The 57,671-nt window shown below is 63.0% G+C and carries 51 protein-coding genes and 1 pseudogene (1 of these 52 only partly in view); 25 read left to right on the top strand and 27 right to left on the bottom strand.

Annotation, left to right across the window (positions count from 1 at the left end; genetic code table 11):
* Positions 1–546 carry the 3' portion of a tetratricopeptide repeat protein gene (locus AWB75_RS17225; RefSeq protein WP_407642148.1) on the top strand. 285 nt of this gene lie to the left of the window's left edge, so the window shows 546 of its 831 coding nt (coding positions 286–831); the start codon falls outside the window, past its left edge; its stop codon occupies positions 544–546.
* A 3-nt stretch (positions 547–549) separates the two neighbouring features.
* On the opposite strand, the gene AWB75_RS17220 is transcribed toward AWB75_RS17225, so the two are convergent.
* Positions 550–1,425, bottom strand: a complete 876-nt coding sequence (locus tag AWB75_RS17220) for an IclR family transcriptional regulator (RefSeq protein ID WP_061125359.1) — start codon at positions 1,423–1,425, stop codon at positions 550–552.
* 271 nt (positions 1,426–1,696) lie between these two features.
* Between AWB75_RS17220 and AWB75_RS17215 the strand changes: the two genes are divergently transcribed.
* From AWB75_RS17215 to AWB75_RS17185, 7 genes are read left to right on the top strand one after another with little or no spacing between them, the layout of a single operon-like run.
* A complete protein-coding gene (locus AWB75_RS17215) occupies positions 1,697–2,788 on the top strand; it encodes an ABC transporter ATP-binding protein (protein WP_061125300.1) in 1,092 nt (363 codons plus the stop codon).
* A complete protein-coding gene (locus AWB75_RS17210) occupies positions 2,781–3,698 on the top strand; it encodes an ABC transporter permease (protein WP_061125299.1) in 918 nt (305 codons plus the stop codon). Before AWB75_RS17215 ends, AWB75_RS17210 begins: the two co-directional genes overlap by 8 nt.
* A gap of 4 nt (positions 3,699–3,702) precedes the next feature.
* Positions 3,703–4,497, top strand: coding sequence for an ABC transporter permease (locus tag AWB75_RS17205; RefSeq protein ID WP_061125298.1), 795 nt, complete (start codon positions 3,703–3,705; stop codon positions 4,495–4,497).
* 9 nt (positions 4,498–4,506) lie between these two features.
* Positions 4,507–4,815, top strand: coding sequence for a (2Fe-2S)-binding protein (locus tag AWB75_RS17200; RefSeq protein WP_061125297.1), 309 nt, complete (start codon positions 4,507–4,509; stop codon positions 4,813–4,815).
* The gene (locus AWB75_RS17195; protein WP_061125296.1) at positions 4,812–6,227 is read left to right on the top strand and encodes an FAD/NAD(P)-dependent oxidoreductase; all 1,416 of its coding nucleotides are present in this window, start codon (positions 4,812–4,814) and stop codon (positions 6,225–6,227) included. Before AWB75_RS17200 ends, AWB75_RS17195 begins: the two co-directional genes overlap by 4 nt.
* The gene (locus AWB75_RS17190) at positions 6,220–7,365 is read left to right on the top strand and encodes an NAD(P)/FAD-dependent oxidoreductase (RefSeq protein WP_061125295.1); all 1,146 of its coding nucleotides are present in this window, start codon (positions 6,220–6,222) and stop codon (positions 7,363–7,365) included. The genes AWB75_RS17195 and AWB75_RS17190 overlap by 8 nt, the downstream gene beginning before the upstream one ends.
* A gap of 14 nt (positions 7,366–7,379) precedes the next feature.
* Entirely contained in the window at positions 7,380–8,426 is a 1,047-nt protein-coding gene (locus tag AWB75_RS17185) for an ABC transporter substrate-binding protein (RefSeq protein WP_061125294.1), read from the top strand.
* 164 nt (positions 8,427–8,590) lie between these two features.
* Here AWB75_RS17185 and AWB75_RS17180 read toward each other — a convergent pair whose 3' ends face one another.
* Positions 8,591–10,627 carry an NADH:flavin oxidoreductase gene (locus tag AWB75_RS17180; RefSeq protein WP_061125293.1) on the bottom strand — a complete coding sequence of 679 codons (2,037 nt, stop codon included), beginning with the start codon at positions 10,625–10,627 and terminating at the stop codon, positions 8,591–8,593.
* Between the two features lie 100 nt (positions 10,628–10,727).
* Here AWB75_RS17180 and AWB75_RS17175 point away from each other — a divergent pair, with 100 nt between their 5' ends.
* Positions 10,728–11,390 carry a TetR/AcrR family transcriptional regulator gene (locus tag AWB75_RS17175; RefSeq protein WP_235012138.1) on the top strand — a complete coding sequence of 221 codons (663 nt, stop codon included), beginning with the start codon at positions 10,728–10,730 and terminating at the stop codon, positions 11,388–11,390.
* A 22-nt stretch (positions 11,391–11,412) separates the two neighbouring features.
* On the opposite strand, the gene AWB75_RS17170 is transcribed toward AWB75_RS17175, so the two are convergent.
* Complete coding sequence (locus tag AWB75_RS17170) at positions 11,413–12,285, bottom strand: LysR substrate-binding domain-containing protein (protein WP_061125292.1); 873 nt, start codon at positions 12,283–12,285, stop codon at positions 11,413–11,415.
* 95 nt (positions 12,286–12,380) lie between these two features.
* Between AWB75_RS17170 and AWB75_RS17165 the strand changes: the two genes are divergently transcribed.
* The 12 genes from AWB75_RS17165 to AWB75_RS17110 all read left to right on the top strand — a co-directional run bounded on the left by AWB75_RS17165 (position 12,381) and on the right by AWB75_RS17110 (position 25,101).
* Complete coding sequence (locus AWB75_RS17165) at positions 12,381–13,589, top strand: YbfB/YjiJ family MFS transporter (protein WP_061125357.1); 1,209 nt, start codon at positions 12,381–12,383, stop codon at positions 13,587–13,589.
* Positions 13,586–14,113, top strand: a complete 528-nt coding sequence (locus tag AWB75_RS17160; protein WP_061125291.1) for a DUF488 domain-containing protein — start codon at positions 13,586–13,588, stop codon at positions 14,111–14,113. The genes AWB75_RS17165 and AWB75_RS17160 overlap by 4 nt, the downstream gene beginning before the upstream one ends.
* A 69-nt stretch (positions 14,114–14,182) precedes the next feature.
* Positions 14,183–15,055 (top strand): GNAT family N-acetyltransferase, encoded by an 873-nt coding sequence (locus tag AWB75_RS17155; protein ID WP_087086669.1) that lies wholly within the window; start codon positions 14,183–14,185, stop codon positions 15,053–15,055.
* 4 nt (positions 15,056–15,059) lie between these two features.
* Positions 15,060–15,986, top strand: coding sequence for a 2-hydroxyacid dehydrogenase (locus AWB75_RS17150; RefSeq protein WP_061125289.1), 927 nt, complete (start codon positions 15,060–15,062; stop codon positions 15,984–15,986).
* A 155-nt stretch (positions 15,987–16,141) separates the two neighbouring features.
* A complete protein-coding gene (locus tag AWB75_RS17145; protein WP_061125288.1) occupies positions 16,142–17,551 on the top strand; it encodes an aspartate aminotransferase family protein in 1,410 nt (469 codons plus the stop codon).
* 43 nt (positions 17,552–17,594) lie between these two features.
* The gene (locus tag AWB75_RS17140; RefSeq protein WP_061125287.1) at positions 17,595–18,092 is read left to right on the top strand and encodes an Lrp/AsnC family transcriptional regulator; all 498 of its coding nucleotides are present in this window, start codon (positions 17,595–17,597) and stop codon (positions 18,090–18,092) included.
* 106 nt (positions 18,093–18,198) lie between these two features.
* Complete coding sequence (locus AWB75_RS17135) at positions 18,199–19,263, top strand: tartrate dehydrogenase (RefSeq protein ID WP_061125286.1); 1,065 nt, start codon at positions 18,199–18,201, stop codon at positions 19,261–19,263.
* A gap of 17 nt (positions 19,264–19,280) precedes the next feature.
* Complete coding sequence (locus AWB75_RS17130) at positions 19,281–20,753, top strand: NAD-dependent succinate-semialdehyde dehydrogenase (RefSeq protein WP_061125285.1); 1,473 nt, start codon at positions 19,281–19,283, stop codon at positions 20,751–20,753.
* A complete protein-coding gene (locus tag AWB75_RS17125; RefSeq protein ID WP_061125284.1) occupies positions 20,750–21,730 on the top strand; it encodes a M14 family metallopeptidase in 981 nt (326 codons plus the stop codon). Before AWB75_RS17130 ends, AWB75_RS17125 begins: the two co-directional genes overlap by 4 nt.
* Positions 21,731–21,740: 10 nt before the next feature.
* Positions 21,741–22,088: a cupin domain-containing protein gene (locus AWB75_RS17120; protein ID WP_061125283.1), complete on the top strand. Its 348-nt coding sequence runs from the start codon at positions 21,741–21,743 to the stop codon at positions 22,086–22,088.
* A 211-nt stretch (positions 22,089–22,299) separates the two neighbouring features.
* Positions 22,300–23,361 (top strand): ABC transporter substrate-binding protein, encoded by a 1,062-nt coding sequence (locus AWB75_RS17115; protein ID WP_061125282.1) that lies wholly within the window; start codon positions 22,300–22,302, stop codon positions 23,359–23,361.
* A gap of 15 nt (positions 23,362–23,376) precedes the next feature.
* Positions 23,377–25,101, top strand: coding sequence for a GMC family oxidoreductase (locus AWB75_RS17110; RefSeq protein WP_061125281.1), 1,725 nt, complete (start codon positions 23,377–23,379; stop codon positions 25,099–25,101).
* On the opposite strand, the pseudogene AWB75_RS37095 reads toward AWB75_RS17110, so the two are convergent.
* The 6 genes and pseudogenes from AWB75_RS37095 to AWB75_RS17080 form a co-directional block, all read right to left on the bottom strand.
* Positions 25,089–25,229, bottom strand: a pseudogene (locus AWB75_RS37095) (aldehyde dehydrogenase family protein); the annotation flags it as partial. The gene AWB75_RS17110 and the pseudogene AWB75_RS37095 overlap by 13 nt on opposite strands.
* Positions 25,230–25,276: 47 nt before the next feature.
* Positions 25,277–26,074, bottom strand: a complete 798-nt coding sequence (locus AWB75_RS17100; RefSeq protein WP_061125280.1) for an ABC transporter permease — start codon at positions 26,072–26,074, stop codon at positions 25,277–25,279.
* Complete coding sequence (locus tag AWB75_RS17095) at positions 26,071–26,982, bottom strand: ABC transporter permease (RefSeq protein WP_061125279.1); 912 nt, start codon at positions 26,980–26,982, stop codon at positions 26,071–26,073. The genes AWB75_RS17100 and AWB75_RS17095 overlap by 4 nt, the downstream gene beginning before the upstream one ends.
* Complete coding sequence (locus tag AWB75_RS17090; protein WP_061125278.1) at positions 26,979–28,313, bottom strand: NAD(P)/FAD-dependent oxidoreductase; 1,335 nt, start codon at positions 28,311–28,313, stop codon at positions 26,979–26,981. The genes AWB75_RS17095 and AWB75_RS17090 overlap by 4 nt, the downstream gene beginning before the upstream one ends.
* Before the next feature lie 5 nt (positions 28,314–28,318).
* The gene (locus tag AWB75_RS17085) at positions 28,319–29,032 is read right to left on the bottom strand and encodes an HAD-IA family hydrolase (protein WP_061125277.1); all 714 of its coding nucleotides are present in this window, start codon (positions 29,030–29,032) and stop codon (positions 28,319–28,321) included.
* A gap of 70 nt (positions 29,033–29,102) precedes the next feature.
* Positions 29,103–30,179, bottom strand: coding sequence for an ABC transporter ATP-binding protein (locus tag AWB75_RS17080; protein ID WP_061125276.1), 1,077 nt, complete (start codon positions 30,177–30,179; stop codon positions 29,103–29,105).
* 101 nt (positions 30,180–30,280) lie between these two features.
* Between AWB75_RS17080 and AWB75_RS17075 the strand changes: the two genes are divergently transcribed.
* Positions 30,281–31,252: a LysR family transcriptional regulator gene (locus AWB75_RS17075; protein ID WP_061125275.1), complete on the top strand. Its 972-nt coding sequence runs from the start codon at positions 30,281–30,283 to the stop codon at positions 31,250–31,252.
* Here the strand turns inward: AWB75_RS17075 and AWB75_RS17070 are convergent.
* The 11 genes from AWB75_RS17070 to AWB75_RS17020 all read right to left on the bottom strand — a co-directional run bounded on the left by AWB75_RS17070 (position 31,166) and on the right by AWB75_RS17020 (position 43,678).
* The gene (locus AWB75_RS17070) at positions 31,166–31,582 is read right to left on the bottom strand and encodes a helix-turn-helix domain-containing protein (RefSeq protein WP_061125274.1); all 417 of its coding nucleotides are present in this window, start codon (positions 31,580–31,582) and stop codon (positions 31,166–31,168) included. The two genes, AWB75_RS17075 and AWB75_RS17070, sit on opposite strands and share 87 nt — an antisense overlap.
* Positions 31,579–32,748 (bottom strand): NAD(P)/FAD-dependent oxidoreductase, encoded by a 1,170-nt coding sequence (locus AWB75_RS17065; RefSeq protein WP_061125273.1) that lies wholly within the window; start codon positions 32,746–32,748, stop codon positions 31,579–31,581. The genes AWB75_RS17070 and AWB75_RS17065 overlap by 4 nt, the downstream gene beginning before the upstream one ends.
* Positions 32,745–34,133 (bottom strand): FAD/NAD(P)-dependent oxidoreductase, encoded by a 1,389-nt coding sequence (locus AWB75_RS17060; RefSeq protein ID WP_061125272.1) that lies wholly within the window; start codon positions 34,131–34,133, stop codon positions 32,745–32,747. The genes AWB75_RS17065 and AWB75_RS17060 overlap by 4 nt, the downstream gene beginning before the upstream one ends.
* Entirely contained in the window at positions 34,118–34,429 is a 312-nt protein-coding gene (locus tag AWB75_RS17055) for a (2Fe-2S)-binding protein (protein WP_061125271.1), read from the bottom strand. Before AWB75_RS17055 ends, AWB75_RS17060 begins: the two co-directional genes overlap by 16 nt.
* Positions 34,426–36,249: an ABC transporter ATP-binding protein gene (locus AWB75_RS17050; protein ID WP_061125270.1), complete on the bottom strand. Its 1,824-nt coding sequence runs from the start codon at positions 36,247–36,249 to the stop codon at positions 34,426–34,428. Before AWB75_RS17050 ends, AWB75_RS17055 begins: the two co-directional genes overlap by 4 nt.
* Before the next feature lie 8 nt (positions 36,250–36,257).
* Positions 36,258–37,190, bottom strand: a complete 933-nt coding sequence (locus tag AWB75_RS17045) for an ABC transporter permease (protein WP_061125269.1) — start codon at positions 37,188–37,190, stop codon at positions 36,258–36,260.
* The gene (locus tag AWB75_RS17040; protein ID WP_061125268.1) at positions 37,187–38,143 is read right to left on the bottom strand and encodes an ABC transporter permease; all 957 of its coding nucleotides are present in this window, start codon (positions 38,141–38,143) and stop codon (positions 37,187–37,189) included. The genes AWB75_RS17045 and AWB75_RS17040 overlap by 4 nt, the downstream gene beginning before the upstream one ends.
* Positions 38,144–38,227: 84 nt before the next feature.
* Complete coding sequence (locus tag AWB75_RS17035) at positions 38,228–39,850, bottom strand: ABC transporter substrate-binding protein (protein ID WP_061125267.1); 1,623 nt, start codon at positions 39,848–39,850, stop codon at positions 38,228–38,230.
* 169 nt (positions 39,851–40,019) lie between these two features.
* Positions 40,020–41,294 (bottom strand): NAD(P)/FAD-dependent oxidoreductase, encoded by a 1,275-nt coding sequence (locus AWB75_RS17030; protein ID WP_061125356.1) that lies wholly within the window; start codon positions 41,292–41,294, stop codon positions 40,020–40,022.
* Between the two features lie 28 nt (positions 41,295–41,322).
* Positions 41,323–41,991 carry a haloacid dehalogenase type II gene (locus tag AWB75_RS17025; RefSeq protein ID WP_061125266.1) on the bottom strand — a complete coding sequence of 223 codons (669 nt, stop codon included), beginning with the start codon at positions 41,989–41,991 and terminating at the stop codon, positions 41,323–41,325.
* Between the two features lie 208 nt (positions 41,992–42,199).
* A complete protein-coding gene (locus AWB75_RS17020; RefSeq protein ID WP_061125355.1) occupies positions 42,200–43,678 on the bottom strand; it encodes an aldehyde dehydrogenase family protein in 1,479 nt (492 codons plus the stop codon).
* Positions 43,679–43,896: 218 nt separating this feature from the next.
* Here AWB75_RS17020 and AWB75_RS17015 point away from each other — a divergent pair, with 218 nt between their 5' ends.
* A complete protein-coding gene (locus AWB75_RS17015) occupies positions 43,897–44,793 on the top strand; it encodes a GNAT family N-acetyltransferase (RefSeq protein ID WP_061125265.1) in 897 nt (298 codons plus the stop codon).
* A 1-nt stretch (position 44,794) separates the two neighbouring features.
* Here AWB75_RS17015 and AWB75_RS17010 read toward each other — a convergent pair whose 3' ends face one another.
* Together AWB75_RS17010 and AWB75_RS17005 are read right to left on the bottom strand one after the other, a co-directional pair.
* Positions 44,795–46,363, bottom strand: a complete 1,569-nt coding sequence (locus AWB75_RS17010; RefSeq protein ID WP_061125264.1) for an ABC transporter substrate-binding protein — start codon at positions 46,361–46,363, stop codon at positions 44,795–44,797.
* 50 nt (positions 46,364–46,413) lie between these two features.
* Entirely contained in the window at positions 46,414–48,438 is a 2,025-nt protein-coding gene (locus tag AWB75_RS17005) for an oxidoreductase (RefSeq protein WP_061125263.1), read from the bottom strand.
* Between the two features lie 95 nt (positions 48,439–48,533).
* Between AWB75_RS17005 and AWB75_RS17000 the strand changes: the two genes are divergently transcribed.
* Positions 48,534–49,496, top strand: coding sequence for a LysR family transcriptional regulator (locus AWB75_RS17000; protein ID WP_061125262.1), 963 nt, complete (start codon positions 48,534–48,536; stop codon positions 49,494–49,496).
* Here the strand turns inward: AWB75_RS17000 and AWB75_RS16995 are convergent.
* The 4 genes from AWB75_RS16995 to AWB75_RS16980 all read right to left on the bottom strand — a co-directional run bounded on the left by AWB75_RS16995 (position 49,491) and on the right by AWB75_RS16980 (position 55,644).
* Positions 49,491–50,690 carry a mechanosensitive ion channel family protein gene (locus AWB75_RS16995; RefSeq protein ID WP_061125261.1) on the bottom strand — a complete coding sequence of 400 codons (1,200 nt, stop codon included), beginning with the start codon at positions 50,688–50,690 and terminating at the stop codon, positions 49,491–49,493. The genes AWB75_RS17000 and AWB75_RS16995 overlap by 6 nt on opposite strands.
* Positions 50,691–51,222: 532 nt before the next feature.
* On the bottom strand, positions 51,223–51,702 hold the full coding sequence (locus AWB75_RS37085; RefSeq protein WP_143746448.1) for a hypothetical protein: 480 nt from the start codon (positions 51,700–51,702) through the stop codon (positions 51,223–51,225).
* Positions 51,699–54,032: a M23 family metallopeptidase gene (locus tag AWB75_RS16990; protein ID WP_061125260.1), complete on the bottom strand. Its 2,334-nt coding sequence runs from the start codon at positions 54,030–54,032 to the stop codon at positions 51,699–51,701. The genes AWB75_RS37085 and AWB75_RS16990 overlap by 4 nt, the downstream gene beginning before the upstream one ends.
* 697 nt (positions 54,033–54,729) lie before the next feature.
* The gene (locus AWB75_RS16980; RefSeq protein ID WP_061125258.1) at positions 54,730–55,644 is read right to left on the bottom strand and encodes a LysR family transcriptional regulator; all 915 of its coding nucleotides are present in this window, start codon (positions 55,642–55,644) and stop codon (positions 54,730–54,732) included.
* A 129-nt stretch (positions 55,645–55,773) separates the two neighbouring features.
* Between AWB75_RS16980 and AWB75_RS16975 the strand changes: the two genes are divergently transcribed.
* Entirely contained in the window at positions 55,774–57,108 is a 1,335-nt protein-coding gene (locus tag AWB75_RS16975; protein WP_061125257.1) for an NAD(P)/FAD-dependent oxidoreductase, read from the top strand.
* A 7-nt stretch (positions 57,109–57,115) separates the two neighbouring features.
* On the opposite strand, the gene AWB75_RS16970 is transcribed toward AWB75_RS16975, so the two are convergent.
* The gene (locus tag AWB75_RS16970; protein ID WP_061125256.1) at positions 57,116–57,343 is read right to left on the bottom strand and encodes a hypothetical protein; all 228 of its coding nucleotides are present in this window, start codon (positions 57,341–57,343) and stop codon (positions 57,116–57,118) included.
* Between the last annotated feature and the right edge of the window lie 328 nt (positions 57,344–57,671).

Genomic DNA, 57,671 nt, shown 5'->3' with positions numbered 1-57,671 from the left:
GTCGTGGTGAAGACCGGACCGTCGCAATGGGACGCCGTGACGGGTCAACTGCTGCTCGATTTCGAAGTCGCCGAGGTGAAGGGCAACGTCGTGCTGCTCGATGCGACGCCGGAACGCAAGGAAGCGGCGGCGACGCAGGCCGGCGAATGGTATGAACTTGGCGGACAACTCATGAAGACCGACGCGCGAGGCGCGGAGCGTGCGTATCGACGCGCAATCGAGCTGTCGCCCGAGCCGCACTACGGCGCTTATGTCGATCTCGGCGCATTGCTATGCGAAGAGGAGCACCGTTGCGGCGACGCGCTGGCGGTTTTCGACAAAGCGCTCATGCACTTTCCGACCGATGCCGTGCTGCACTTCAATCGGGCTGTCGCGCTCGAAGGCATCGGTCAGATCGACGAAGCGGTGCAAAGTTATCGGCGATGTCTCGAAGCCGATCCGGATTATGCGGACGCGCATCATAACCTTGCGATCCTCCTCGACAGGCGCGGAGACCGGCAAGGCCTCATCCGTCATCTGAATGCTTATCGCAAGCTGAGCAGTTGAGCGTCACTGCGACGCGCCTGATAACGGCTTCGTCGCCATTGCACGCGTCAGGCCATGCACGGGACGGCGCACGGCCACATCGAACGGATTGATTTGCGGACCGAGCGCCGCCGCCTGACGTTTCAGCAATTCGACGACCATCGGCAAGCGGTCTTCGCCGAGACGCGTCGATAACGTGCCGACGCTCAACGCGCCGACCGCATGCCCCGCGCGATCGAGAATCGGCACCGCGACGCCCGCCATGCCATCGATCAATCCGCTGTTGCGCCCCGCATAACCTTGCGCGCGCACACGCTCGATCTCGGTGCGCAGATAAACTTCGTCGAACACGCCATAGTTATGCAGCCGCGGCACGTTGAAGCGAATGATCTCTTCACGCTCCGATTCCGGCTGAAACGCGAGAATGGCGAGACTGCCCTGTCCCACGCCCAGCGCGACGCGCCCGCCCACATCGCCGGTGAACGAGCGAATGGGGAACGGGCCTTCGCACATGTCGAGGCAGACCGCATCGAAGCTGCTTTTCACCAGCAGAAAGATGGTCTCGCCGAGGCTCGCGCACAGGCGCAGCAGCGCGGGCCGGCACAGCGCGCGCATCCGGCTCGGGTTGCCCGCCTGCGCCGCCAGCGAAAAGAAATCGACACTCAGCCGATAACGCTTGCTGCCTTCATCCTGCTCGACGACGCCTTCCGCGATCAGCGCATGCAGAATCCGATGCACCGTCGCCTGCGTGAGACCGACCGACTTCGCCAGCGCGGTCACGCGGCTGCCTTCCGCCTGGTCGTCGCCGAGCGCGCGTATCACGGCGAATGCGCGTTGCAGCATGCCGGCGCCGGGCGCATCCGGCGCGGACGTTCCGTTTGCTTCGTCAGATGCCTTCATTCTCGCCTCGCTCATTTCATTCAACGGAATGGCTGCGGTGGCCTTCGCGCATGCCGCTATTCGACCCGATTCGGCGGCGCCGCGCAATGTAAGGGATAACCCATATCCCATTCAATGAAATTAAAATCTGACTTTCAGATTTTCGATTCCGTCGAACGGAATGCAACGACAGCTTTTAATCGTTCAATGGAATTGAAATTGACGCCATGAAATATGGCTGGCTAAAGTCCCTACATCGAAAGCGGCGCGCGACGCGTCCAAAGGGGCAGCCATGTCGTTTCTCACATTGACGGATCTGTCGAAATCGTTCGGCGATCTGCACGCCGTCGCCGACGTGAATCTGTCGGTCGAGAAAGGCGAATTCGTGTCGCTGCTCGGACCGTCGGGCTGCGGCAAGACGACGACCTTGCAGATGATCGCGGGCTTCATCGAGGCGACGCACGGCCGCATCACGCTCGATGGCCGCGACATCACGCATATGCGGCCGAACCGGCGCGGCCTCGGCATCGTGTTTCAAAGCTATGCGCTCTTTCCGCACATGAGCGTGGAGCAGAACGTGAGCTTCGGTCTGGAGATGCGCGGCATCGACAAGCGCGAACGCAAGGACCGCGTGAACGAAGCGCTGTCCCTCGTGCGGCTCGACAAGTTCGCGCAGCGCTTTCCGCGCGAGCTGTCGGGCGGCCAGCGTCAGCGCGTGGCGCTCGCGCGGGCCATCGTCATCGCGCCGCCCGTGCTTCTGCTCGACGAGCCGATGTCGAACCTCGACGCCAAGCTGCGCGAAGACATGCAGTTCGAATTGCGCGGCATTCAGCGCAAGATCGGCACGACGACGATCATGGTCACGCACGATCAATCCGAAGCGCTGTCGATCAGCGATCGCGTCGTCGTGATGGAAGCGGGCCGCATCACGCAGGTCGATACGCCCTATCGCGCCTATGAACGGCCCGAGACGAGCTTCGTGTCGCAGTTCATCGGCAAGGCGAACATGCTGCACGGCACGATCGTCGCGCGCGACGGCGACGCCATTCGCATCGACCTGGGCCACGATCTCGCGGAAACCGGCTCGACCGCGCAACTGCCGGAGCGCGAGCGCGCGATCGGCGTCGGCGATGCGGTCACCGTCTGCATCCGTCCCGAGAAGCTGAGGCTCGGCGCGGCAGGCAGCGGACGTCTGCCGGGCCGCGTGACGAGCCGCTTCTTCCTCGGCAGCCAGTGGCTTTATCGCCTCGACAGCCGCGCGGGAGAAATGCTCGTGTGCTGCCAGAATCACGGCGACGAGCCGCTCGAAGAAGGCGCGCAAGTGGGCATCGACTGGAACACGGAATCGCTCCGCTTTATCCAGCAGGAGGCCGCCCGTGGATAGCACGCTGCGCTCGTCCGAACCCGCCGCGGCGGCGCAATCGAACGGCACGCGCCGCGCGCCGTGGTACGCTTATCTGCCCCTGTGGATGATGAGCGCGCCCGCGCTGCTGCTCTTCTCCGTGCTCGTGATCGTGCCGCTCGCGATGACGCTTGCGCTGACGTTCTATCGTTTCGATCCGTCGATGGGACCGGTCGCCGCCTTCGATCTGCATAACTATGCCGAAGTGCTCGGCTCGGAATACTTCCACACGATCTTTCTGCGCACATTCGGCATCGCCGCGCTGGTGACGTTGCTATGCGTCGTGATCGGCACGCCCGAGGCGTACATCCTTTCGCGCATGGGCGATCCGTGGCGCTCCGTCTTTCTGCTCGTGATCCTCGCGCCGCTGCTCGTCTCGGTGGTCGTGCGCGCGTTCGGCTGGAGCATGCTGCTCAACGTGAACGGCCTCGTGAATCAAATGTTCGGCGCGTTCGGCATGGGTCCGTACAAGCTGCTGTATACGAACTTCGCCATCGTCATCGCGCTCGTGCATGTCATGCTGCCGTTCATGGTGATTCCCGTCTGGACCGCGTTGCAGCGTATCGACCCGCAGACGGAAAACGCCGCGCTCTCGCTGATGGCGTCGCCCGCCGTCACGCTGTGGCGCATCGTGCTGCCGCAACTCGTGCCGGGCATTCTGTCGGGCAGCCTGATGGTGTTCGGTCTTTCGGCGAGCGCCTTCGCGATTCCCGGGCTGCTCGGTGGCCGGCGTCTCAAGGTCGCGGCCACGACTGTCTACGATCAGTTCCTCGGTTCGATGAACTGGCCACTCGGCGCGACCATCGCGCTCTTGCTGCTCATCGCGAATCTCGTGGTGATGCTCACTTACTACCGCGTGCTAGAGCGTCGCTATGCGCGCAGCATGGGTTAGCAAAATGCGCAAGAACGGTCCCCTCGCGCTGGCGTTCCACACGATCGTGATTCTGTTCGTGCTGGCGCCGCTCGTCATTGTCGTGCTCGTCGCATTCACGCCGGAGGAAACGCTCACGCTGCCCACGCGCGGCCTCTCGCTGCGCTGGTTCCGCGCGATTCTCAATTATCCCGACTTCATCTCGGCGTTCTTCAACAGCGTGAAGCTCGCGTTCGCATCGGCGACTTTATCGCTCGTCATTGCGTTGCCGGCGGGACTCGCGATCGGCCGCGCGCGCTTTCCCGGACGCGGCTTCCTCAACGCGCTCTTGCTTTCGCCGCTCGTGATTCCCGGCCTCGTGCTCGGCATCGCGATGCTGCGCTTCTTCGCGATGATCGGCGCGACCGGCTCGTTCGCGTGGCTCGTCCTCGCGCACATGGTCATCATCACGCCGTTCGTGATGCGGCTCGTGCTCGCGTCGGTGAGCGGCATGGACCGCAGCATCGAGCACGCGGCGGCGTCGCTGGGCGCGAGCGCGTGGACCACGTTTCGCCGCGTCACCTTGCCGATGATCCTGCCCGGCATCACCGGCGGCTGGCTGCTCGCGTTCATCAACAGTTTCGATGAACTAACGATGTCGGTCTTCGTCACATCGCCGCAAACGGTCACGCTGCCCGTTCGCATGTACATGTACGCGACCGAATCCATCGATCCGATGATGGCCTCCGTCTCCGCGCTCGTGATCTTCATCACCGCGGGCGCGATGCTGATCCTCGATCGCGTGTATGGGCTCAACCGCATTCTGATCGGCCAGCACTGACATCACATCATGAGCACCGTTACGGTCAAATCCGCGCCGCAGTTCGTCCGTCTCGCCGACAAGAAACGCGCGCGCATTCCCTTCGTTCTCGACGGCGTTCCGGCGGAAGCGCTCGCGGGCGATACGCTGCTCACCGCGATTCTCATGCAGCAGCGTCACGTGCGTCATAGCGAATTCAGCGGCCAGCCGCGCGCGGGATTCTGTCTGATCGGCGCGTGTCAGGATTGCTGGGTGCGCGATGAAAGCGGCAAGCGCATGCGCGCATGCTCGACGCGCATCGAAGCGAACATGCGCGTCGTCACGGAGGACGCGCGATGAACGGCGCGCATCGTGTGGTGATCGTCGGCGCGGGGCCAGCGGGCGTTCGCGCGGCCGAGACGCTCGCCGCGGCGGGCGTGCGTCCTGTCGTGATCGATGAAAACGCGCGCTGGGGCGGGCAGATCTATCGGCAGCCGCCCGCCGATGCCGGATTCGATCGCAGCAAATCGACGCTCTACGGCTTCGAAGCGAAGAAAGCCGAAGCCGTGCACGACACGATGGCGAAGCTGCTGCCGCAGATCGACTATCGCCCCGACACGCTCGCCTGGTCCTGCGAGCCAAACCGTCTCGACACGCTGCACGCGGGCCGCGAAGCCAGCGTGCCGTTCACGCATCTGATCATCGCGAGCGGCGCGACCGATCGCATCGTGCCGCTGCCCGGCTGGACGCGCGCGGGCGTCTACACGCTCGGCGGCGCGCAGGTCGCGCTGAAGGCGCAAGGCTGCGCGATCGGCTCGCGCGTCGTGCTCGCGGGCACCGGCCCATTGCTGTATCTCGTCGCGTATCAATACGTGAAGGCGGGCGCGCAGGTCGCGGCCGTGCTCGATACAAGCCCGCTCGCGCGTCAGGCCGCAGCCGCGCCGCGCATGCTGAATCAGCCTTCGACCTTCGCGAAAGGCCTGTATTACGTCGCATGGCTGCACGCGCGCGGCGTGCGGATCGAACGCGGGGTGACGCTCGATCGCATCGATGGCGACGATGCCGTGAGCGGCATTCGCTGGCGCACGCAGCGCGGCGATGCACGCGCGCTCGATTGCGATGCCGTCGGCATGGGCTTCGGCCTCAGGCCCGAAACGCAGCTCGCCGATCTCGCCGGTTGCAATTTTCATTTCGACGCGCTGAACCGCTGCTGGATACCCGAGCGCGATGCGGCCGGCCGCAGCTCCGTGCGCAACGTCTACCTCGCGGGCGATGGCGCGGGCATCGCCGGCGCGGACGCGGCCGAGCTCGCGGGACGGCGCGCCGCGCTCGCGCTGCTCGAAGACTTGGGCATCGCATCGAATCGACATCACGCAGCCAGACTCGAACACGAACTCGCGCGCATCGCGGCCTTTCGCGCGGGCATCGAGCACGCGTTCGCGCCGCCCGACAACACCGCGCAAAGCTGGCCGGACGATCTCGTCGTCTGCCGCTGCGAGGAAGTCACCGCGGGCACGATGCGCGCGTGCATCCGCAGCGGACTGGCCACGGAGGTCAATCGGCTCAAAGCGCTCACGCGCATCGGCATGGGCCGCTGTCAGGGCCGCATGTGCGGCGAATCCGCGATCGCGCTGCTGTGCGCCGAAACCGGCAAGCCGCCTGCCGCTGTCGGCCGCTTGCGCAGTCAGGCGCCCATCAAACCGATTCCGATCACGCCGATGCTCTACGACGACGGCGTGCAAGTGCAGCCCGAGGAAGCCCACGATGAGTGACGCGCGTCCGGGGGTGACTCATTACGATGTCGTCATCGCGGGCGGCGGGCTCGTCGGCTCGTCGGCGGCGCTCGCGCTCGCGACGAAAGGCCTGCGCGTCGCGCTCGTCGAACGGCGTTTCTGCGGCGCGCAGGCGAGCGGCGTCAACTATGGCGGCGTGCGCACGCAGGGACGCAGCGCGGAGCAACTGCCGCTCGCGGCGCGCGCGCGGCGCGTGTATGCGCGATTGCCGGAGCTGATCGGCATCGATGGCGAATTCGTCGTATCGGGTCATCTGCGGCTCGCGCGGCGCGAAGCCGATCTCGATGTGCTCGATCAATGGTCCGCGATGGCGCGCGAACACGGCGTGCAATCGCAGGTCATGCGCGGCGCGGAATTCCGCAGGCGCTATCCGTGGATCGGCCCCGCGGCGATCGGCGGCTCGCTCTGCCCGTCCGATGGTCACGCGAATCCGCGTCTCGTGTCGCCGGGCTTCGCGCATGCAGCGCGCCGCGCGGGCGCCGACGTGCGCGAGCAAACCGAGCTGACCGATATCGTCTTCGACGGCACGCGTTTTCAGATGCGCGCGGGCGACGAGCGCATCAGTTCGGACTGGCTCATCAACAGCGCGGGCGCGTGGGCGAACCGCATCGCGGGCAGCTTCGGCGAAAGCGTGCCGATGAAGGCCATCTATCCGAACATGTGGGTGACCGAGCCGCTGCCGCTTTTCATCGGCCATAGTCTCGGCGTGGTGGGCGGCGGCATCTATGCGCGGCAAGTCGAGCGCGGCAATTGCGTGATCGGCGGCGGGCGCGGACACGGCGACGGCGAGTACGCGCAGCCATCGACAGCCACGACGCGCGCCGTCATGCGCGATGCGTGCGCGCTCCTGCCCGCCTTGCGCGATGCACTGCTCATCCGCACTTGGAGCGGCGTCGAAGGCGAGACGCCCGACAGCAATCCCGTGATCGGCTTGAGCCACACGACGCCGCGTCTTCTGCACGCATTCGGTTTTTCGGGCGGCGGCTTTCTGCTCGCGCCCGGCGTCGGCGAAGTGCTCGCCGATCTCGTCACGCAAGGCGAAACCGCCACGCCGATCGAAGCGTTTTCGATCGCGCGGTTCAGCCGCATGCCTCTTTCCGCCACTCAACTGCCATAACAAGGACAATCACAATGAAGCTGTCCCGCACACTCGCTTCGCTTGCTGCGCTCGTCGCACTCGGCGTCACGTCGTCCGCGTGGTCGCAAAGCAAAACCATCTACATCGGCATGAACGGCGGGCCGATGGAAAAGGCCTATACGAGCGGCGTCCTGCCCGACTTCGAGAAGGCCAACAACGTGAAGGTGGTCGTGGTGCCGGGCACGTCGTCCGATGTGCTCGCCAAACTGCTCGCGAACCGCAACAGCCCGCAGATTCACGTCGCGTTTCTCGATGACGGCGTGATGGCTCGCGCCGTCAGCATGGGCGTGTGCCAGAAGCTCGACGATGCGCCCGTGCTCAAGGAACTTTATCCGTTCGCACGCCTGAAGGACGACATGGGCGCGGGCGTGCAGCTCGGCATGACGGGCATCGGCTATAACACGAAGCTCTTCAAGGAAAAAGGCTGGGCGCCGCCGACCTCGTGGATGGACTTCGCCGATCCGAAGTACAAGGGCAAGGTCGTGTTCCAGTCGGCATCGAGCAGCACGTTCGGCCTGCACGGATTCCTCGCGATCAATCGTCTGCTCGGCGGAAGCGAGAAGAACGTCGAGCCGGGCTTCAGCAAATGGGCGACGACGGTCGGCCCGAATGTCGTCGAATACATTCCGAACTCGGCCAAGCTCTCGGAGATGATCACGACAGGCGAAGCCGGCCTCTTCCCGCTCACGCCGACCGCCGTCGGCGATCTGAAGGACAAAGGCTTGCCGGTCGCGTATGTCGCGCCGAAGGAAGGCGCGGTGCTCTTGCTCGTGGATCTGTGCGTGGTGAAGAACAATCCCGATCCGGCGCTCGCGCAGAAGCTCGCGCAATTCCTGCTGTCCGCGCCCGCGCAGACGAAGGCGGCCGAAGCGGGCAAGCAGATTCCCACCAACTCGCAGGCGAAGATGACGCCCGAGATGGAGAAGAATCTCGGCGACCTCAATGCGCTCGTGAAGAAAGTGACCGTCGTGGACTGGGACACGATCAACGCGGATCGCGCGCAATGGGACAAGCGCTGGAATCAGCAGATCGAGAAGTGATCGGGTAATAAGCGGCGCGCCGTTTTCGAGCGGCGGGGCGAAGGCGTGCAGTTAGTCGATCAGATGAGCGAATCCGCGACGTCCTCACGCGCGCCTGCCCGAATAGCGGCACGGCGCGCGAGCTCATGCGCCTGGTCGGGGCTGAATCGCATGCCGCGCCCGGCTCACAGATCCTTCACAAGACGCAGCGCGTCATAGATCGCGGCGTGCGTGTTGCGCGCGGACACCGCATCGCCGATACGGAAAAGCTGGAAGCGTCCGTCAGGATTCGTTTGCGGCGTCTGCGGCTTGCCGTCGATGAGCTCGTCGTAATTCACCGCGCCCAGGTTCTTCGAGAGCGGCTTGAGCTCGAAGTACAGCTCGTCCATCGGAATCGTGCCGTGATTGACGACGATCTGATCGTAGCGCTGCTCCTTCGTCACGCCGCCGTAGTCGCTGCCGATCGTCGCGACGAGATCCTTGCCTTCGCGCCGCACAGATTCGAGCCGGAACGTCACCGTGAACGTCGTCGCGAGCTTTTGCAGCGAGCGCATGTAAGGCACGAGATTCATGCTCATCACTTCGGGCGAGAAGGTGCGGTCGGGCGTCATCACCTCGACCTGGCCGCCCGCCTGCGCGATGGTTTCGGCGGCCTGCAGCGCGGCGTGATCGCCGGCATCGTCGAAGATCAGCGCATTGGCGCCGGGTTTCACGTCGCCGGAAATGATGTCCCATGAAGAGACGACGAGCTCGTTGCCTTCCGTGCACACCTCCGTATGCGGCATGCCGCCGGTCGCGACGATCACCACCTCGGGATTCTCCGCGAGCACCGTATCGGCGTCCGCCCACGTATTGAACTTGAAGCGCACGCCGAGCTTCTCGCACTGCGCCATGCGCCATTCGACGATGCCGATCATCTCCTTGCGGCGCGGGTTCAACGCGGTGAGACGAATCTGGCCGCCGGGATCGTTCATCGCTTCGAGCACGACGACCTCATGGCCGCGCTCGCCCGCCACGCGCGCGGCTTCGAGACCCGCGGGCCCCGCGCCCACGATGACGATCCTGCGCTTGATCGCCGCGGGCTGGATCGTCTGCGGCATTTCGAGCTCGCGGCCCGTCGCGGCGTTATGGATGCACAGCGCCATGCCGCCCTGATAAATGCGATCGAGGCAATAGTTCGCGCCGACGCACGGACGGATATCGTCCTCCCGGCGCTCGATGATTTTGCGCACGATATGCGGATCGGTCATGTGCGCGCGCGTCATGCCGACCATGTCGATCTTGCCCGATTCGATCGCATGGCGCGCCGTGGCGACGTCCTGAATGCGCGCGGCGTGGAACGTGGGAAAGTCCGTCGCGCGCCGGATCTCGCCCGCGAAGTCGAGATGGGGGGCGCTCTTCATGCCCATGATCGGGATGACGTCGGTGAGTCCGGCGTCGGTGTCCAGATGCCCGCGCACGACGTTCAGGAAATCGACGAGCCCGCTCGTCTTCAGGCGCTTCGAGATCTCGATGCCCTCTTCCTTCGTGATGCCGCCCACGAGGGTTTCATCGGCGGTATAGCGGATGCCGAGCAGAAAGCGCTCGCCGACGCGCTCGCGCATCGCACGCAGGACATCGAACGTGAAGCGCATGCGATTCTCGAGCGAGCCGCCGTAAGGGCCTTCGAGCGTGTTCGTGAGCGGCGACCAGAACTGGTCGTTCAGATGGCCGTACGCTTCGATTTCGAGGCCGTCGAGCCCGGCGGCTTTCATGCGCTCGGCCGCGTCCGCGAAGTCGCGGACGATGCGCTCGATATCCCAGTCCTCCATCTTCTTCGGAAACGCGCGATGCGACGCCTCGCGCTTGTGCGACGGCGACACCGCGGGCAGCCAGTCGCCCTTGTCCCAGCGCGTGCGGCGGCCGAGATGGGTCACCTGGATCATCACCTTCGCGCCGTGCTCGTGACATTCGTCGACGAGATCCTTCATCCACGGCACCACTTCATCCTTGTACGCGAGGATGTTGTTGAAGACCGGCGGACTGTCCTTGGAAGTCGCGGCGGAGCCTGCCGTCATCGTCAACGCGATACCGGCCTTGGCCCGCTCGACGTGGTAAGCGCGGTAACGCTCCTTCGGCATGCCGTCCTCGGCGTAAGCCGGTTCATGCGATGTCGTCATGACCCGGTTGCGGAACGTCAGATGTTTCAGCGTGTACGGCTGCAGCAGCGGGTCCGTGGACATGGTGCCTCTTCGGAACGAGTGGGGAAGGTTGCGGCGTTGTGGACCAAGATTAGAAGCACTGTACACATGTGTCAAGTAGGAAAACAATGGTGTACAGTGGATGAACACGAACGACTGCCTGACGAGGGGAAAACCCGAAATGGACGAGACGCTGGACGTAGTGCGCGGTTCAGCCGACATGTGGCTGGAGGCGGCGTATGAAAGCCTGCTCGAAGGCGGCCTGGAGGCGGTTCGCATCCTTCCGCTGGCGAAGAAGCTGAACCTGTCGCGAACGAGTTTCTACTGGTTCTTCAAGGATCGCGAAGAACTGCTTTCCGCCCTGCTCGACCGATGGAAACAGAAGAACACGGGCAACTGGATCGAACGCACGGAAGCCTATGCGGACAGCGTGTGCGAAGCGATGTTGAACGTCTTCGATTGCTGGTTCGACGAGACGATCTTCGATTCGCGCCTCGAAGCCGCGATGCGGAGCTGGGCGCAGCAATCGCCGGACATCGCGGAGCATATGGCGCGAGACGATGCGCAACGCATCGAGGCGCTCACGGCCATGTTCGCGCGCTTCGGTTATGAGGCGCGCGCCGCGGACGTCCGCGCGCGCGTGGCGTATTTCACGCAGGCCGGCTATGTGTCGACGAAGAGCGAAGAGGACATGGGCGTCCGAATGTTGCGGATTCCGGAATATGTCGAAGTCTTCACCGGCGTGCGGCCGAAGAAGCATGAATTGCAGAGGTTTTATGCGCGGCGGAGTTTCCAGTTTCAGTAGATGATCGACGCCGATCCTTGCGTCAAATCCCCTCCGTCAGCAAATCCCGCATCGCATTGAGCGCCGCAGAAAAGTGCCCCTTGCGCCAGACCAGCAGCGTGTCGATCTGGCCGAGCGCGCCCATCGGATGGAGATCGACTTCATCGCCGAGACGCGCCAGTTCGAGCACCGAGCGCGGCGCGACCGCGACGCCCGCGCCCGCCGCCACGCACGCGACGATCGCATGATACGAACCCAGCTCCAGCACGCGCGCCGGCCTGATCTTTTGCCGCTCGTACCAGCGCATCGCGTATGAGCGGTACGCGCAGCCGCGCTCGAACGCGACCAGCGTCAGCCCGGCCGCATCGTCCGCCATCGCGGCCGGATGCCGCCCGCGCGGCGTGATCAACGCCAGCTCTTCCCTGAACACCGGCACGGATTCGAACTGCTCGGCGGGCAGCGCGTCCGGCTCGATCGGGCGCGCGATCACCGCCGCGTCGACTTCGAACGCGCGCACGCTTTCGATGAGCGCGCGCGTCACGCCCGTCGCCAGTTCCAGCGTCACCTGCGGCCAGCGCTGGTGATACGTCGCCAGCACGCGCGGCAGACGGCTCGCCGCCGTGCTTTCCATCGTGCCGAGACGCAGCCGCCCCTGCGGACGGTTCTCGCTGACCGCGTGACGCGCTTCTTCAGCGAGCGCGAGCAGACGTTCCGCGTACGGCAGCAGGGTTTCGCCCGCGGGCGTCAGCACGAGACGGCGGCCATCGCGAATGAAAAGGTCCGTGCCGAGCGTTTCCTCTAGCTGACGGATGCGCGTCGTCACGTTCGACTGCACACGATTGAGCTTGGCCGCCGCGCGCGTCACGCCGTTCTCGCGCACGACCGCCCGGAAAATCGTCAGCGCTGCAAGATCCATGATCTTTTCCGAAGATGCATCGAATCTCGATTATTCATTTTTCAAGATGATGCGGTCAAGCTACGATCGTTCCATTGCGCTTCTATCATTCCTTCATGGCTTCTCCAGCCCACGCTTCCTCGCTGCCCGCTCATCACGCGCGAAACGCCGCGCTTGCATGCGCCGTCGTGCTCGCGGTGGCGCTGGGCGTCGGGCGCTTCGCGTTCACGCCGCTCCTGCCGCTGATGCTCAAAAGCGGCGCGCTCGATATCCGGCACGGCGGCTGGCTCGCATCGGCGAATTACGCTGGCTATCTGATCGGCGCGCTGTCGTGCGCGGCGATCCGCGTCGATCACGCGCGCATGGTGCGCCTCGCGCTGGCATCGACGATCGTTCTGACGCTCGCGATGGGCGTCGTCCATCTTTTCTGGCTGTGGGCCGCGATCCGCTTCGCGGCGGGCGTCGTGAGCGCGTGGGCCTTCGTGTTCGCATCGCAATGGGGTTTGCGACGGCTCGCGGAACTCGACGCGCATGGCTTAGGCGGCGTGATCTACGCGGGGCCGGGCGTGGGCATCGTCGCGACCGGCCTGCTGGGCGCCGTCGCCGCCGCGCTCGACGTGCCCGCGCCATCGGTGTGGATCGGCTTCGCGCTGTGCTCGGGCGTGGCGGGCATCATCGTATGGAAGGCGTTCGCACGCCAGGCACCGGCGGCGCATGGCCGTGCGCGCGTGGCCGACAGCGCGGCACCCGTCTCGACGCGCGTCGATTCCATCGGTCTCGTCGGCCTCTACAGTCTCGCGGGATTCGGCTACATCATCACTGCGACGTTTCTGCCCGTGATCGCGCGGCAGGCGCTGCCGGGCTCGCCGTGGCCCGATCTGTTCTGGCCGGCGTTCGGCCTCGCGCTGATCGCGGGCGCGCTGGTCGCGGCGCGGCTGCCGCTGTCGTGGGACAACCGGCTGCTGTCGGCGGCGTGCTACGTCATTCAGGCGCTCGGCATCTGTCTTGGCATCGTGTTTCCGACCGCGCCCGGCTTCGGGCTCGGCAGCCTGCTGCTCGGCTTGCCGTTCACCGCCATCACCCTGTTCGCGATGCGCGAAGCACGCCGTTTGCGCGGCGAGGCCGCCGCCGGTCTGATGGGTTACGCGACGGCGGCCTATGGCCTCGGGCAGATCGTCGGACCATTGGTCGCGGCGCCGATCGCGGAGCACACCGGATCGTTCTCCATCGCGTTATGGATCGCCGTGGCGGCGCTCGCGCTGGGCGCGGCGGGACTGGCCTGGCTCGGCATGCGCGGCACACTGCATGCTGCAAAGCGCGCATGAACCTTCCCTTCCATACGGTCGGCCACTCGACCCGCACGATCGAAGAACTGGCGACGTTGCTGAAGGCGGCGGCGGTCGGCGTGGTCGTCGATATCCGCACCGTGCCGAAATCCCGAACGAATCCGCAATTCAACGCGGATACGTTGCCCGCGAGCCTCGAAGCTCATCGGATCGGATACGAGCGCATCAAGGAACTCGGCGGGCTTCGCGCCAAGTCGAAAGACATCGCTCCCGATGTGAACGGCTTCTGGGAGAACCAGAGCTTTCACAATTACGCGGACTACGCGCTATCGGCTTCCTTTCGCGAAGGCCTTGCACGGCTGATCGAGCTGGGACGCACAACACGCTGCGCCGTGATGTGCTCGGAGGCGGTCTGGTGGCGCTGTCACAGGCGCATCGTCGCGGACTATCTGCTTGCCCGCGGCGAGACCGTGTTTCATCTCATGGGCGATGACCGCATCGAAGAAGCGCATCTGACGCAAGGCGCGTCCGTCCTGTCTCCCGACGCCGTTCACTATCCATAACAGGATCGTCCTATCCGCGTGATGGCGTGCGTGTCAAAGTAAGCGGCATTCTCTGACGTGGAGCATGCCGTGTCCCCCGCCGAAACATCCACTCTTCTGTATCGCCCCTTCACCGCCGACGATATCCCCGCGGCGCACGCGTTATCGGTCGAAGTCAAATGGCCGCATCGCGCCGACGACTGGCGCTTCGTCCACGATGCCGGCGAGGGCTTCGTCGCGCAGGACGGCGACCGTGTCGTCGGCACCGCGCTCTTCTGGACGTTCGGCGAGAACGGCGGATCGCTCGGCATGGTGATCGTCGCGCCGGACTGCCAGGGCAAGGGCATCGGCCGCACGCTGATGGAACTGCTGCTCGAAGCGCTCGGCGAACGCATTACCGTGCTGCACGCGACGCCCGCCGGCGAGCCGCTGTACGCCAAGCTCGGCTTCACGCGCATCGGTGCGATACATCAGCATCAATCCGCCGATTTCACCGTGCCGCGCATCGACTTGCAGCGCGGCGAGCACATTCGAACAATCGAGCCGCGCGACACCGACACGCTCGTCGCCCTCGCCTCGCGCGCGAGCGGATTCGACAGAAGCGTATTGCTCCCTTCGCTGCTGAACGTCGCGCAAGGCGTCGTGCTCGAACGCGATGGCGAAGCGCTGGGCTTCGCGCTCATCCGTGAATTCGGGCGCGGCCATGCGATCGGCCCGGTGGTATCGCTCACGGACGATGGACAGCACGTGCGCCGCGCGCAAGCGCTCATCGCGCACTGGCTCGGGCGCAACGAAGGCAGGTTCACGCGCATCGACACGCCGGACGAAAGCGGTCTCGCGGACTGGCTCGAACGTATCGGGCTGAAGCGCGTCGATACGGTCATCAAGATGGCTCGCAACGGCACGCCATCGCGCGATGCATCCGTCGCGCAATTCGCGATCATCAATCAGGCGCTCGGCTAAGCCCATGACGATCCTCTATAAAGCCAATCTCGAACGCGGCAGGCAGTGGGCGCAGCTCTTCGCGCAAAAAGCGCCGGACGTGCCGTTCCGCTTATGGCCCGAGATCGGCGATCCCGCCGCCGTGCGCTATCTCGCCGCGTGGGAGCCGCCCGCCGATGTCACGCAAGCCTTTCCCAATCTCGAAGTGATCTTCTCGACGGGCGCGGGCATCGATCAGTTCGATCTCTCGGGCGTGCCGCCGCATATCGCCGTGGTGCGGATGACGGAGCCGGGCATCGTCGAAGGCATGGTCGAATACGTGACGCAGTCAGTGCTCACGATTCATCGCGATCTCTTCGATTACGCCGCGCTGCAACGCGAAGGCGTGTGGCGCGAAATGCCCGTGCGCGCCGCATCGACACGGCGCGTCGGCGTGCTCGGCCTAGGCATGCTCGGCACCGCCGTGCTGAAGACGCTGAACCTCTTCGGCTTTCGTTGCGCGGGCTGGAGCCGCTTTGCGCACGAGATAGAAGGCGTCGAATGTTTTGCGGGCGCCGATTCGTTCGATGCCTTTCTCGCCCGCACCGATATCCTCGTGTGCCTGTTGCCGCTCACGGACGCAACGCGCGGTCTCATCGACAAGCGCGTATTCGACAAGCTGCCGAAAGGCGCATCGTTCATCAACGTCGGCCGCGGCCCGCACGTCGTTCAGCAGGATTTGCTCGACGCGTTGAATAGCGGCCACCTCCATGCCGCGATTCTCGATGTCACCGATCCCGAACCCTTGCCGCGCGAGCATGCTTTCTGGACACATCCGCGCGTCCGCCTGACGCCGCATATCGCGAGCGCGACGCGTCCGGAAACCGCCGTCGACGTCGTGCTGGATAACCTGCGCCGCCATCGCGCGGGCCTGCCGCTGATCGGCGCGATCGACCGTGCGCGCGGGTATTGAAAGGGCGCAGCACAAAATGCTGCGCACGCCCCGAAAAAAGCGCATTTGCTTTCTTTGACGATTCTTTTGGCGATGCGCGCATTAGGGCTTCGCGGCTAGTATGAAACGGTCAAGAGCCATTCCGCCCCCTTCGCGAAGAGAGAGAGAGCCGCATCATGCCGAACCAATCGCTTGTCGAGTCCGACCGCAAACATCTGATCCACCCCGTCGTCAGCTATCGCGCGCACGAGGCGCGTGGCGTCACCGTGCTCGATTCCGCCGATGGCGTGTTCCTGCGCGATATCGAAGGCAAGGAACTGCTCGACGCGTTCTCGGGCCTGTGGTGCGTGAACACGGGTTATGGCCACGCGAGCATCGTCGAGGCCGCCGCGAAGCAGATGGCGAAGCTGCCCTACGCGACGGGCTATTTCCACTTCGGCTCCGAGCCCGCGATCGAACTGGCCGCGAAGCTCGCCGAACTCGCGCCCGCATCGCTGCAACACGTGTACTTCACGCTCGGCGGCTCGGATGCCGTCGATTCGGCGCTGCGCTTCATCACGCACTACTACAACGCGACCGGCCGTCCGTCGAAGAAGCATTTCATCGCGCTGCAACGCGGCTATCACGGCTCGTCGTCGATCGGCGCGGGGCTGACCGCGTTGCCCGCGTTCCATCGCAACTTCGATCTGCCGCTGCCGACGCAGCATCACATTCCGTCGCCGTATGCGTATCGCAACGATTACGCCGATGACGCCGCGCTGATCGCGGCATCGGTGCAAGCGCTCGAAGCAAAGGTCGCGGAACTCGGCGCGGACAAGGTCGCGGCCTTCTTCTGCGAGCCGATTCAAGGCTCGGGCGGCGTGATCGTGCCGCCCGCAGGCTGGTTGAAGGCGATGCGCGAAGCATGCCGCAAGCTCGACATTCTCTTCGTCGCCGATGAAGTCATCACGGGCTTCGGCCGCACCGGTCCCTTGTTCGCGTGCGAAGGCGAAGGCGTCGAGCCGGATCTGATGACGGTCGCCAAGGGCCTGACCGCGGGCTATGCGCCGATGGGCGCGGTCCTCATGTCCGATGCGGTCTATCAGGGCATCAAGGACGGCGGCGACGCGTCCGCTCCCGTCGGGCACGGCCACACGTACTCGGCGCATCCGGTGAGCGCGGCCATCGGCCTCGAAGTCATGCGGCTCTATCACGAAGGCGGCCTGCTCGCGAACGGCCAGGCGCAGGCGCCGCGTTTCGCGCAAGGGCTCGATGCGCTGCTCGCGCATCCGCTGGTCGGCGATTCGCGTCATCGCGGCTTGCTCGGCGCGCTCGAACTCGTCGCCGATAAAGACAGCAAGCGCGGCTTCGATGCAGCGCTGAAACTGCCGGATCGCATCGCCGCCGCCGCGTATGGCAACGGCCTCGTGTTTCGCGCTTTCGGCGATAACATTCTCGGCTTCGCGCCAGCGCTCTGCTATACCGAAGCCAACTTCGACATGCTGTTCGAGCGCCTCACGAAAACGCTCGACGATGTCCTCGCGCAAAGCGAGGTGCGCGACGCATTGAAGGGCGGATCGGGCTTCAGTTCGCGCGCGGCTGCGTGATAACATCGACCGACCGCCGACATGCGAGACCAATCCCGCCGCGATGAGCAACGACAGCAAGCTGGACCGAATCGATCTGCGTATCCTCTCGCAATTGCAGAAGCGCGGGCGCATCACCAACGTGGAGCTCGCCGATGCGGTCGGTCTGTCGCCCAGCCCTTGCCTGATTCGCGTGAAGCGGCTGGAAAAGGCGGGTTATATAGTAGGTTATGGCGCGCAGATTCAGCTCGAAAAGCTCGGCGACGTGCAGGTGGTCTTTACGGAAGTCACGCTAGCGGATCATCGCCGCGAGGACTTCATCAACTTCGTGAATGCCGTGAAGGATGTCGACGAGATCGTCGAATGTCATCTGGCGAGCGGCGGTTACGACTATCTGCTCAAGTTCGTCACGCGCAGCGTGAGTCACTATCAAAGCATCATCGAAGGGTTGCTGGAGCGCGGTATCGGCATCGAGAAGTACTTCAGCTACGTCATCATCAAGACGTCGTTCGTGAAGACGCATTACCCGCTCGAAACGCTCTTCTCGCAGAACCATCACTGAGGCGCCCGCCTCTAACCTGTTTTGTTCGAATGCACGCTCGCGCTTTTTTGCACGCGCGTGCTTTTTCACGTCGATAACTCGTCTATAACTTCACGCGGAGTAGCACATGTCCAGCACCTATCGTATTGCCGTGATCCCCGGCGACGGCATCGGCAAGGAAGTGATGCCCGAAGCATTGCGCGCGCTCGATGCCGTCAGCAAGCGCTTCGATATCGCGCTCGAGTACAAGCATATCGAGTGGGCGAGCTGCGACTACTACGCGCAGCACGGCCAGATGATGCCGGACGACTGGAAAGCGCAACTGCAGGACGCCGATGCGATTCTGTTCGGCGCAGTGGGCTGGCCCGATACCGTTCCGGACCATATCTCGCTGTGGGGCTCACTGCTCAAGTTCCGCCGCGAGTTCGATCAATACATCAATCTGCGTCCGGCGCGCCTGTTCGATGGCGTGCCCTCGCCGCTCGCGAATCGCAAGGCGGGCGACATCGACTTCATGATCGTGCGCGAGAACACCGAAGGCGAGTATTCGTCGGTGGGCGGCGTATCGTTCGAAGGCACCGAGCGCGAGTTCGTCTCGCAGACCTCGATCTTCACGCGCCACGGCGCGGAACGCGTGCTGAAGTTCGCGTTCGATCTCGCGCAAAAGCGCGAGAAGAAGATCACCGTCGCGACGAAGAGCAATGGCATTTCGATCAGCATGCCGTGGTGGGATGCGCGCGCCGCCGAAATCGCCAAACAGTATCCCGAGATCAAGTGGGACAAGCAGCACATCGACATTCTGTGCGCGCGCTTCGTGCTGAATCCGGATCGCTTCGATGTGGTCGTCGCGACCAATCTCTTCGGCGACATTCTTTCGGACCTCGGCCCCGCATGCACGGGCACGATCGGCATTGCGCCCTCGGCCAACATGAATCCCGAGCGCAACTTCCCGTCGCTGTTCGAGCCGGTGCATGGCTCCGCGCCGGATATCGCGGGCAAGGGCATCGCCAATCCGGTCGCGATGATCTGGTCGGCGGCGATGATGCTCGATTTCCTCGGCGAGCGCGAAGCGCATGACGCGATGTTGTCCGCTATTTCCGCAGTGTTGAAGGAAGGCCCGCATACCGGCGATCTCGGCGGCAAGGCGAACACCGCGGAAGTCGGCGCGGCCATCGCGCACCTGCTCGCCTGATTCATCTGGAGACGATCATGACGAAGCGTTATGAATTGAAGGAATTGATTCACGCCGATAACTTCATCGACGGCAAATGGGTGCCCGCAGCGAGCGGCAAGCGCTTCGCGGTCACGGACCCGGCGACGGGCGAAGTCATCACGCAAGTGGCCGACAGCGGCCCCGCCGATGCGCGCGCCGCCACCGATGCCGCCGCGCGGGCCTTCCCCGCCTGGCGCGATACCTTGCCGAAGGATCGCGCGGCCGTGCTGCATCGCTGGCATGCGCTGATCGTCGAGAACGCGGACGCGCTCGGCCGTCTGATCTCGCTCGAACAAGGCAAGCCCTTCGCGGAAGGACGCGGCGAAGTGATGTACGGCGCGTCGTATGTCGCCTGGTTCGCCGAAGAAGCCACGCGCATCTATGGCGACATCATTCCGCAGCAGCAGCGCGGCAAGCGCATGAGCGCGGTGAAGGAGCCGGTGGGCATCGTCGCTGCGATCACGCCGTGGAATTTCCCGCTCGCGATGATCGCGCGCAAGATCGCGCCCGCGCTCGCTGCGGGCTGCACGGTCATCGGCAAGCCGGCTGAAGACACGCCGCTCACCGCGCTTGCGCTCGTGATGCTCGCGCATGAAGCGGGCGTGCCGGCGGGCGCGTTGAACCTCATCAGCGCATCGCGCGAAAACGCGCAGGAAGCCGTCGCCGACTGGCTCGAAGACGGCCGCGTGCGCAAGATCACCTTCACCGGCTCGACGCCGGTGGGCAAGTATCTCGCGCGCGAATCGGCGGGTACGTTGAAGAAGCTGTCGCTGGAACTCGGCGGCAATGCGCCCTTCATCGTGTTCGACGACGCCGATCTCGACGCCGCCGTCACGGGACTGATGGTATCGAAATTCCGCAATGGCGGGCAGACCTGCGTGTGCCCGAATCGCGTGTACGTGCAATCGTCCGTCTACGACAAATTCGCCGACTTGTTGACGAAGCGCGTCGCTGCATTGAAGGTCGCGCCCGCCACCGACGCCGATGCGCAGATCGGCCCGATGATCAACGCGCGGGCCGTCGAGAAGATCGAGCGCCATGTGAACGACGCCGTTGAACGCGGCGCCCGCGTTTTGACCGGCGGCAAGCGCCTTTCCGAACGCGGCCCGAACTACTACGCGCCGACCGTGCTCGCCGACGCCACGCCCGAGATGCAACTGAGCTGCGAGGAAACATTCGGCCCGGTCGTGCCGCTCTTTCGTTTCGACGATGAAGAAGAAGCCCTTCGCGTCGCCAACGACACGCCGTTCGGCCTCGCATCGTACTTCTATAGCCAGAACGCGAAACGCATCGATCGCGTGTCGCGTCTGCTCGAAACGGGATTGGTCGGCATCAACGAAGGCGCGATTTCGAGCGAAGCCGCGCCGTTCGGCGGCGTGAAGGAATCGGGCTATGGACGCGAAGGCTCGAAGTACGGCCTCGACGATTATCTGTCGATCAAATATCTCTGTCAGGGCGGCCTCGAATGAATGCGCATTTGAACGCATACCCCATCGAGATTGTGTTTCCCGATATCGACGCGCACGCATCGGGCAATGCGGGCGTGCCGTATGTGCATACGTTCGATTCGGGCGTCGACGGTCCGCATGTGATGATCAACGCGCTCACGCACGGCAATGAAGTGTGCGGCGCAATCGTGGTCGATGCCTTGCTGCGCGCGCAGTTGCGGCCGCGTCAAGGCAAGCTCACGCTGGCGTTCGCGAATGTCGACGCGTATAAGCGCTTCAATGCGGACAAGCCGGATGCGTCGCGCTTCGTCGATCAGGACTTCAATCGCGTATGGACCGCGCAGGCGCTCGACGATACATCGCGCGATTCGAGCGAATTGCGCCGCGCCCGCGCGATGCGGCCTGTCATCGACACTGTGGATCTGCTGCTCGATCTCCATTCGATGCATGAAAAGAGCAAGCCCTTGATCGTCGCCGGGCCGCTCGATAAAGGCATCGAATTGTCGGCGAAGCTCGGCACGCCCGCGACCGTCATCTGCGATGAAGGTCATCCCGAAGGGCGGCGCATGCGCGATTACGAAGGCTTCGGCGATCCGGCAAGCAGCAAGAATGCGTTGCTCATCGAATGCGGACAGCATTGGGAAGCGAACGCCGTAACGGTCGCACGCGATGTGACCGCGCGTTTTCTCGTGCTATCCGGCGTTATCGACAAAGAAGATTTGCCCGCGGACTGGATACAGCCATCGCCGGAAGAAATGCTCGTCGTGCGCGTGACGGAACCTGTCGTCGCGAAGAGCATGGACTTCCGTTTCGCCCATGACTACACCGGTCTCGAAGTGTTTCCCGATGCGGGCAGCGTGATCGGCTGGTCGGACGGCGAGCGCGTCGAAACATCCTACGACGATTGCATGCTCGTGATGCCGTCGCTGCGCCAGTTGCGGCCCGGCGTGACGGTCGTGCGGCTCGGCAAGATCGAACGTCGAATCAGATCCCATTGAAGACCACATCATGAAAGTTCAGCAGATCAAGCAAAGCATTGCGATAAACGGATTGGAAGATTGGGGCACGGCGGGACTTCCAGGCACGCAGGAGATCAGGATATCCGGCGTGCAGAAAGTCATTCCGGGCAGCGAGGCGATTGATACGGGCGTGTTCGAATGCACGCCCGGCACGTATCGACGCGCGGTCAAGCAGGCGGAAGTCATGCACTTTCTGGCGGGCAGCGGCCGCTTTACGCCCGATGGCGAAGATACCGTTCACTTCAGCGGTGGCGACACGCTTTTCTTCGCGGCGAACACGGAAGGCACATGGGAAGTCGATGAAACCATGCGCAAGGTGTACGTGATCTTTCAATAGCGCATCGCATTGTGACCAATCGCATTGTGACCAATGCCCTGATATAACATCAGGTCATGGTCACTCCAACAATTCCGGCGTTGCCGCCTTCTATTTGACTCAATATATTTTTATTCATCCTCGCGTCGTCCCCGCTTGAGGATGAAGGCGGGCGGGACGGCGCGACCTGCAAGACGTCCACTGCTTCAACCTTGTCGAGGAAAACGCCGTGATGAAGATTGCAAGGTTCCGCTGCCCGCTCATTCCTGTTCGTCCTCTCGCGATGACATTGCTGTTGACCATCGCGGGAACGGCGCCGGCGTTCGCCGCGGGCAAGATCACGTTCGTATCGCAAGGCGGCGCGTATCAGGAAGCGCAGACGAAGGCGATTCTCGATCCCGCCGCCAAAGAGCTCGGCATCACCATCAATCAGGACAGCATTCCGGATGCGTGGCCGCAGATCAAGGCGCAAGGCGCGACGGGCAAGCCGATCTGGGATGTCGTCGATACGCCGACATCGAATTGCCTGCGCGGCGGGCGTGAAGGTCTGCTGGAAAAGCTCGACTTCTCGAAGATTCCCAACGCCGCGGCCATTCCCGAGAAATACCGCACGCCCTATTCGGTGGCGTACGAGTTCTATTCGACGGTCATCGCCTATAACAAAAAGACGCTGAAGAAAGTGCCGCAAAGCTGGAAGGACTTCTGGGACGTGAAGAACTTCCCCGGCACGCGTGCATTGCGCAACGATCCGACGACCGTGCTCGAAGCCGCGTTGCTGGCCGATGGCGTGCCGCGTGACAAGCTGTATCCGCTCGATGTGGATCGCGCGTTCAAGAAGCTCGAACAGATCAAGCCGAACGTCACGGTGTGGTGGACCTCGGGCGGGCAGTCGGCGCAATTGCTGCACGACGGCGAAGTCGACATGACGATGATCTGGAACGGCCGCGCGAGCGCCGTGATGAAAGACGTTCCCGACGTCGCCTTCACGTTCAACGATGGCATTCTGCAAAACACCCAGCTCTGCATTCTGAAGAACGCGCCGAACATGAATGACGCGGTGCGCTTCCTGAACGCCGCCGTATCGCCGGAATTGCAGGCGAATCTGCCGCTTTATATCGATTACGGCCCCGGCAATCCGGCCGCATTCAAGACCGGCAAGATCAGCGAAAAGCGCGCGGCCGAATTGCCGAGTGCGCCCGCGAACGCGGCGAAGCAGGCGCTGTTGTCGGAGGAATGGTGGGCATCGGAACCCGGCATTCAGGCGAAGGCGCGCTGGCTCAAGTTCATGCAGTAACACTAAAGCCTTGTCGTGTTCGACACGCTGATTCTGGGCGGCGGCTCGGCGGGCTGCGTGCTGGCCGCGCGACTTTCCGAAGATGCGCCCGTGAACGTGTGCCTCGTCGAAGCGGGTCGCGATATTTCCGCGCGCACGATGCCCGATGCCATTCGCAGCCGCTATCCAGGCCGCGCCTATCTCGACACGCGCAATATCTGGCAAGCGTTGAAGGCGCGCATGAGCATGAGCGCCGCGCTGCGTCGCTATGAACAGGCGCGGCTTCTGGGCGGCGGTTCGGCCATCAACGCGCTGATGGCCAATCGCGGCTCGCCCGCCGACTACGACGAATGGGAGGCGCTCGGCGCGCAGGGCTGGAACTGGCAGACGTGTCTGCCCTACTTTCGCAAGCTCGAAACGGATTGCGATTTCAGCGGCCCGCTGCATGGCAATGATGGACCGTTGCGTATTCAACGCGCGCGTTGGGTCCGTGTTTCGCCCTTCGTGCGCGCGGTCCTCGGCGCGCTCGCCGAAAGCGGTCATTCGATGCACGACGATCAGAACGGGCTTTGGGAAGACGGCACGTTCATCGGATCGATCGCTGTCAGCGCGAAGGGCGAACGCATTCCCACGTCCGTCTGTTATCTCGACGATGCGGTTCGAGCGCGCAGCAATCTGACGATACGCACGGGCGATGTCGTCGAGCGCATTCTGTTCGATGGCAAGCGAGCGATAGGCGCGCGCATCGTTCGCGATGACGGCACGCATCACGATGTGCACGCGCTGCGCGTGATCGTATCGGCCGGTGCGATCCACAGTCCCGCGTTGCTGATGAGAAGCGGCATCGGTCCCGCCGATGAACTCGCCGCGCTCGGCGTCGATGTGCGCGCGGACCGCCCCGGCGTCGGGCGCAATCTGATGGAGCATCCGTCGATTGCCGTGTCGACGTTTCTGCCGCGCGCCGCACGCACGCCGTTTCGCGACGAACATCACGAGCAGGCGATCGTGCGCTTCTCTTCGGGCTTGCCCGACACCGTGCGGGGCGACATGCACGGCGCGATTCTCTCGCGCTCGGGCTGGCATTCCGTGGGCTATCGGCTCGGCACGATCTTCTTCTGGGTCAACAAGTCGTACTCGCGCGGACGCGTGACGCTTGCATCGAAGAACGCATTCGATGAACCCGACGTCGATTTCGCGATGCTCTCCGACGCGCGCGATCTCGAACGGCTCAAGCTCGCATTGCGCTTCGGCGCTGGCGTGCTCGCGTCGGCTTCCATGAAAGCGCATTGCGATGTGATCTTTCCGTCGAGTTATTCGCCGCGTGTGGCTGCGGTCGCGGTGCCGGGCACATGGAACGCCGTGCAGCGCGGCATGTTGAGCGCCCTGCTCGATATCGCCGGACCGTTGCGCGGTGGGCTCGTAAGAAGCGTCGTGACGCAAGGTGCGAGCATCGACGAATTACTCGGCGATGATGAAGCGATGAGCTCATTCGTCATGCGCAATGTAGGCGGAACGTGGCATCCGTCGGGGACTTGCCGCATGGGTTCATCGAACGATCCGCACGCGGTGACGGATTCACATGGCGCGGTCTATGGCGTCGACGGGCTATACGTGTGCGATGCGTCGCTGATGCCGTCGATTCCTTGCGCCAACACGAATGTGCCGACGATCATGATCGCGGAGAGAGTGGCGGATGGGTTGCGCGGCAGATCGCCCGACCAACGCGCAATCTCCGCCCAACCCCTCGACTACTCCCCATAACCCACGATCCCCTTCACTTCCAGAAACGCCTCCAGTCCCCACTCGCCATACTCGCGCCCGTTTCCCGACTGCTTGTAACCCCCGAACGGCGAGCCCGGGTCCCAGGCCGGATAATTCACGTACACACTCGATATAAAACTGCTGTAGACGTCGCATATCTTTGTCAGTAAAAGAATCAGGCCCGCGCCGCAGCCGACGATCGCCGGCTCACGACGACGATCATCACGAGACACAAGGTCAGCGCGGTCAGCATGGTGCTGATGGCGGCAATCGTCGGATCGATTTCATCGCGCAATGTGACGAACATTCGGCGCGTGAGCGTCTGATTATTGCCGCCGGAAATGAACAGCGCGACGACGGTTTCATCGAGCGCCTGAATGAACACGAACACCGCGCCCGAAATCACGCTCGCCTTGATTTGCGGCAGCGTCACCGCCATGAACGCGCGAAAGCGGTTCATGCCGAGACTGCGCGCGACCATTTCCTGCGTGCGGTCGAAGGTGCGCAAATCCGCGCCGACGGAGATCAGCACATAAGGCAGGCCGAGCATCGTATCGGCGATGATAAGACCGCCGAGCGTGTTCACATAGCCCATCTGCGTGAAGACGAAGAACACGCCCACCGCGACGATGATGATCGGCACCATCAGCGGCAGCATCAGGAGCGGGCGCAAGTAGCGCAAGGACCAGTGCGACCCGTACTGAATGCCATACGCCGCCGCGATGCCGAGCGGCGTCGCGATCAGCGCCGCGCATGACGATGCCGCGAAAGTCGTCTTGGCGGCGTCGATCCACGCGGGGTTATCGAAGAATGCGTGATACCAGCGCAGCGAATACGCGGGCGGCGGAAACGTCAGGAAGCGCGCATCCGAGAACGACAGCGGCACGACGATCACCACGGGAATCATCAGAAACGCCAGTATCAGCATCACCGATGCGCCGAGCGTCACGCGGCCAAACGATAAGCTATTCATTTCGCCCCCAGTGTCTTTTCGAGCGGAATCACGCGGCTCACCGCATAGAAGATCGCGAACACGCAGATGAGCAACACCACGCTCACCGAACTCGCCGCACCCCACGAGTTATAGATCTCGACGTTGCGGCTCACGATCATCGACACCATCATCGACTTGCCGCCGCCCATCAGTTCGGGCGTGATGTAGAAGCCGAGGCACAGCACGAAGACGAGCGTCACGCCCGCGAGCACGCCGCTCATCGACAGCGGCAGGAACACGCGCAGGAACACATGCAACGGCGAACCGCCGAGGCTCGCACCCGCTTGCGACAGATTCGGCGGAATCTTCTGCATCGCGGAATAGAGCGGCAGGACCATGAACGGCAAGAGGATATGCACCATCGCAATGACGGTGCCGAACTGGTTATACGAAAGCTGCAAGGGACGATCGATGAGACCCATGCCGAGCAGCGTCTTGTTGATGAGACCCGTGCGTTGCAACAGCACGAGCCACGCATACGTGCGCACGAGCACGCTGGTCCAGAACGGCAGGATCACCATGCCGAGCACGAGCGCGCTCCATCGCGGCGATATCGATGCCGCGAAGTACGCGACCGGATAGCCGAGCAGGAGCGTAATGGCCGTCACGATGAAACTTAGCTTGAACGTGAGAAGAAACGTGTCGAGATACGCGCCGGTAAAGACGCGTTTGTAATTCACGAGCGAGAACACGCCATCGTGATAGAACGATTGCCACGACAGCCACGCGAGCGGCACGACGAGCAGCACGACGATGACCAGCAGCGCGGGCGCCATCAGCAGCAGCATCGCGCGGTCTTCACGACGCTGATGGCGCACCGAAGGGTCGATCGTCGCGGAAGGGATCACGGCGGTGTCCTGGAGAATCCGTTTGGCTGTCGTCATCATGCACCCACGGCGTCGAGAAACTGATACCACGCGGCGACGAGCCTCACGCCCGGCGCGCGCAGCGCGTGAAACGGCACGGGCCGCAAGCCGTCCTGCGCGAGCAGCGCGAGCTCGGGTTGGTCGCCGAGCGCGAGCGCCGCCGCATGCTGGCCGATCAGACTCGCCATCGCGACACCCGCGCCGTTATAGCCGAGACAGAATGTGGTGGCGCTGTCGCTGCGGCCCACATGCGGCAGCGCGTTGAACGTCATGCCCACGTAACCCGACCAGCGATAGTCCACCGCCACGTCCTTCAATTGCGGAAAGAGCGCGATCATCGCGCGTTGCAGCGCATCGAAGCCGGTCGGCTCGCCTTCCTTGCCGAACGCATCGCGGCCGCCGAAGAGCATGCGTCCATCGACCTTGCGGAACCACTTCATCATGCGGCGCGTTTCGGTGTAGCTGCGCCGATTGACCATGAGTTGCCGATCCAGTTCCGGCGGCAATGGCGCGGTCGCGATCATCGCGCTTCTGAACGGCACGAGCTCGCGATGATACGAAGCGGTGGCGTCGGTCAGATTCGAATACGCGTTCGTCGCGACGATGACCTGCTTCGCGCGCACCGTGCCGCCAGGCGCCTTCAAAAGCACGCGGCCATCCTGCGCGCGCGACATGTCGATAACAGGCGTCGACTCGTAGATCTTCACGCCGCGCGCGGTCAATCCCGCCGCGATGCCGCGCACGTATTCCAGCGGCAGGATCGTGCCCGCGTCCGCGCTCAGCACACCGCCGACGAAACCCTTCGAGCCGGTCTCGTGCTCCACTTCCGCGCGCGATTGCACGCTCATCGACGTATCGTTCAGCGCCGTGCGAACCCAGTCCGCTTCGGCGCGTATCGACTCCAGCGCGCGTTCCGTATGCGCGCATCGCAGGCTGCCCGTGTGCTCGAAGCGCGCGCGTTCGAGCCTGAACTCGTCGATGAACGCCTCGACGGTGCGCACGCCATCATGCGCGAGCCGATGCATGCGCTTCGCGACGTCGATGCCATGCGCGCTCGCGATCGCGGGAAACGACACGCGAAACTTCGACGACACCACGCCGCCATTGCGCCCGCTCGCGCCCCAGCCGACCGGATTCGCATCGAGCACCGCGCATTCGACGCCGCGTTTTTGCAACGCATACGCGGCGCTCAAGCCCGAATAACCCGCGCCGATGATCGCCACTTCCACATTGATATCGCGTGCGAGCGGTGCGCCCGTGCTCACGGGCGCGTTCATCGTGGGCACGCGCGCTGCCATCGCCCGCCATAGCGATTCGGGCTGCGGGCGCGGTTGTGTCGTCGGGGCGCGCATCGTCGTTATGCAGCGGCGCGCACTTCGGCGTCGACGGCATCCGCGAGCGCGGCGAGCGTCGCGAACTTCCACGTCGGCGTCGTGACGCTTTCGGGCACCGGCGTCGCGCCGAAACCCTTCATGCCCTGACGCCGCTCGATCCAGCACGTCGCATAACCGAGCTGCGTCGCAATGCCGATGTCGTGATACTGGCTCTGCGCCGTATGCAGAATCTCCTCGAACTTGTAGCCGAAAGCCGCCTGACGCCCGCGGTTATATGCGAAGAATTGCGGATCGGGCTTCGCGACGCCGGTTTCATCGCAGCACACGGTGTCGTCGAACGGATTGCCGAGCGTGTGTGCATACGCCGACAATGCAACGCGGTCCGCATTGGTCATCGCAACCAGACGGAAGTGCTTGCGCAGGCGCTTCAATGCGGCAACGGAATCATCGAACGCGGGCCATTCGAGCACGTCGCGCTGAAATGCGGCGGCGGATTGCGCATCGTCGGGCAAGCCGAGTTTCTTCGCGAGATGCAGATACACGTTCGCCATTTCATGACTCGAGCGGCCCGGATGGATCGCGCGCCCTTCCATGTACGGCTCGAAAATCTGATCGTCGGTCAGGTCGCGCGCCTTCGGGCCGCCGAGCCGGCGCACCGAATCCAGCACGCCCTTTTCGAAATTGATCAGCGTGCCCACGACATCGAACGTCAGAACCTTGAAATCGGTGAGATTCATTGCTTCATCCTTTACGGGTTGCGCAGCTACGTTGGCAGTCGAAATCGCCCGTGCACAGGCGGTGAAAGAATCAGGCCGGCACGACGATCGTGTCCTGCGGATCGAGCGCGACGGTCATCCATGCACCCGGCGTCGGAATGCGCCTGCGCGCCTCATGGCTGCCGGGTTGACGAAGACTGATCGTGGTGCCGTCGGCGAGCGCGGCGAACACACGCAGGCTCTCGCCTTGATAAAGCACTTCGGTCACGCGGCACGAAAGACGATTGGTGTTCGCATGACGATGCTCACCGTCGATGACGAGCTTTTCGGTCTGCACCGCGAGCAATAGCTTTTCGCCGCGCGGCAAGGGATGCGCGGTGCGCAGGACGGTATCGCCGAGACGCACGGCATCGTCGCCGGCGCGCGTGACATCGAGCATCGTCGCCTCGCCGATGAAGCTCGCGACGAACGCATCGCAGGGACGGTCGTAAAGGCGCTCGGGCGTATCGATCTGCACGAGCCTGCCGTCTTTCAATACCGCGACGCGATCGCTCATCGTGAGTGCTTCGCGCTGATCGTGCGTCACGTTGACGATGGTCGCGCCGAGCTGCCGATGCAGTCTGCGCAATTCGATCTGCATGGTCTCGCGCAATTGCTTGTCGAGCGCGGACAAGGGCTCGTCCATCAGAATGAGTTGCGGCTGAAACACGATCGCGCGTGCAAGTGCAACGCGCTGCTTCTGACCGCCGGAAAGCTGATGAATGCTGCGGCTTTCATAACCTTTGAGCTCGACCATCGCGAGCGCTTCGGCGACACGCTTCGCCCATGTCGATTTCGGCTCGCGGCGCGCGCGCAACGAGAATGCAACGTTTTCGCCCACGGTCATGTGCGGAAACAGCGCGTAGTTCTGGAACACGATGCCGATCTCGCGCTTGTGCGGCGGCGCAAATGTAATGTCACGCTCGCCGACCCACACGCTGCCCGATGTCGGCTGCACGAAGCCGCCGAGAATGCCGAGCAGCGTCGTCTTGCCCGAGCCCGACGGCCCGAGCAGCGAGACGAACTCGCCCGGCGCGATATCGAGCGATACGTCTTCCAGCGCCGTCACCGCGCCATAGCGCTTGGTCGCGGACCTGATCGACACCCCTGTTTTTGCTCGTGCGTCCATGACGTTCGTCTCATCGAAAAAGAGAGAGGTTGGGAAAATACTATGTCGCGATGTTTTTGACGGCAATTCCAAAATTGTTGGATCGGGCATAACATGAAGTCATGCCAAACCTTCGCAGAAAACTGCCCAGCGCGAATGCGCTTTTCGTGTTCGAAGCCGCCGCGCGCTGCGGAAATTTCACGCGCGCCGCGCAGGAGCTTTATGTCAGTCAGCCAGCGGTCAGCCGCATGCTCGCACGCATGGAAGACCATATCGGCGTGCGGCTTTTCGAGCGCGTGCGCGGCGGTATCGAACTGACGGAAAGCGGCAGGATTCTTTATCGAAAGATATCGGAAGGCTTCAGCGGCATAGAAAGCGCGATACGTGAAATCGAGGCGCGCGCAACGGGCATCGAAACCGTCACGCTGTCCGTATCCACCGGCTTTACGACACACTGGCTCATGCCGCGCATGAGCCGGCTGAATCAGGCGTTTCCTTCCGTGGATCTGCGGTTTCAATTGATATCGGGGCGCATTGGCGGCCCGCTTGTCGATGTCGATCTCGGCATGCGTTTTCTTCACGACGAAGAGATCGATGAAAACGCCGTTCTCGTGATGCCCGAAATGCTGCTGCCGCTTTCGAATCCGCGCTATCACGAGCATGCGCAATCGGAAGCGGGGCGCGCGCATGGCGATACGGTCATCGTCATGGATGACGAAGAGCGCGGCTGGCACGAACGTTTTCATGCCTTCGCGAAGAAAGAGCGTCATGCGGCCGGCATGCTGAGCTTCAACGATTACGCGATCGTCGTGCAGGCGGCGCTGCTCGGGCAAGGCATCGCGCTGGGCTGGCTCAACGTGACATCGCACTGGCTCGCGCAAGGCACGCTCGTGCCGGCCGAAGAAGAGCTGATCGTCACGAGCCGCCGCTGTTGTCTGCTCACGCCGCCGAATCAGCCCGTGCGGCCCATCGTCGCCGATGTGCGCGCGTGGATCATCCAGGAAGCGCTAAGCGACATGCGCGTCGTCGAAAGCCAGTACCCGCGTCTCGGCTTGCGCGACGCGCTTCATCAGACCGGCATCGAGCTCGGCTGAACGCGCTTTCTTGCGCGTGCGCGCGACGAAGGCGCTCGGCGTCACGCCGCATAGCCGCTTGAAATGCCGCGCGAGATGACTTTGATCGAAGAAGCCGACTTCCGTCGCGACGACCGAACCCGGCACGCCCGCGAGCAATAACATCTGCGCGCGGCGCACGCGCAATTCGCATAAGTACTTGTACGGCGAAAGCCCGAATTGCTGACGAAACACCGTCGCGAAGCGCGATACGCTCAGCGCCGAAAGATCCGCGAGTTGCGCGAGGCTCACGGTCTTGTCGAAATTGGCTTCGATATAGGCGAGCGCGTCGACGAGATTGGCTTGACTCATGGCGAAGTCTCGGATGTGACCGATTCCGCGTGCGTCGACGATGCGCGCTGAAATCGTCTGATGGAAAACGATGCGAGATCAATCGGCGTGCTGCCGCTGTCGAGCAATTCGGCGAGCGTTTCCCCCACGCCCGGACCGATCTGAAAGCCCGAGCCGGAAAAGCCGAATGCGTAGAACAGGCCATCGACTTTCGAACTCGGGCCGATGACCGGCTCCGAATCCGGCAGATAACTTTCCACGCCGCTCCACACGCGAATCACATGCAGCGGACGCATCGCGGGCACCATGCGGCGAAACTGCGCCATCTGCGCGACGGTGTTGTCGGGCAGCACGGATGCGCGTTTCGTATCGGCATTCGCGGGACCGGGCGGGCCGCCGCCCAGCACGATATTGCCGCGCGGAATCTGCCGGAAATACACGCTCTCCTGCTTGATCGACGAATAGACGCCCATCGAATACTTGAAGACATACGGCACGGGCTCGGTCACGGCCATTTGCGGGCCGCGCGCGGCGAGCGGCACGGGTTCGCCGAATTGCGTCGATAGCGCGTTGGCCCATGCACCCGCGCAAATCAGCACTTGCTCCGCGCGATACACCTCGCCCGTTGCGGTGTCAACGCGAAAGCCACCCGCCTCTTTCTCCACGCGCACCACTTCCGTGTTCTCGACGATGCGCGCGCCGAGCCGTGCCGCCGCGCGTCCGAACGCGGGCGCGGCGAGACGCGGATTCGCGTGACCATCGACCGGCGAGATCGATGCCGCGAGCACGTCGCGCCCGAGAAAGGGATAGCGCCTGAACATCGCCGCGCCTTCGACCACTTCAAGATCGAGACCATAGGCGCGCGCATCGGCGGCATAGCGATGAAAGTATTCGGCGTCGTGCGCGTGATAGCACACGCGCGTATGGCCCGACGGCAGGAATTCGACATCTTCGCCGAGCAACTCGCGCGCATGCCGCCATGTTTCCAGCGCGCGATTCGACATCCCGAGTTGTTCGAGCGCGCGTCCCTGCCGACGCACGCCGCCGAAGTTCACGCCGCTCGCCTGCTGTCCCGTCAGCCCGCGTTCGAGAAGAATCACCGAACGCTTGCGGCGACGCAGAAAGAAAGCGGTCGTCGTGCCGACGATGCCGCCGCCGATCACGATCACATCGGCGCGTTCGCTCATTCGCTCGTCTCCATGTCCGCGTGCGGCGCGAGCGCCATCGGCAGAGGTTTGACGGGCGCTTGCCCGCGCAGGCGGCCGACCGCTTCGAGCGGCACGCGCGCCTCGGCTGCGATGACTTCGGCGCCCGCATGCGCGCAAAAGCGGCCCTGGCATCGGCCCATGCCAACGCGCGAGAAGGCCTTGGCGCGATTCGCTTCCTTCGCGCCCATCTCGTTGACGACGTGTCTCAACTCGCCCGCCGTGATCGCCTCGCAGCGGCACACGATGGTGTCATCCGGCAATGTGGCGGCGAAACGCGCGGGCCACGGGAAGGCCGTGCGCAAGCCTGCCGCGAAGCGCGTGTAGCGGCTGAGTTGCGTGCGCAAGCGGTTGGCTTCGGCGGCATCGTGCGCAAGGCTCAGGTCCTTCAACGCGGCCAAAGCCGCGAGCTTACCGGCGCGTTCGGCCGCATCGGCGCCACGCACGCGTGCGCCATCGCCTGCGAGGTAGATGTCCTTCACGTTGCTGCGGCCGTCTTCATCGGCGATGGGAAGCCACTGCCGCAACGCCTGATCGAAGCGGAATTCGCAGCCCGCCAGATCGGCAAGCTGCGTTTCGGAGCGCAAGTGATAGCCGAGCGCGACGGCATCACATGTCACTTGCAGCGTCGCGCCATCGGCACGCTTGACGCGCACGCCTTGCACGCCATGTTCCGGCGTGCCATCGATCGCAAGCGGCGTGATACCGCGATGAACCGGCACACGCGCGTCTTTCAGCACCTTCATCAACGCGATGCCTTTCTTCAGCGCCGATGGAATCGCGAGCAATTGCGGCAATGCGCGCAGCCGTTGCGCGAACGTCGAAGTGTCGAGCACCGCGCCGACCGTCGCGCCCGCCTTCACGTATTGCGCGGCGACGAGATAGAGCAACGGTCCCGTGCCCATCATCACGACGCGCGAACCGATCGCGCAGCCCTGCGATTTCAACGCCACCTGCGCGCCGCCCAAGCTATACGCGCCCGCGTGATGCCAGCCGGGCACGGGCATCAACCGGTCCGTCGCGCCGCTGCAAATGATGAGCGCATCGAATGCGATCTTGCGATGACGCGTGCCGCTCACCACATGCACTGCCTTCGGCTCGATGTTCCAAACGAGCGTATCGGGCATGTAGTCGATCTTCGCGCGCAACGTGTCGAACGCATCATGCAACGCGCGCGCGCGTTCGGCTTCCGTGCCGTACAGCGTTTCGTAAGTGCGCGTGAAACCTTCCGGCTGACGACGATAAATCTGCCCGCCATCCCTTCTGCCTTCATGGACGACGATGGGACGCAAGCCCGCCTGCACGAGCGCCTGCGCCGCGCGCACGCCCGCCGGTCCCGCGCCGATCACGACTACAGTAGCGGCCATACGCCCTCCGCCTCCGTGAGACGCGTGACGATCGACATGCCTTCGAGCGCCTGCGTCGTGCATGCGCGCACGCGCTCGCCCTGTGCGGTCCATACCCAGCAGTCCTGGCACGCGCCCATCACGCAGAATCCCGCGCGGCGGCCATCGCCGAATTCGGAGTCGCGCAGATCATGTTGCGATGTGAGCAGCGCGACCATCAACGTATCGCCTTCCGATGCCAACGCGCGCTTGCCATCAATGAGGATCTCGAACGTCCTGCGCCCTGTCTCCGCGACTCTCACGAAGCGTCCGCTCATGCCGTCACCGTATCCGCCGACTGCATGCGCGCGAGATCGGCGGCGCTGTGATGACACAGAATCTCTGCCCCCGAAGGCAAGGTCCTCTTCACGGGCGGCGTGACGTTGCACTTGCCGTCGATGCGCGCGGCGCAGCGCGAACGGAAGCTGCACAACTCGCGCGCATCGCTTTCCGGGCCGAGCGCGGGCAGCGCGGCGAGCGCCATCGCGCGGCGCGCATCCAGCCAGCCGGGACGCAATGCGGGCACCGAATCGACGAGCAAGCCCGTGTACGGGTGATACGGTGGATGCGAAAGCGCATCGCGCTGGCCCGCTTCGACGCATTGCCCCGCATAGAGCACGATGACTTCGTCGCAGATGGCGCGCACCGTCGAAATGTCGTGGCTGATGAACATGTACGACACCTTCAGCTCACGGCGCAGTTCCGCGAGCAGATCGAGGATCGCCGCGCCGACGACCGTATCGAGCGCGGACGTCACTTCATCGCAGAGAATGAGCTCAGGCTTGGCGGCGAGCGCACGCGCGAGATTCACGCGCTGCTTCTGTCCGCCCGATAAACCGCCGGGCTGACGCTTCGCGATCGACGCCGGCAGCTTCACCAGATCGAGCAGTTCGAGCATGCGCTTTTCCGCCGCCGGGCCGCGCAAACCGTGATAGAAGTTCATCGGCCGCGCGAGAATATCGGCGATGGTGCGGCTCGGGTTCAGCGCGGTGTCGGCGTTCTGAAACACGATCTGCACGCGCCGATATTGATCGAGCGTGCGCTCCGATAACTTCGCGGGCAAGGGCTTGCCGTCGAGCAGCACGTCCCCGCGCGCGCGATCGACGAGGCCCGCGATCACGCGCGCGAGCGTCGTCTTGCCCGAACCCGATTCGCCGATCACGCCGAGCGTCGCGCCGCGCGCGATCTTCAGGCTCACGTCATCGAGCACGCGCACGGCGGGCACGCCGTTCCCATCGATGCGTCCATAGCCCGCGCTCAGATTGCGGATCTCCAGCAGAGGCGTCGCACTTACTTCGTTATCCGTAGTGAGTTCCACTTCCGGGCGGCGCGTCGCCGCGAGCAGTTCACGCGTGTAGTCGTCGGCGGGCGCATCGAGTACTTGCGCGGTCGCGCCGTTTTCGCGCACACGTCCGCCGTTCAATACGACGATGCGGTCCGCCATCTGCGCAACCACGGCCAGGTCGTGCGATACATACACCGCCGTCGTGCCGAGTTCGCGCACCACGCCCTTGAACGCGGCGAGCACTTCGATCTGCGTGGTCACATCGAGCGCTGTCGTCGGTTCATCGAACACGACCACAGCGGGATCGGTGATCAGCGCCATCGCGGCCATCAGGCGCTGCAACTGGCCGCCCGACACCTGATGCGGATACCGGTCGCCGATGGTTTCAGGATTCGGCAACGCGAGCTTGCGAAAGAGGCCGATGGCTTTCTCGCGTGCTGCCGTGGCCGTCATCAGCCTGTGCAGCAGCGCCGGCTCGGTCACCTGATCCATGATCGTGCGCGCGGGATTGAAACCCGCCGACGCGCTCTGCGCGACATACGCGACCGTGCGCGAACGCAATGCGCGGCGGCCCTTTTCGTCGAGCGCGAGCACGTCGATATCGCCGATCTTAACGGACCCGCCCGCAATCGCGCAACCGCTGCGCGCGTGCCCGAGCAAGGCCAGCGCGATGGTCGTCTTGCCCGATCCCGACTCGCCGATCAGCGCGAGCACTTCGCCCTTCTTCACCGTGAAGTCGACGCTCTTCACGATCTCGACGACCGGGTCCGGCGCATGACCTGCTACCACACGCAGGCTTTTCACTTCGATCATGTTCGTAGTCACTGGCCGCCTCCCTGCGAGCGCGCGCCATGACGACGCAGACTGTCGATAAGCAGATTCACGCCGACCGTGAGCGTCGCGATCGCAACCGCTGGCATCAGCACGGCGGGCGCGCCTTCAGCAAGACCGCCGATGTTCTCGCGCACGAGCGAGCCCCAGTCCGCATTCGGCGGCTGCACGCCGAGGCCGAGGAAGCTCAGGCCCGAGAGCAGCAGCACGATGAACACGAAGCGCAGGCCGAAGTCCGCGAGCATCGGATGAATCATGTTGGGCAGCACTTCCACGCGCGCGATATAGAACAGCTTTTCGCCGCGCGCCTTCGCGACCTGCACGTATTCGAGCGTCATGATGTTCACCGCGAGCGAACGCGAGATGCGGAACGCGCCGGGGATATACGCGAGCGCGGCGACCATCATCAGCATCGGAATGGACGAGCCGAACGCCGCGATCACCACGAGCGCGAGAATCTTGCTCGGGATCGAGATGAGCGCATCGAAGAGACGGCTCAGCACTTCATCGACCCAGCGGCCCGACACCGCCGCGACCAGACCGAAGAACGTGCCGATGACGCTCGCCGCCACGGTCGATGCGAGCGCGAGGCCGACCGTGTATTGCGTGCCGTAGAGAATGCGGCTCAGCATGTCGCGGCCGAGATAGTCGGTGCCGAGCAGATGCGCCGCGCTATACGAGCCGAAGATTTCCGTCGATGTGAACGCGCCGCCTTTGTAGGGCGCGACGACCGGCCCGATGAACGCAATGGCGAGCCAGAAGATCACGATGAAAAGACCGATCAGCCCGAGCACCGAGAAGCGATGCACGAGCCGGCTCAACGCGCTGCGTCTGACGGCGGCGGGCGCTTGTTCTTGTGGCGCGTCGGCTGGCGGTTGATCGTATATCACGGTCGTGGCGTGTGAAGAGACGTTCCGATTCATCGTTGACGCAGCCTCGGGTTGGAGACGATCTGAGCCAGATCGGCGATGAGCACGAGCGACAGATACGCCGCGCAGAACACCATCACGCAGCCCTGTACGAGCGGCATGTCGCGGTTCGTGACGGCATCGACCATGAGACTCGCGAGACCGGGATAATTGAAGATCGATTCGACGATCACCACGCCGCCGAACAGATACGAGAGGCTCAGCGCGACCGCGTTCGCAATCGGCCCGATGGTGTTCGGCAACACATGCCGCAACACGACGCGCATGGGCGAAGCGCCCTTGAGCACCGCCATTTCCACATACGACGCGTTCAGTTGATCGAGCACCGCCGCGCGCGTCATGCGCGCCATCTGCGCGACGATCACGCAGCAGAGCGTCATCACCGGCATCGCGTAAGTGCGCAGGAGCGCGCCGAACGACGACACATCCGACAGGTACGACAACGCCGGCAGCCAGCGCAGCTTCACCGCGAAGATGAGCACGGCGATGGTCGCGACGAGAAACTCCGGCACGGCGACCGTCGACAGCGTGACGACGTTGAGCGTGCGATCGAGGAGCGAGCCGCGATACATCGCCGATGCAATGCCGATGAAAAGCGCGACCGGCACGGAGACGAGCGCCGTGAGTCCGGCGAGCACGAGCGAGTTCGGCAGACGTGTCGCGATCAGCTCACTCACGGGCAGATTGTTCGACAGCGACGTGCCGAAGTTGCCCGTCACGACATGCACGAGCCACTGCACGTAACGCGTGATCGCGGGCTGATCGAGGCCGAACTGATGTCGCAGCGCTTCCACCTGCTCGGGCGTCGCGGCCTGGCCGAGCGCCTGCTGCGCGGCATCGCCCGGCAAGAGACCGGTAATGCCGAACACGACCATCGACACGATCAGGAGCGTGAGCAGCGCGAGGCCGAAGCGCGCGGCGACGAGTCGTTGCGCATGAACTTTCATCGGATATCGCCTCTCGTTTTGAAGGGTTCATATCGCGCGCCGTCGCTGTTGCACATGACGGCGCGCGCCCCGCTTACACCGCGTTCACGCTTCGAGCCACACGTTCTCCGCGAACATCCAGCCCATCAGGCCCGCGAGCGGAATGCCGCCGAGACCTTTCAACTTCGTCGTGTGGGCGTCGAGCGAGCTCTGGAACATCGGAATGCCGATGCCGCCGTCCGTGTGCACGAGCTCCTGCATGTCACCGTAGATCTTCTTGCGCTTCGCGTCGTCCGGCTCGCCGCGCGCGCTGACCAGCAACTGATCGAACTGCTCGCTCTTCCAGTTGGCTTCGTTCCACGGCGCATCGGACTTGAAGAACTGCGTGAAGATGACGTCCGCGCTCGGACGTGCATTGATGTTGCCGAAGCCGAGCGGATGCTTCATCCAGTGATTCGACCAATAGCCATCGGACGGCACGCGGATCACTTGCAGATTGATGCCCGCCTGCGGCGCGACCTGCTGCATCAACACGGCCATTTCGACGGAGCCTTCCGCCGCCGGCGATGCGTACAGTTGAATCGGCGTGTTGCCGACCTTCGCCTTCTGGAAGTGGAATTTCGCCTTCTCGGGATCGAATGCGCGCTGCGGCAGGCCCGACATGAAGTACTTGTTGCTCGGATCGATCGGCTGATCGTTGCCGATCGCGCCATAGCCGCGGAAGATCGTCTTGCGCATCTGCTCGCGGTCCATCAGATACATCATGCCGCGGCGGAAGTCCGCGTTGCCCGTGATGCCGCCATCGTCGCGCATGATGAGATCGGTGTACTGACCCGTCTTCGTTTCGAGCACCGTGAAACCCTGCGTGCCCTTGATGCGCTCGGTCGAACGCGCGCTCACCGCGTTGATGAGCTGCACGTCGCCCGAGATGAGCGCATTCACGCGCGCCGGTTCGTCCGCGATGCCGATGAGCTCCACTTCGTCCAGATGCGGCATGCCCGGCTTCCAGTACTTCTCGTTGCGCACGCCAATGGTGCGCACGCCCGGCGCGAATTCCTTGACCTTGAACGGTCCCGTGCCGACAGCCGTCTTGAAGTCCGTCGTGCCGTCCTTGATGATGAGGAAATGCGAGTCGGCCAGGATCACGGGCAGATCGGCGTTCGCGCCCGTCAGCGTGATGGTCACCTCGTTCGGGCCGGTCGCCTTGACTTCCTTGAACTGATCGGCGAGCGTCTTCGCCTTCGAGCCGATCGCCGGGTCCTTGTGGCGCATCAGCGAATAGATGATGTCCTGCGGCGTGAGCGACTTGCCGTCGTGGAACTGCACGCCGCTGCGAAGCTTCGCGACCCACACGGTCGCATCTTTCGTTTCGAGCGATTCGGCGAGCGCCATCTTCGCGCCGAGATGATTGTCGAGTTCGGTGAGGCCGCTGTAGAACATGAACGCGCGGGCGTAATCGGTGCCGAGCGAGCCCTTGGCGGGATCGAGCGTATCGGCGGCGGAAGACGACTGCGTCGCCACGAGGATGCGTCCGCCCTGCTTCGGCTTGTCCTGCGCGAACGCCGCGCCGCTCGCGGTGAGAAGGCCCGCGCCGGTCACGGAGAGCAGTCCGCCCGCGGCCATCGCGCGCAGGACGTTGCGCCGCGACGCGCCACGGCGCGTCAGTTCTTCGAGCCGTGTGCCTGCATCGGCATGGGCGAGTGCTTCGGGCGATTTGTCGATGCTCATGAACTTCTCCGCGATAGGGACTGTGGATATTGTCGACGGCTTCGTTTTGGAATCTAGGCCGCCTGTCTTTGCTTCGATGCTTCGATGCTTCGATGCTTCGATGTTTCGATGTTTCGATGTTTCGATGTTTCGATGCTTCGATGCTTCGATGCTTCGATGCTTCGATGCCTCAATAGAACACGTCTTTGATCGAGTAATACGCGCCGACGAGCGGCAGAAACCAGGGCTTTCCCGTATGGCCCGGAATCGCGGGCCAGTCGAAATCGCGCCACGGATTCGCGTCCGCGTTGCCGTTCATCACGTCGGCCATGACCTGGCCCATGTGCGTCGACATCTGCGTGCCGTGGCCGCTGTAGCCCATCGAGAAATAGATGCCGTCGTGCTGGCCCGCGCGCGGCAGGCGGTCCGCCGTTATATCGACGAGACCGCCCCAGCAATAGTCGATGCGCACGTTGGCCAGCGCCGGAAAAATCGCTGCGAGATTGGCTTGCAGAATGCGTCCGCTTTTCGCATCCGATGGACGCTCCGACGCGGTGAAACGCGCGCGCCCGCCGAGCAGCAAACGCGCATCGGGCGTGACGCGAAAATAGTTGTGCATCAGACGGCTCGTCGTGTACGAGCGCCGGTTCGGCAGCAGCCGGTTCAGCCGGTCCTCGGGCAGCGGCTCCGTCACGATGATGAACGAGCCGACCGGCGCGAGCCTGCGCCGATACCACGCGAACGGACCGTGCTTCGAAGGCCCCGTCGCGATCAATACCTGTTTTGCGCGCAGCGTGCCGCGCTTCGAGTCGATGCGATACGCGCTGCCTTCCTTCGCGATCGCCGTCACTTCGGCATGTTCGTAAAGACGCGCGCCTTGCCGCACTGCCGCTTGCGCGAGGCCGGCCGCGAACTTGCCCATGTGCATCTGACCGCCGTGACGTTGCAGCAAGCCGCCGTAGAACGCGTCCGATTGCACTTCGCTGCGGACCTGCTCGCGATCGAGCAGATCGATGTCGGGATCGACTTCCCGTCGAATCAGTTCGGCGGTCTTCGCGATGTGATCGAGATGATGCGGCTTCGCGGCGAGCTTCAGCTTGCCCGACGCGAGATAGTCGCAATGGATGCCTTCTTCCTTGATCAGACGCTCGACGGTATCGACCGCCGCCGCATATGCGCGATAACAGCCTTGCGCGCGCTCGACACCGAGTTGCGCGCGCAGCGCCGCGTAGTCCTGCGCGACGCCCGTATTGCACTGGCCGCCATTGCGCCCCGACGCGCCGCCGCCGATGCGCCCCGCATCGAGCACGACGACCGACGCGCCGCGCTTGCCCAACGCGAGCGCCGCCGAGAGACCCGTGAACCCGCCGCCGATCACGGCGACGTCGGCCTGACCATCGGCCGGGCCTTCGCACGCGGACGTCATCGCGGGCGCGCTATCGAGCCAGTAGGAGTCGAGTTTCATCGGCATTGCCAGCGAGAAGTGGAGGGTGTTACAGACCGAGCTGCGTGGCGAGGTCGCCGATGGTGTCCACTTCGTAATACTCGTAGTACGGCGTGCCCGGCTCGTGGCCGCGCTTGACGAACGCCTTGTGCTTGATGCCCAGGTCGTGCGCGGTCATCAGGTCATAACGCAGGCTCGACGAAACGTGCAGCACGTCTTCCGGATTGCAATTCAACTGGTCGAACATGTACTCGAAACCCTGCATGCGCGGCTTGTACGACTGCGCCTGCTGCGCCGTGAACACGCGATGAAACGGCGCGCCGAGCTTGTCGACGTTGCTTTGAATCTGATCGTTGGATGCGTTCGACAGAATCACGAGCTTGTACTTCTTCGCCAGGCGCGAAAGGCCTTCCGGCACGTCCGGATGCGGACCCCACGTCGGCACGGCGAGGTAGTACTTTTCGGCTTCGGCTTCGTTGAATTCCACATTCATGCGCTCGCACGTGCGGCGCACCGAATTGACGATCACGTCGCGATAGGGTTTCCATGCGCCGAGCACTTCGTCGCGGCGATAGCCCGAGAAGAACTTGACGAATTGCTCCAGGTCGTCGCCTTGCAGGCGGTCGCCGTACATCTCCCGGGCCATGTCGGCCATGCGGAACTTCGTCAGCGTGCCGTAGCAGTCGAAGGTGATGTACTTCGGCTCGAAATCGATCATGGTGTCAGTCCTGTCGTGTGATGAACCCGTGCGGAGTTCAGTGTTGAAAACGAGGAACAGCGAATCGTTAAGGAAAATTTAAACAGGGCAAAAATGACTGATGGCGTCGAATGCGTGCCTCGCGGCGCTATAACTCATGCGTTTTGAGGCATCGCCGCAGCACAAAATGCGGCGTGTTTTTTGAACGATCGTGCTTGTCAACCTTCGCTCATCCTTCGCTATCTATCAGCACGCTCTTGAAGCGCAGATTCGCTTCATACGCCTGCCTTCCGAGATCCTTGCCGATGCCCGAGCGCTTGTAGCCGCCCGTCGGAATCACGAAGTCGCTCGTGCGGCCATAGCGGTTAACCCATACGGTGCCCGCTTCGATGCCGCGCACCATGCGCAGCGCGCGGCCGATATCCGCCGTATGCACGCCCGCGGCAAGACCGTATTCGGGATGCGAGGCGAGTTCGAGCGCTTCTTCTTCCGTATCGAAGACTTGCGCGGTCAGCACGGGGCCGAAGATCTCGCTGCGCACGGCTTCGCTTTCCGGCGTGACATCGCACAGCAGAGTCGGTGAGTAGAACGCGCCGGGCGTCGCTGCATCCGCGCGCAGGCCGCCGCAACGCAAGGTCGCGCCATTCGCGATGCTGCGCTGAACGATGCCGTCGATGCGCTGCGCCTGCGGCTCGGAGATGATCGGCGGCAAGGTCGTGCCCGCAGCCCATGTCGGTCCGGCCTTGAGCTCGCCGAAGACATGCGCGATGCGCTCGATCAGTTCATCGGCGATAGCGCGTTGCACGAGCAGCCGCGAGCCCGCGACGCACACCTGTCCCGCGTTGCCGGTGATCGCGCCCGCGATGCGCCGCGCCACGTCATCAATACGCGTCGCATCGGCGAATACGATCTGCGGGCTCTTGCCGCCGAGTTCGAGCGTGACCGGCTTCGTGCCCGTCTCCGCGCACGCGGCCATGATCGCGGCGCCGGTGCGCGTCGATCCGGTGAACGTCACCTTGCCGATGCGCGGATGACGCACGAGCGCATCGCCGGTGATGCGGCCATCGCCCTGAACGACGTTGAAGATGCCTGGCGGCACGCCCGCTTCGAGCGCGAGTTGGGCAAGACGCAGCGCGGAAAATGGCGTCATCTCCGAAGGCTTCAGCACCACCGCATTGCCCGCCGCGAGCGCGGGCGCGGTCTTCCAGATGCCCATCACGAGCGGAAAATTCCACGGTGCGATCGCGCCGATCACGCCATACGGCTCGGCGATCGTCATGCCGAGATGACGATGATCGGTCGCCGCGACATCGCCGCCGATCTTGTCGGCGAACTCCGCATAGAAGCGGATGCTTTCGGCGGTGAACGGCACGTCCCAGTTGTACGCATCGCGCACGGGACGCGTCGATCCGAGCGCTTCGAGCGGCGCGAGATGGGCGGCATCGGCGGCGACGAGATCGGCGAACTTGCGCAGCACGCGTGCGCGTTCGCGAGGCGCGCGCCGCGCCCAGTCGCTCTGTCTGAACGCGTTATATGCGTTCTGCACGGCGTAGTCGATCATCGCTTCATCGGCGATGGGCACCGATGCATAGACGACGCCGTCCGACGGGCGCGACACGTCGATACGCGATGCGCCCGCATCGATCAGTTCGCCGCCAATGAAATGCCCGCTCCTGATGCCGATGCTGGCGGGATCGAAACGGTCCATATGCGTGAGTCCTCCGGGACGTGGCGTTGACATGGCTTCATCGTAGGACCAGAGCGCCGGCATATTTCGCTGACAAAATTGCCGATTCAGCACAGCGCGCGTGTTCTCGCCGCGATAACCCGCTGTTTTGCGTTGCATCATGCGCGCGCCCCAAGCGCCGTGCGGGACAGGAAGATCGTCCTAGCCATGCGCGCTGCGCGGTGTCAAAGTCACGGTAAATGTCTCAGGATGAGGAGGCCGGCGTGCCCGACTCAAACAAGAACGATGTGATCGAATACCGGGCCTTCACGCTCGACGACATTCCCGCTGCACACGCGTTGACCACCTCCGTCAAATGGCGGCATCGCGCCGAAGACCTGCGCTTCGCGGCGCGTCTCGGTCATGGCTTCGCCGCGGTCGACGGTCAGGGCCAGGTCGTCGGCACGGCGCTCGCATGGGAGTTCGGCGCGGCTGCCGCGACGATCGGCATGTTCATCGTGTCGCCGGAATATCAGCGGCGCGGTATCGGGCGCGGACTGCTCGATCGTTCGATCGCGAAGTTCGGTCAGCGCATGCTGCTCATTCATGCATCGAACGAAGGCGTGCCGTTATGCGAGGCACGCGGCTTCACGCGCATCGATACGATCCATCAACATCAGGGCGCGGCGTTTCAGCCGCCGCTCGTGTCCTTGCCGCCCGGCGAACGGCTGCGGCCGATCGGCGCGAAGGACACGCCGCGCCTCGCCGATCTCGCGTCGCGCGCGAGCGGACTGGATCGCACCGCGCTGCTGCCCGAATTGCTCGATACGTCGAGCGGCATCGCACTCGATCGCGATGGCGAGCTGATCGGCTTCGCGCTCTTCCGGCGTTTTGGCGACGGCCATGTGATCGGTCCCGTGATCGCGCCCGAATCGCCGGACCAGAGCCGCGCCAAGGCGTTGATCAGCTATTGGCTCGCGCTGAACGCGGGCATGTTCGTGCGCGTCGATACACCGCTGCGCTATGGCCTTTCGACGTGGCTCGAAGGGCTCGGGCTGCCGCTCGTCGACACCATCGAGCAGATGGCGCTGAACGGCACGCCATCCGCCGATGAAACGCTCGCGCAGTTCGCGCTGACGAGTCAGGCGCTGTGGTAGATCACGCCTTTTGCAGCCACGCGAACTCCGCGAACCGATAGCCCATTACGCGGCCCGACGGGCTTCCCTTCAGGCCGCGCAGCGTCGAGCTCTGCGCATCGATGAAGTTGATGAACGCGGGAATCACGAGGCTGTTCTTCTCGTAGATGATGGTCTGCATGTCGCCGTACATCTGCTTGCGCTTCGCTTCATCGCGCTCGCGGCGCGCCTGCACCAGCAGTTGATCGAACTGCTCGTTCTTCCAGCCCGATTCGTTCCAGTTCGCATTCGAGCGGAAGAACTGCGTGTACAGCAGATCGAGCGTCGGGCGCGGCAGGATCGAACCGTAGGTCATCGGGTACTTCATCCAGTACGTCGTCCAGTAGCCATCGGCGGGCACGCGGCGCACGTTGATATCGACACCCGCCTGCTTCGCGGCCTGCTGGACCATCATGGCTGAATCGAGCGCGGTTTCCACCGATGGCGGCGCGATAATCTCAGCACGCGCGCCCGGCGTGCCGGCCTTCTTGAAGTGGAACTGCGCCTTGTCCGGATCGTACGCGCGCTGCGGCAAACCCTTCATGTAGTACGGATGCCACTCGGGCACCGGATGATCGTTCGCGAGCGTGCCGTGGCCTTGCAGCATTACCTTCACGATACGCTGACGGTCGTGCAGATACTTGATGCCTTCGTTGAAGTCCGCGCTCTTCGTCGGCAGCATGTCCTGACGCAGCGCGAGATCCGAATACAACTGCGACGGGCTTTCGAGGATCGTCACCTTGCCGGTCTGCTTCACGCGCTCGACATCGCGCGCGGGCAGCGGCGAGATCAGTTGCACGTCGCCCGCGAGGAGCGCATTGGTGCGCGCCGCATCGTCGCCGATACCGATGATCTCCACTTCGTCGAGATACGGACGCCCCGGCTTCCAGAAGTTCGGATTGCGCGCGCCGATGCAGCGTTGCGCGGGCGTGAACTCCTTGACCACGAACGGGCCCGTGCCGTTGCCCTTGGAGAAGTCCGTCGTGTTCGCCGCGACGATCACGAGGTGCGGAATCGCGAGCAGCGCGGGAAGATCGACGTTCGGCTCGGTCAGCATGATCTCGACCTTGAGCGGTCCCTCCGCTTTGACCGATGCGATGCCATCCGCGATCGACTTCGCTTTCGAGGCCGTGGCGGGGTCCTTGTGGCGCATCAGCGAGAACACGACATCGTCGGATGTGAACGGCTTGCCGTCATGGAAATGCACGTTGGGCCGAAGCGTGACGGTCCACTTCACGAAGTCGTCGGATTCGAGCTTTTCCGCGAGCGCGTTCTGCGTCTTGAAGTCGGCGTCGAGCTCGGTGAGGCCGCTATAGAACATATAGGCGCGCGAGTAGTCGCCGGTATGCGTGCCTTTCGCGGGATCGAGCGAATCCGTCAGCGACTGGTTCGCCAGTGCGACGCGAATGCGTCCACCGCGTTGCGGCGTCGCCTCTGTCGCAGCGAATGCAAGGTGCGATGCGCCCGACAAGATGATCGTCGCCGCGGCAAGCGTTTTGATCGCCTTGCGGCGGCCAGGATCGGCGACAACGAGTTCCTTCGGCAATGTCATGGTCAGCCTCGCTTGGGTCTGGTCTTTACGCGGGACGATGGAATGGGCCTTCACAGCGCGAGGCAAAGCCTGTATGCGTCGTAGATGGCCGTATGAATGTCGCGCGACGCGCTCGCGTCGCCGATGCGGTACAGATGAAACTGGCCTTCTCCAGCCTGCGTTTCGGGTTGCGGCTTGCCTGTCGCGAACGCTTCGAGGTCGGTATAGCCGTCGTTGGCCGAGTACATGCGCGCCGCTTCGAAAAGATCCTCCACAGCGAGCATGCCGCGCTCGACGACGACATGATCCGCTTCCACTTCGACGAGCTCATTCGTCAGATGATGACGGAACACGGCGCGGCGCTTGCCGTTCGATGACGCATGCACTTCGATCAGCTCGATGTTCGTGCGCACGGGCACGTCCCAGCGCGCGATGTTGCGCATCCAGACCTGATCGTCGCCGCGTCCGCCGGTCTCTTGCGCGGGCATGCTGTCGATGAGCGCGAGCGATACGTCGAGGCCCGCATCGACATAACGTTCCGCGCACAGATATGCGTTGTGGCGGCCGGTGCCGTCGTACACGATCACGCTGCCTTCGCGCGGCGGCGTTTCCGTGAGCGCATCGAACACGGACTTGCAGTGCTCGGCGCCCGGCAGCGCATCGAGATTCGGCAGGCCGCCCGTCGCGATGATGACGACGTCCGCGCCATGATCGAGCACATCGCTCAATTCGGCGTAGTGGTTGTAGCGCACATCGACGCTCAATCTTTCGAGCGCGGACACACGCCAGTCGACGATGCCGATGAGATCGCGCCGCCAGCTTCCCGTCGCCGCGAGCAGCATTTGCCCGCCCGCCGTCGAGTTCGCTTCGAGCACGGTGACGTCATGGCCGCGCGTCGCGCAGATGCGCGCGGCTTCGAGCCCTGCCGGTCCCGCGCCGACGATCAGCACGCGCTTCTTTTGCGCGGCCTCCGGTATGTCGTGCGTGAGGTACGTTTCGCGCGATGTCGCCGGATTATGGATGCACGTCGCGCGGAAATTGCGGCAGAACGATGCGCCGACGCATGGCCGCGCTTCATCCTCCTTGCCCGCTTCGACGAGCTTCACGAGATGCGGCTCGGCGATATGTGCGCGCGTCATGCCGACCATGTCGAGCAGGCCTTCGCGGATCGCGTAGCGCGCGGTGGCGAGATCGGCGATTTTCGCGGCATGAAAGACGGGCAGGTCGACCGCGCGCTTGAATGCGGCGGCTTTCGGCAGCCACGGCGCGGACTTCACGAACATGGCGGGCATCGAATTGAGCGCGAGCGCCATCTTCGTGTCCATGCGCCCGAACGTGACGTTGAAGAAATCGAAGAGACCGGTGCCCTGCAGGATGCGCGACATCTCCAGCCCTTCCTCGAAGCTGCATCCGTCTTCGAGCGCGAAGCGAAAGCCCACGATGAAATCATCGCCGACCTGCTTGCGGATCTCCTCATGAACCTCGATCGCGAAGCGCACGCGATTTGCCGTGGAACCGCCGTATTTGTCGGTGCGCAGGTTCACGGTCGGGTCCATGAACTGGCCGATGAGATGACCGCCCGCATGCGTTTCGATGCCGTCGAGCCCGCCATCGCGGCAGCGCTTCGCGGCGAGGCCGAAATCGCGTATCACGCGTTTGATGTCGGCATCGTGGATCGCCTGCGGCATGGCGCGGTGCAGCGTTTCGCGCACGGGCGATGGCGCGATCATCGGCAGCCACGGTTCCGTGTAGGCGTCGCCGCGCCGCCCGAGATGCGTGATCTGACACATCAGCGCCGCGCCGTGCGTGTGGACGCGGTCGGAGAAGCGCCGCAGATGCGGCACCACCGCGTCTGTCGATACGTTGATCTGCTGGAACGTGTTCGGACTGTCGAGGCTGACGTTCGATGAGCCGCCGAACATCGTCAGCGCGAGGCCCCCTTTCGCTTTTTCCTCGTGATACCGTTGATAAACCTCTTGCGGGAATTCGTCGCGCGTCAGGCGGCTTGCGTGGCTCGTGCTCATCACGCGGTTCTTGAGCACGAGATGCTTGAGGGTGAACGGCTGCAGCAACGGGTCCGACGAAGCAGTGGTCATGGCCTGCGAATGAAGTGGACGTCGGGCTCAAGGTAAGGAGGCCAATTTGCGCCGTCAAATTACAAATCGATGCATGCCCCATAACATGGTGTTGTATGAGTCTTCGACTTCCCTCGCTTCAGGCGCTGCTCGTCTTCGAAACCTCCGCGCGGCTTTTGAGCTTCACCAAGGCGGCCGGCGAGCTCAACGTGACGCCCGTGGCGGTGAGCCGCATGGTCGCGCGGCTGGAGGATGCGCTCGGCTTCAGACTTTTCGAGCGCACGAAGCTAGGGCTAACCCTGACTGATCGCGGCGCAACATTGCAGCGCGCGGTCGCGTCCGGCTTCGGGCAGATCGGCGACACCATCGACGAACTCAAGCGCGATCATGCGCAAGGCGAGATCGTCACGCTTTCGCTGGCGAGCGGTTTCGCCGCGCTGTGGCTGCTGCCGCGCTATGCCGACTTTCGCAAGACGTTCCCTTCCATCAATCTGCGCCTGCAGGTCATGGCGGGCCGTCTGTATGGACCGCTCGAAGATGCCGATCTCGGCATTCGTCTCCACGGACCCGGATCGGACGACGATCCGCTTCTGCTGTGTCCGGAGATCATCGTTCCGGTTTGCAGCCCTAACTATCTCGATGCATTCGGTCCGCTCGATGCGCCCAGGCGCGCCGAAGGTCACGCCTACATTCATCTCGACGTGACCACGCATTCATGGGCCGACTTTCATCGTGCGACGGGTCTGTCGGACAGGGGCATCGGCGAGGCGGTGCATCACACCGATCCGGGACTCGCGGTGCAATGCGCGATGCTCGGCCAGGGCGTCGTGCTGGGGTGGCTGCTGGCGATCGCGGCGCCGCTCAACGAGGGCAAAGTGATTCCTGCATGGAACCGCTATATCGAAACGGGCTGCAATTACGTGCTGGAGCATCGTTCGTCGAATCCTTCGGAGAGCACGCGCGCGGTGGCGCAATGGCTCATCGATGAAATGAAGAAGGAAGTCGATCAGGCGCTGCGCATTCTCGCCTTGCTGAAGGCGGTGCCGAAGAAGCGCGTCGAATCTGCGCCGGTGTCATGACGCGGACGAGGACCGGTCGCGCTGATAGCAACGCAGGCCGAATAGCGGCACGATGCCATAGGCGTGATCGAGCATGTCCGATTGCAGGTTTTCGTATCGCTCCCAGCGTATCTCGTCGATATAGAGCACGATCTCCACTGCGACGATGGGCGCCGCGGACTGCACGTGACGGATCACGAGCGGCATGTCGCGGCGCACGGCGGCGTGCTGCCTGAAATATCCGCCGAGATAGAGCCGATACCAGCCGAGGTTCGTGCGGCGCTCGTCGTCGGGCACGGCGAGCGGACGCCGGATGGCTTCCTGTATGCGCGTGAGCAGTGCGTCGTCGGGGTAACGTATCGTGTCGACATCGATGTGAATCGCATGCCGCAGACGCCGGCAGCGTGCTTCCGTCATGCCGCGCCAGTTCTTCACGCTGTGGGTCAGAAGAAGCTGGCTCGGCAACATCACGATGGTGTTATCGAAGTTGCGCACCTTGATCGTGTTGAGCGAGATATCGATCACGGTGCCATCGGCGACGAAGCCGGGGACTTCGATCCAGTCGCCCACGCGCAGCATGTCGTAAGCGGTGAGTTGAATGCTGGCGACGAAGCCGAGCAACGAGTCGCGAAAGATGATGATGAGCAGCGCCGTGATGGCGGAAAGACCGGTGAGCAGATACAGCGGCGAGCGTTCGAGCAGCAATGACACCACGGCGATCAGCGCGACCAGATACAGCACGATGGTGGTGATCTGCAGAAAGCTCTTGATGGGCCTTTCGCTCGCCGTCGGGAAGTGGCTGTAACGCTCCTCGATGCTGTCGCGCAGCGCGAGCAATGCGCGCACCAGCGTGTAGACCATGTAGCAGGCCGCGAGTATGGCCAGAGGCCGTCCGAGAGCCGGGATCACGGGAAACGAGAGGCCGGCGAGCATCGGCGCCGATGCGTAGATGATGGCCGCGGGCACGAGCGGCGCGAGCCGGTGAAACACGTGATGCCGCTCGGCGGCGATCAGCCACTTGCGCCCTTCCTTGCGCGCGAGCCGGCTGACGATCATCAGCATGATCCAGCGCGTCAGGTAGTAGCAGACGACGCTCGCCAGCACGATTGCGAGGAGCAGGATGGCCACGAGCAGTGTCGCGACGGCCCAGCTATCCGTGTGGAAAGCGAATTGCCAGTCCGGTCCTCTTTCGATACGCAGCAAATTGCCGAACATGGACGCTCCTGCTATGGGCGAAGCGGTGGGATTGATCAGCGGAATGGGGGTTGGGGCTTGGTATGGGGTTATTGTAGTGGGGTGGGGCTTTGCTTCGTTGGCGGTGCCCCCAGAGCGCGAAATTCATTTCAGGCGACGCACTATGGGTCGATTCAATCATCGCGATCCGTCGATTCGCTATACTGATGATTTTATCTCGACCCAAACGGAAGGGAAGCTCTTGGGAGACGGAATTCGACCACGCATTTCACCGACGCCGCGGACGAACAACGCGCGAAAGCCACGGCACGTGCGTTTCTTTCACTGGTGGGCGTCAGCAGCGTTCGGTTTTCACCCGATACAGCCCAGACGTTGGTGAACTTACTGCCCTTGTGAAAGAACATCTCCACAAACAGACGATGGGTCGTCCGTTTGGTCATCCATTTCAATATCGGGTTCCGTCGTTAGGTTCAGGTTCGTCGGACCACAATTTCTTCAACGAAGCGGTTGTGAACGACAAATCTCTAAAAAAGCTTCTTTGCGAGGCGAATATCTACCGTTTCGCACAGAATTCTTTGGTAAATTGAGGCTCGGACATCAAGTCAAAACTTCTAACTTTTTTTCTTTGAAAATCGATGATTTCAAACCCAAACCGACTATTCACAAATATACTTCTTTGATTGACCCCGAAACCAATGTCGTAGATTCCGCCTCCGTAGGTTCGCTTCATTATCAGATGAAGTCGTGGATGTGTAGAGTAAATCGACAGAATTTCCGCTTGCGGACTTCTCCTATCTACTTTCGCTGGCAAGCCATAAACCACAAGGTATGAATCATCCAGACTAAAAACCCCTCCAACGATATCGTGATCGCTTTTAGCAACCGCAAATACCTTGCCCTCTTTACTAACGCGAATCACGTTCGAATGCAAACCAATTGCGATTGAATAGTCGTCAGAACATGATTTGATCGCGTCAGCACTAGCACTGTTCAACCAAAAAACGAAGCAGCAAACAAAGATAAAAATTCTCACACCGAATCTCCCAAGATGTTATGTGCCTCTTGCGTTTCCTTCCAACGCTTCGGTGGACTTGTAGTGTCAGCAGGATTAACCTTTTTCGTGAGGCTCTTCGACACATTCTCCGTAATGCCGTTATCTGCTGCCTTAGTCACTAGATATCGCGTGCAAAAAAATCCGGCTGTATCTACACAGCTATAGGGATCGTTTCCCACTTCCTCAGGATTGTCAATTTGCGGACCGGGCATCGGCCGACCATTGACAGTTTTTTCGAACCAAGCGTGGTCATACAATTTCCCGTCTAGCCAGCCACGATATACCCAATACTCCGAATAGTTGTACCGACCCGTGAGTTGTTTGAAACCCCGTCCTCTGAACTTGACTCCGTCGCCAACATCGGAATTTCCGAGGACTGCTCGTCCTTCATACAGTTTTTTGAAGTAAGCCACGTCTGCTTCTGCCGCAGGCGGAGAACGGAGATATCCACGCGATTCAGGCATTATTGAAGTGTGACCTGTTTTAACAGCATTTGCAATGCCGATCGACGCTTCTCTCACGACCATCATGTAAAATGATTCAATGGCGCATTGCCCGAAGAAATGAGAACTACGGGGTGCTTTATTAAGGGCATATTTTCTAAGGACGTTATTTATCGATTTTCGATAGAGCTCCTTATAGTCCTCACCCTTTTTTCCAAGAGCGACATAGGTAGACTCGTTATAAATCTTCGATAGATCATTTCGACCTAACCACCCACACTTTCTAAAGTGCCGCACAAACGCGAGCGGATGAAAAAACCACATCTTCTCGCCATCCGCAAAACCCGTCTTATCCCAAAACTGAAATGACTTCAGCAGTTTCATGAATGCAGCGTAGCCGTCGTCATCGCCGTGATAAAACTCGCCCTCATCCTTCAGCTTGCGATAACGCTCCTCGTTGTTCGAGCTATCCCATTCGCTTGGCGCTTCGCACACGAATCCCTTTAATCGCTCACGGATAGCCTTGTTCGTCTTGACGTAATTGGCAAGCACAGCCTCCTTCTTGTGCTCCGCCTTCAACGCGGTTTCCTGCGGCGTTTGATGCTCCTTCGTGTCTCTGACGATTTTCTTGAGCGCATCGATATCACACAGTCCGTCGGCGCTGAACGGCGTGTTGCCTTCGCTGATCTTTTCCCAGCCTGCGAGCCCTGAGAAGTCGGCGTCGGACAGCTTCAAAATCGCGTCAGGGCTCACGTCGATATAGCCTTCCCGTCCGGCGGCGAACGTCACCCGCATCCAGGTCGCGCGAGGATTCTCCCCGTCTCTGGGTCGAGGATTTCCCTGGACGCTGGCATCGACCGGCGGCGGGGTGGCGCCCGTCGCCACACCCAGCGTGGGCGATGGCGAGAGAATTCGTCCGAACCGGAGCAACTCATAGCCATCGCTCGGACAAGCGGGGTACAGCGCCGTAGCACGCTTGTACATGTCGTATTCGTAGTCTGTCTCTTTCACTGGCGTGGGCGTGAGCAACGTTCGGCTTTCACCCGATATAGCCCATACGTTGGTGAACTTACTGCCCTTGTGAAAGAACATCTCCACAAACAACTGCTCTTCGTTTCGATCCGCCTGCAGAGGATCGAAGGCGATACCCTTGAGCTTCTTCTGCGAATCGGCGCCGGGCGGGAGCGCGCGAAACGACGAGCCTGCGGGAATCACATAGTAGGTGTGCCCCCAGCAATCGTTGCCGGTCGCCACACTCGCCGTCGGCTTTCCAAGCTGCGTGCGACCGAAGTAGGCATCGTAATCCGTCTTGGTCATGAAAATCTCGAAGTGCAGATGCTGCTGAGCGTGGCATGCACCTACCCAGCCGAGCACATCCTTTCTCCGCACCTTGAGATTGACGCCTTTCTGCGCGGGGGATGGCGCGGTGTCGCCGCCCGGCGTGGGCATCTTCAAAAATTCCGGGAGCAACGTTCCATCCGCTCCGTTGTAGCTACTCAGGTCGAGCAGATGCATGTACAACGAATAAAACTTCAGCGTCCGGCCGTCGCCCGTCTCAGTCGAGTGTTTGAGCAGGACGAAGCCCGCATTGCTGTCGGGCCTTCCACCGCCGCCATCGTAGGCCTTCTGGCACACGCGATACGCAACAACCTCACCATCAGCAATGGCGCGTACTTTTTCGTTTTGCATCGACGGCATCAGATGCGCGCCGCAATGCCAGCGTCTGTCAAACCCGATCGGGTAGGTTCCGTGGGCGAGTTCGAACTCGTCCACCTTGTCCATCATCAGATCGACGATGGGCGGATTGACTGTGGCATCGGTATTCCTCAGGCCCGCAGCCGGGAGGAATGGAGGGCTGATAATCATGATTTAAAGCGTCAGCGGACAGTAGTTGGTAGGCTTAAATCCATCCAGTCCGTGAACGTGCTTGCGTTTCGAGTAATCGAAATGCGCGCCCATCACGAACACCCTGTCGATGTCATCGTTCGTGAAGCCCACGCGGACTTAGAGGCCCGGCAGATTGTTACGCAAGAATTTGCTGCCCAGAATCAATAATATAGTGAATTAAGAGTTGTCCGAAACGATATCCAGATTGAAGAAATTGTCGGCTCGGCGCGGGAATCGTGAGGCCTCCTCGTATCCGCCGATATCGGTCATCTCGATGTCGCTGCCACGCACGTAGATGACCGTGCAGGCGTTTCACGTCCACGCGATTGCCGCCGCATTCAGGATCGCGCGAAGCGTGGCGCTAATTCGTTGAGTCACGGCTGCGGCGCACCGGCGTCTGGAGTTTCGACAGCGAAGGCGTGGTTCAGAGCGATACGCTCGGGCCGCATTTTCGGTTCCTCATAACACGGCTCGGCCTTCCGCGTGCCGACCTTCGCGAACATCTCCAGCAGCAAGGCGCGAGCGCTCGCTTCTTCTGCTTTTGGATCAACGAATCCGGCAATCGCATGCCAGACGTACCCGACGACATTCGAGAAATGGCCGATGCCACGGGGATAGAAATCGACATCGACGAGTACCGTTAGGCGAGCTCACATCGGTATCTTCCGCTCTGCAATCACCGCGCCTTCCGCCCCGCCCCCGCCCCCGACTGCACCAAAAACTCCCGAAACGCATTCGCCACCTGAGGCAGCCTCCGCTCCGACATATGCACGACATGCCAGAACCGCTCGATCGGCGTCGATGGCACGCGCAGCGTCGCGAGCAGTCCCGCCTGCATCTCCAGCGCGCACGCATGCAGCGAAAGAAACGCGACGCCGAGCCCCGCTTCGACCAACTGCTTGATCGCCTCGTTGCTCGATAGCTCCGACGCCGCATGCAGCTTCAATCCCGCTTCCTTGAACAGCGCCTCGATCGCGACGCGCGTGCCCGAGCCGCGCTCCCTCACGAGCAGGTTGGCCGATTCGAGATCGGTCAGCGACACGCGCTTCGCGCGCATGAGCGGATGCGATGGCGCGGCGACGAACGCCATCGGATGCTTCGCGAACGCGGCGGCGCTCGTGCGCAACTCGCGCGGCTGCCGTCCCATGATCGCGAGGTCGATCTCGTTTGTCGCGAGCATCCGCACGATGTCATCGCGATTGCCGATGCGAAACTGCAGCTTCACGCCCGGCCTCTCCTTCGTGAATCTCACGAGCAGCGGCGGCACGAGATACTCCGCCGTCGTGATCGCCCCGATGCGCAACGTGCCGCCCAGTTCTCCGCGCAACGCCGCGACTTCTTCGCCGGCCTCGTTCCACAAACTCAGGATCTCGTTCGCGTAACGCGCCATGACTTCGCCCGCGGCGGTCAACTGAATCTCGCGCCCCACGCGGCGCAAGAGCGGCGTGCCCGCCGCCTCGCCCAGAAGCGAAATTTGCAGCGATACCGCCGGCTGCGTCAGATGCAATTCCTCGGCCGCGCCCGAAATGCTGCCCACGCGCGCAACGGTCTGCAAAGTGCGCAACTGGCGGAAGGTCGTCGTCTTTAACATTAGTGAAAACTTATGAGTCGGCGATAAATACTAAATAGCGCAAATGTTTCCTCGACCTTATATTTTTTCCCATGACGTCGTCAAGCAAGGCCCGCGGCGACACGCATGCATTCAATCGATGGGAGAACGATGATGTTGAACACTTATGCGCGACACCAGGTCGATACGCCCCACCGCATCGTCATCGTGGGCGGCGGCGCGGCCGGGCTCGAGCTCGCGACGCGGCTCGGCAATGGTCCGGGCAAGCGGCGCCGGGCCGAAGTCATCCTCATCGACCGCTTTCCGACGCACTTCTGGAAGCCGCTCCTGCATGAAGTCGCTTCAGGCCAGATCGACGCGGCCAGTCATCAGATCGATTACGCGGCGCACGCGAAATGGAACCACTTCCGCTTCGAACAGGGCGCGCTGTCGGGCATTGATCGGGGCCGCCGCGAGATCGTCATCGACGAGACAACCGATGTCGATGGCCGCCCGCTTTTGCCGCGCCGGACGCTCCAGTTCGATACGCTCGTGCTCGCGCTCGGCAGCGTCACCAATTTCTTTTCGATTCCGGGTGCGAACGAGCATGCGCTGACGCTCGAAACCGTGGATCAGGCGGAGACCTTCAGGCGGCGTCTGCTGTCGAGCCTGCTGCGTTCGGGCCATGACGCCGTCAAGACGCCCGTGTCGGTGACGGTGATCGGCGGCGGCGCGACCGGCGTCGAGCTGGCCGCCGCGCTGCGCGGGTCCGCGGAAATGCTGCGCGACTATCATCTCGCCTCGCTCGATCCGTCCGACGATATCCGCATCCGCCTGCTCGAAGGCGCGCCGCGCGTGCTGCCCGCGTTGCCCGAGCGCATCTCGACGCGCGCGAAAGACGTGCTCGGCGGGCTCGGCGTCGACGTGCGGCTCGGCTGCCGCGTGCAGTCGGTGGAAGCGAACGCCGTCGTCACCGCCGATGGCGAAACGCTCGCGAGCGACATCACGATCTGGGCCGCGGGCGTCGAAGGACCGCCCGTGTTGCGCACGCTCGAAGGCTTGCCGTTAAACCGGCTGGGACAGGTCATCGTCGATGGAAATCTGCAGATCGCGCCCGACTCAGGCATCTACGCGATGGGCGATTGCGCCGCGTGCGCCGCATCGAAAGGCGACGCGCTCGTGCCGCCGCGCGCGCAGGCCGCGTGCCAGCAAGCGGTCTATCTCGCCGATGCCCTCACGCGGCGTCTCGACGGTCGAGCCGTGCAGGACTTCTCATATCGCGATCAGGGCACGCTCATTTCGTTCGGACGCGCGGGCGCGGCGGGCGCGCTGATGAGCGAGCTGCTGCGCGGGCCGCTGTTCGTCGACGGATGGATCGCGGCGTCGGCCTACCGGCATCTTTATCGCAGGCACATCATGGGGCTGACGGGCGTCAAGCGCGCGGCGATGTACGCGGCGAGCCAATGGCTGCGCGAACGCGTGCGCCCCACGGTGAAGCTGAACTGACGGCAGTTCAGGAGCGCGCGCGTCCCGACACGAGACATTGCGACCGGGACGCGTCGCGCTGGCTGCTCGCGGCGGCGTGGCTGAAGCCCTTGGCGAGCGCGTCGAATTCGATCTGCGCGGCGCGCTCGACGCACGACGCCGCCGCGACTTCGCTTCCCTGAGCGTGGAGCGTCGCGCGGTCGGCGACGAGGTACGCGACGAGCGCCAGAACGGTGGCCTTGAATATCTTCTGCATGCGTGTCTCCTTGCGTTCTAGGCTAAGGGCCAGCCGGCTCAAGGCAAATCAGGGCAAGCCCGGAGCGAACGAACGGTTTTATTCACTCCGACGCCTTCGCCCGGCAAAAGCCGTGGAAATGTCAATCCCGCCGCGCACAATGAATTTGATGCGCCGCAAATCCCCCAAAATCTTTTCTTTGAGTTATTCTCGTTAACCCTTAGGTTGCGCCCGGTCTGAGACTATCCGCGCGACCGTCCTGTCTTACATTCCACTGTCATCGCGCAATGTTTTCGCAAGCACGCTCATCGCGTGCCGGCCGCGCTTTGCTTTCGATTTCGACCGAACC

It is taken from the genome of Caballeronia catudaia, assembly GCF_001544755.2.
Taxonomy (GTDB): domain Bacteria; phylum Pseudomonadota; class Gammaproteobacteria; order Burkholderiales; family Burkholderiaceae; genus Caballeronia; species Caballeronia catudaia.
The sequence above is the reverse complement of the archived record's forward strand: the minus strand, read 5'-3'. Positions and strand labels throughout refer to the sequence as shown.

Bases quoted from the DNA above. Each gene is read 5' to 3' on its own strand.
- AWB75_RS17130 (WP_061125285.1), top strand. From the start codon at position 19,281: ATGACGAAGCGTTATGAATTGAAGGAATTGATTCACGCCGATAACTTC.
- AWB75_RS16970 (WP_061125256.1), bottom strand. From the start codon at position 57,343: ATGCAGAAGATATTCAAGGCCACCGTTCTGGCGCTCGTCGCGTACCTC.
- AWB75_RS17205 (WP_061125298.1), top strand. From the start codon at position 3,703: ATGCGCAAGAACGGTCCCCTCGCGCTGGCGTTCCACACGATCGTGATT.
- AWB75_RS17200 (WP_061125297.1), top strand. From the start codon at position 4,507: ATGAGCACCGTTACGGTCAAATCCGCGCCGCAGTTCGTCCGTCTCGCC.
- AWB75_RS16990 (WP_061125260.1), bottom strand. From the start codon at position 54,032: ATGATTATCAGCCCTCCATTCCTCCCGGCTGCGGGCCTGAGGAATACC.
- AWB75_RS17160 (WP_061125291.1), top strand. From the start codon at position 13,586: ATGAACCTTCCCTTCCATACGGTCGGCCACTCGACCCGCACGATCGAA.
- AWB75_RS17080 (WP_061125276.1), bottom strand. From the start codon at position 30,179: ATGGACGCACGAGCAAAAACAGGGGTGTCGATCAGGTCCGCGACCAAG.
- AWB75_RS17070 (WP_061125274.1), bottom strand. From the start codon at position 31,582: ATGAGTCAAGCCAATCTCGTCGACGCGCTCGCCTATATCGAAGCCAAT.
- AWB75_RS17025 (WP_061125266.1), bottom strand. From the start codon at position 41,991: ATGATCGATTTCGAGCCGAAGTACATCACCTTCGACTGCTACGGCACG.
- AWB75_RS17145 (WP_061125288.1), top strand. From the start codon at position 16,142: ATGCCGAACCAATCGCTTGTCGAGTCCGACCGCAAACATCTGATCCAC.
- AWB75_RS17050 (WP_061125270.1), bottom strand. From the start codon at position 36,249: ATGATCGAAGTGAAAAGCCTGCGTGTGGTAGCAGGTCATGCGCCGGAC.
- AWB75_RS17115 (WP_061125282.1), top strand. From the start codon at position 22,300: ATGAAGATTGCAAGGTTCCGCTGCCCGCTCATTCCTGTTCGTCCTCTC.
- AWB75_RS17085 (WP_061125277.1), bottom strand. From the start codon at position 29,032: ATGAATCTCACCGATTTCAAGGTTCTGACGTTCGATGTCGTGGGCACG.
- AWB75_RS17090 (WP_061125278.1), bottom strand. From the start codon at position 28,313: ATGCGCGCCCCGACGACACAACCGCGCCCGCAGCCCGAATCGCTATGG.
- AWB75_RS17095 (WP_061125279.1), bottom strand. From the start codon at position 26,982: ATGATGACGACAGCCAAACGGATTCTCCAGGACACCGCCGTGATCCCT.
- AWB75_RS17005 (WP_061125263.1), bottom strand. From the start codon at position 48,438: ATGACCACTGCTTCGTCGGACCCGTTGCTGCAGCCGTTCACCCTCAAG.
- AWB75_RS17045 (WP_061125269.1), bottom strand. From the start codon at position 37,190: ATGAATCGGAACGTCTCTTCACACGCCACGACCGTGATATACGATCAA.
- AWB75_RS17220 (WP_061125359.1), bottom strand. From the start codon at position 1,425: ATGAAGGCATCTGACGAAGCAAACGGAACGTCCGCGCCGGATGCGCCC.
- AWB75_RS17140 (WP_061125287.1), top strand. From the start codon at position 17,595: ATGAGCAACGACAGCAAGCTGGACCGAATCGATCTGCGTATCCTCTCG.
- AWB75_RS17020 (WP_061125355.1), bottom strand. From the start codon at position 43,678: ATGGACCGTTTCGATCCCGCCAGCATCGGCATCAGGAGCGGGCATTTC.
- AWB75_RS17120 (WP_061125283.1), top strand. From the start codon at position 21,741: ATGAAAGTTCAGCAGATCAAGCAAAGCATTGCGATAAACGGATTGGAA.
- AWB75_RS17060 (WP_061125272.1), bottom strand. From the start codon at position 34,133: ATGGCCGCTACTGTAGTCGTGATCGGCGCGGGACCGGCGGGCGTGCGC.
- AWB75_RS17125 (WP_061125284.1), top strand. From the start codon at position 20,750: ATGAATGCGCATTTGAACGCATACCCCATCGAGATTGTGTTTCCCGAT.
- AWB75_RS17055 (WP_061125271.1), bottom strand. From the start codon at position 34,429: ATGAGCGGACGCTTCGTGAGAGTCGCGGAGACAGGGCGCAGGACGTTC.
- AWB75_RS17075 (WP_061125275.1), top strand. From the start codon at position 30,281: ATGCCAAACCTTCGCAGAAAACTGCCCAGCGCGAATGCGCTTTTCGTG.
- AWB75_RS17185 (WP_061125294.1), top strand. From the start codon at position 7,380: ATGAAGCTGTCCCGCACACTCGCTTCGCTTGCTGCGCTCGTCGCACTC.
- AWB75_RS17040 (WP_061125268.1), bottom strand. From the start codon at position 38,143: ATGAAAGTTCATGCGCAACGACTCGTCGCCGCGCGCTTCGGCCTCGCG.
- AWB75_RS17165 (WP_061125357.1), top strand. From the start codon at position 12,381: ATGGCTTCTCCAGCCCACGCTTCCTCGCTGCCCGCTCATCACGCGCGA.
- AWB75_RS17135 (WP_061125286.1), top strand. From the start codon at position 18,199: ATGTCCAGCACCTATCGTATTGCCGTGATCCCCGGCGACGGCATCGGC.
- AWB75_RS17100 (WP_061125280.1), bottom strand. From the start codon at position 26,074: ATGAATAGCTTATCGTTTGGCCGCGTGACGCTCGGCGCATCGGTGATG.
- AWB75_RS17215 (WP_061125300.1), top strand. From the start codon at position 1,697: ATGTCGTTTCTCACATTGACGGATCTGTCGAAATCGTTCGGCGATCTG.
- AWB75_RS17065 (WP_061125273.1), bottom strand. From the start codon at position 32,748: ATGAGCGAACGCGCCGATGTGATCGTGATCGGCGGCGGCATCGTCGGC.
- AWB75_RS16975 (WP_061125257.1), top strand. From the start codon at position 55,774: ATGATGTTGAACACTTATGCGCGACACCAGGTCGATACGCCCCACCGC.
- AWB75_RS17015 (WP_061125265.1), top strand. From the start codon at position 43,897: ATGTCTCAGGATGAGGAGGCCGGCGTGCCCGACTCAAACAAGAACGAT.
- AWB75_RS16980 (WP_061125258.1), bottom strand. From the start codon at position 55,644: ATGTTAAAGACGACGACCTTCCGCCAGTTGCGCACTTTGCAGACCGTT.
- AWB75_RS17010 (WP_061125264.1), bottom strand. From the start codon at position 46,363: ATGACATTGCCGAAGGAACTCGTTGTCGCCGATCCTGGCCGCCGCAAG.
- AWB75_RS17175 (WP_235012138.1), top strand. From the start codon at position 10,728: ATGAACACGAACGACTGCCTGACGAGGGGAAAACCCGAAATGGACGAG.
- AWB75_RS17170 (WP_061125292.1), bottom strand. From the start codon at position 12,285: ATGGATCTTGCAGCGCTGACGATTTTCCGGGCGGTCGTGCGCGAGAAC.
- AWB75_RS17150 (WP_061125289.1), top strand. From the start codon at position 15,060: ATGACGATCCTCTATAAAGCCAATCTCGAACGCGGCAGGCAGTGGGCG.
- AWB75_RS16995 (WP_061125261.1), bottom strand. From the start codon at position 50,690: ATGTTCGGCAATTTGCTGCGTATCGAAAGAGGACCGGACTGGCAATTC.
- AWB75_RS17030 (WP_061125356.1), bottom strand. From the start codon at position 41,294: ATGAAACTCGACTCCTACTGGCTCGATAGCGCGCCCGCGATGACGTCC.
- AWB75_RS17035 (WP_061125267.1), bottom strand. From the start codon at position 39,850: ATGAGCATCGACAAATCGCCCGAAGCACTCGCCCATGCCGATGCAGGC.
- AWB75_RS17000 (WP_061125262.1), top strand. From the start codon at position 48,534: ATGAGTCTTCGACTTCCCTCGCTTCAGGCGCTGCTCGTCTTCGAAACC.
- AWB75_RS17190 (WP_061125295.1), top strand. From the start codon at position 6,220: ATGAGTGACGCGCGTCCGGGGGTGACTCATTACGATGTCGTCATCGCG.
- AWB75_RS17180 (WP_061125293.1), bottom strand. From the start codon at position 10,627: ATGTCCACGGACCCGCTGCTGCAGCCGTACACGCTGAAACATCTGACG.
- AWB75_RS17195 (WP_061125296.1), top strand. From the start codon at position 4,812: ATGAACGGCGCGCATCGTGTGGTGATCGTCGGCGCGGGGCCAGCGGGC.